This window comes from Streptacidiphilus jiangxiensis (genome assembly GCF_900109465.1).
GTDB classification, from domain to species: Bacteria; Actinomycetota; Actinomycetes; order Streptomycetales; family Streptomycetaceae; genus Streptacidiphilus; species Streptacidiphilus jiangxiensis.
In genome coordinates, this window is sequence record NZ_FOAZ01000001.1 from 227,444 (window position 1) to 283,851 (window position 56,408).

Below are 56,408 nucleotides of genomic sequence, written 5' to 3' on the forward strand. Positions count from 1 at the left end.
CGGACGAGCTGCTGCCCACGGAGATCCCCGGCAACGTCCACGAGGGCCTGAAGCAGAACCGCGCGAAGGAGATCCACGTCTTCGGCCGTCGCGGTCCCGCGCAGGCCAAGTTCAGCCCGATGGAGCTGCGCGAGCTGGACCACTCGCCGAACATCGAGGTGATCGTGGACCCGGAGGACATCGACTACGACGAGGGCTCGATCGCGACCCGGCGCGGCAACAAGCAGGCGGACATGGTCGCCTCCACGCTGGAGAACTGGGCCATCCGCGATGTCGGCGACCGTCCGCACAAGCTCTACCTGCACTTCTTCGAGTCCCCGGTGGAGGTGCTGGGCGAGGACGGCCGCGTGGTCGGGCTGCGCACCGAACGCACCGAGCTCGACGGCACCGGCAACGTCCGCGGCACCGGCCGGTTCCGCGACTGGGACATCGACTCCGTCTACCGCGCGGTCGGCTACTACTCCGAGGAGCTGCAGAAGCTGCCGTTCGACGTCGAGTCGGGCACGGTGCCGCACGACGCGGGCCGGGTCGAGCCGGGCCTCTACGTGACCGGCTGGATCAAGCGCGGCCCGGTCGGGCTGATCGGACACACCAAGGGCGACGCGAACGAGACGGTGGCCTCGTTGCTCGCCGACCACGCCGCAGGTGAGTTCACCGGCGCGGCCGAACCGGAGCCGGAGGCGGTGGACGCGTTCCTGCGGGAGCGCGGTGTCCGCTACACCACCTGGGAGGGCTGGCAGCGGCTGGACGCGCGGGAACGGGAACTCGGCGGAGAGCAGGGACGCGAGCGGGTGAAGATCGTCCCGCGCGAGGAGATGCTGGACGCCTCCGGCGCGTAGCCGCACCGGCCGCCCGCTTCCGCGCCCCCGTACACGCGCCCCCGATGCGCCGTCGTTCCGCATGGTGACAGCACTCGTTCGGCTGATAGCTGCGCGTGGCGGGATGGACCCCCCTACGCTGGGTGCAGGAGGGGGCGGGTGCTGCGTCAGGGGGAGCGGACGTGGGGCGGATCAGGATTCTCGTGGCCGACGGTCACCGGATCTTCGCGGAGGCGCTGGCGACGGCGCTCGCCGCGGAGCCCGATGTGGAGGTGTCGGCGGCGGGCAGTGGTGCCGGTGCGGAACGGGCGCTGGAACGTGCCGTCGCGGAGGCGCGGGGGTTCCAGGTGATGCTCGTCGACGCCGATCTGGGCGCCGGCGCGCCCGGCAGCGTCGGCGTGGTGCAGTCGGCGCGCGTGCAGGTGCCGGGGCAGCGGCGCGGGCCCGGTTCGGCGGCGCCCGTCCCGCCCGCGGTCCGGCCCGCCGGGCAGGGGGGCGACGGCATAGCGCTCATCTCCCGCGTGCGTGCCGTCCATCCCGACCTGAGGGTGATCGTGCTGGCCTCGGCCGACGACCCCCATCGCGCGGTGCGGGCGCTCCAGGCAGGGGCCGGTGGGTGGGTCGCCAAGGAGAGCTCGCTCGGGCGCCTGATGGCGGTCATCCGCGGGGTGATGCGCGACGAGACCCATGTGCCGCCGAGCCTGCTCACGGGCGTGATCCAGGAGCTCACCGCGGCCCGCCGGGACCGGACCGAGAGCGAGCGTCTGGTGGACACGCTCACCCCGCGTGAGAAGCAGGTGCTGCGCTGCATGGTCGCCGGATTGGGGCGCCAGGCCGTCGCGGACCGGCTCTACCTCTCTCCGCACACGGTCCGCACCCACATGCAGAACGTCCTCGGCAAGCTCGGCGTCCACTCGACGCTGGCCGCGGTCGCGCTCGCACGCCGAGCAGGCGTCGGCCCCGTGGAGGCGTGACGGCCTTGGCCGGAGCCACCTCGGATGCCGGAGCCACCTCGGAGCCATACCGCCTCGGCCGGCCAACCTCGGATGCCGGACCCCGTGCCGGCGGCGCCCCCGGCACGGGGTGCTGCCTCAGGTGCGGCGCCGGACCAGCAGCACGGCGTTGAGTGCGGCGTTGGTGCGCTGCGTCTGCCGGTTGACCAGCTCGGCGCCCGCAGCCAGGGAGATCGCCGAGAGGATGGCCACGAGGTGCTCCGCGCCGGCCAGGTTCGGCAGGGCGAAGGCCTCGCTGATCATCGACGCGACGAGCACGGCGCCGGTCAACCGGGCCCGGTACCGCCAGGCGATGCACACGGCCAGGGCGACGACCGCCACGGACGGGCCGGTGTCGCGGACGAACTCGGCGTTGTAGGAGAGGCCGAAGAAGCGGTCCGGTCCCATGGCGATGCCCTGTCGCGCGTACATGGTCGCGGCGAGGGTCGCCGCGTAGGCGACGACCAGTGTGCGGATCCGCCCGAGGGTGAGCTCGGCGATGCCGAAGACGACGAAGACCTGGAGCGCCGCGCCCCAGACCGGCAGGTCCGGCGCGGGGACGAAGAGCGACAGCGGGGTCCGGGAGAGCGCGACGTGCAGGGGGAGCGAGGCGCGGACGACGCCGAGCTGTTCGACGATCGCGGCGCCGGCGGGCGACTGCTGCCAGACCTGGAACGCCAGGATGGCGAAGGTCGCGCAGATGGTCATCGGCATGGCGGCCAGTCCGCGTCCGCGCAGGCCCGTGCGGACGGCGCGGACGAGTGGCCCCCACTCCCGCTCGGCGCCGGTGCGCAGCGCGGCCAGCACGGACGTGCCCGTGCCGCTGTCGGCGGTGCCGACTGCGTCCCTCTGCATGTGCCCAGCTCCTCCTGGATCTCTGGCCTTCTTCCACGGTAAGCCGAAAATACCGACAAACTGTGATCAATCAGACGGAAGAGCTGCTCATTCGGACGGAGGAGTCGCGCCGGTCCGGGTCGGACCTTCGGCGGGGCTGGGTGCCTGCGGGAGCTCCTCGGTGATCGGTGCTGCGACCGCGGTTGCGACTGCCACCGGGACGTGGCGGCGTTTGAAGAGCGCGGGCAGGGACGGCGCGGTGATGAAGCCCTCGGCGCGGGCCGAGGCGATGCCGATGCGCGGGAGGTCGCTGCTGCGCTCGAAGAGCAGGTAGCGCGGCTCCCAGATGGGTCGGTACTTGGCGTTGGCCCGGTAGAGCGACTCGATCTGCCACCAGCGGGAGAAGAAGATCAGCACTTCGCGCCACAGGCGCAGGACCGGCCCGGCGCCGAGCCTGCCGCCGCGCTCGAAGACGGCGCGGAACATGGCGAAGTTCAGCGAGATCCGTTTCACGCCGACCGTGTCCGCCTGCCGGATCAGTTCGATGACCATGAACTCCATCAGGCCGTTGTCCGAGTCGCGGTCGCGGCGCATCAGGTCCAGCGAGAGGCCCTCGCGGCCCCAGGGCACGAAGCTCAGCACGGCGCGCAGTTGACCCTCGCCGTCGTGGCACTCCAGCATCACGCACTGGCCGTCGGCGGGGTCGCCGAGGCGGCCGAGAGCCATGGAGAAGCCGCGTTCGGTCTGTCCGTCGCGCCAGTGGTCGGCCAGCTGCAGCAGGGCGTCCATCTCCGCCTCCGGGATCTCCGCGTGGCGGCGGATCCGGACGGTGTAGCCGGCGCGGCCGACGCGCTTGTGCGCCTGCCGGACACCGCGCATCGCACGGCCCTCGAGTGTGAACTCGTCGACCTCGACGATCGCCTCGTCGCCGAGTTCCAACGCGTTCAGTCCGTGGCGCGCGTACACGGTGCCGCCCTCCTCGCTGGCACCCATCACCGCAGGGGTCCAGGCGTGCACCTGGGCCTGCTCCTGCCACCGCTCGATCGCGCCGGGCCAGGCCTCGATGTCGCCGATCGGATCGCCGGAGGCCAGCGAGACGCCGCCGACCACCCGGTAGGCGACGGCAGCCTTGCCGCTGGGGGAGAAGACGACGCTCTTGTCCCGGCGCAGGGCGAAGTAGCCGAGGGAGTCACGCTCGCCATGGCGGTCGAGCAGTTCACGCAGTTGCTTCTCGTCCTCGTCGCACAGGTACTCCTTGCCCTTGGGCGAGCGGAACAGCGCGTAGAGGACGAGCAGGAAGAGCAGCACGCTCAGCACGTTGATGGCGATGTCGACCCAGTGGGGGATCTCTACGCCCACGTGTTCGGAACCGGCCGGGGCGAGTGTGTACACACGCATGAGCGCGTAGTTCATCCGGTCCCAGAGCGTGGAGCCCGAGGCGGTGTTGGTGAGGGTGACCAGACCGGTGCCGATCAGCATGCCGACCGCGCCGCCGACGATCAGGGTGGCCAGGGCGAGCAGGGGGTTGGACCGGTCGCCCTTGGCGTGGAACTCGCGCCGGCCCACCAGCAGCGAGGTCACGAAGAAGATGCTGAACGCGGCCGAGACCCAGTTGAAGGTGTGCTCGCGCACCTCCGGGGCGACCGCCATGAGCAGGACCACCAGCAGCAGGTAGGCGCCGGAGAGGACGATGTTGAAGATCCATGCGGCCCGCTTGCGGCGTCGCATCATGATTGCCAGGAACCAGGCCAGTGCGGCCGAGGTGAATCCTGCGGTCAGCAGATAGGGCGTGAACAGCTCGCCGGTGTTGTGGCGGGTGACCTGACGGCGAAAAGGTGCGGAGAAGGCCCCGAGCAGGTTGAGCGCGGCGGCGAGGCGGAGGTACCAGATGGCCGCCCAGGCGGCTCGACGTTGCCATTTCTCACGACTGCTGGCCGGACTATCGGTCGACACGTGCGTATCCATCCCGTTCTGCGGCAATCTTCATGATTACACACCAGAACGGGATGGATCGGACATCAGCTGGTGCGGTCGGGCGATCCCGATGCGCCCGGTTCCGCTCAGCGGCGGTGGTGCCGGAACAGGTCCAGGAACACCCCGGCGATCACCGCGTGACCGGTCGGGTTGGCGTGGATGTCCTCGTAGGGCGTGCACATCCAGGTCCAGGTGCAGATTCGTGCCACGTTCAGCGGAACCTGGCCGACGCCCGGCAGGGTGGCCTGGTCGGTGAAGTCCTGGGTCGAGAACGCCGTGGAGACGTCCGCGAGCCTGAACCTGCCCGCCTTCAGGCCGAGCTCGATGGCCCCGTTCAGCGCCACGCCCAGCTGCGCCGACTCCTTCGCCGCCTGCTGCCCGGCCGGGCCGGTGAGCCAGACCGCCAGGAACGGGTCGTAGTAGTTCATCGCCGCGTAGCGGGGGTGGCTGCCGCCCGCCCGGTGCAGCGCGGTGGTGATCCGTGGGACCTGCGCCGCGACCGTGGCGATGCCCTTGAGGGCGCACGTCACGTCGACGGAACCGGACTTCAGGCAGCCGTCGACGTCGTTGGCGCCGATGTCGAGGGTCACGTAACTGACGTGGCCGCGGTGGGCCCGCAGGAACTTGACTGCGGCGTCCAGCTGCGACGTGGCGCCGGGATAGCTGCAGATGCCGCCGTTGATCATGGTCTGCGTCGTCTCGCCCGAGCAGCCGAGCTTGATGTGGACCAGGTCGGGGTCGTGCTTCTTCAGCTGTGCGTAGAGCTGGTCGGTGTAGGAGACGTCGGTGTTGTGGCCGACGTTCGGCTGGTAGCCGGCGGCGAGCGAGTCGCCGAGCGAGACGTAGTACTCCGGGCTGTCGTGGTGCGCCGGCTGGGCTGCCTGCGCGGTTCCGCCGGGCTGATCGGCGGCGAACGCCGGGCCGGCCAGGCCGGCGGCGAGCAGGGTGGAACAGGCGGCTGCGGCCAGGACGCGCGCGAGCCGCGGCAGTGCGGTCATCGGATGGTCTCCCCCTCCTGGAACCCGCACCGTCGCGGACTCCCGGGAAGGGAGTAGACAACCGGCTGGTAACCGCTGACAAGAGGTGTGCAGCAGGGGAACGGAGCGTGACGGCGCGGCGCCCCGCCGGGGTCGGTCCACCGGGGCCGGTCCGGCGAGGTCGCTCCGACGGGGTGCGGTGGTCAGTCCGCCAGGTTGTCGAAGGGGGCGACGAGCTGTCGCAGCAGTGCGGCCAGGTCACCGCGCTGGGCGGGCGAGAGCTCCGCGAGGATGGCACGCTCGTGGTCGAGCAGCCCCGAGAGGGCCGCGTCCGCGCGTTCCTGCCCGGCCCGGGTCAGCCGGACGAGCACGCCACGGCGGTCGTCTGGGTCGGGCAGTCGCTGGACCAGGCCCTTGCCGGCCAGGCGGTCGATCCGGTTCGTCATGGTGCCGGAGGTGACCAGGGTCTGCGTCAGCAGCTGTCCGGGGGAGAGCTGGTAGGGCGCGCCGGCCCGCCGCAGGGCGGTCAGCACGTCGAACTCCCAGGGTTCCAGCGCATGCTCGGCGAAGGCGGAGCGGCGGGCGATGTCGAGGTGGCGGGAGAGTCGGCCGACCCGGCTCAGTACCTCGAGCGGCTCCACGTCGAGGTCGGGGCGCTCCCGGCGCCACGCTGCGACCAGCCGATCGACCTCGTCCTCCATGCTGATCAGTGTAGTCGGATATCTATCGACATGAAGTCTCTTGACATCAAGAATTTACGACGGCACGCTGAAAGTGTCTCGACATCAAGATACTTGGAGGCCGTGATGGGCGCCGTCTCGTGGGACCCGCAGCAGTACCTCCGCCACGCCGACCTGCGCAGCAGGCCCTTCCACGAGCTCGTGGACCGCGTCCCCGGGACCACGCGCAGCGTGGTCGACCTCGGCTGCGGGCCGGGCAACACCACGGCGACGCTGCTCGACCGGTGGCCCGGCAGTCGCGTCGTGGGGCTGGACAGCTCGCCGGAGATGATCGAGCAGGCCCGACGGGAGACGGCGGGTGTCGAGTACCGCCTCGGCGACATCGCCGCATACGACCCCACGCCGGACGCCCCCGACCTCATCCTCTCCAACGCGGCACTCCAGTGGGTCCCGGGCCACCTGGCGCTCTTCCCGCGCTGGATGGAGGCCCTGCCCGCCGGCGGTGTCCTGGCCTTCCAGGTGCCGGCGAACTTCGCCGAGCCCTCGCACACCCTGCTCACCGAGCTGCGCAACTCCGTGCGCTGGCGCGAGCGGGTCGGCGGCCCGCATCGGGCCGATGTGCCCGCGCCGGCGGAGTACCTGGCGGCGCTCGCCGGGCTCGGCTGCACCGTGGACGTCTGGGAGACCACCTATCACCAGGTGCTCCAGGGTGAGCAGCCGGTACTGGACTGGATGCGCGGCACCGGCCTGCGCCCGGCCCTCGACGCGCTCCCGGACCCGGACGAGCGCGCCGCGTTCCTCGCCGAGTACGCCGAGCTGTTGGACAGCGCCTATCCCCGCCGCGACTTCGGAACGGTCCTGCCCTACCGCCGCGTCTTCGCCGTCGCGATCAAGCACTGAAGCCCTGAAGGAGAACCACATGATCGTCGCGCTCGACCACGTCCAGCTCGCCGCCCCTGTCGGGAGCGAGCCCACGCTGCGCGCGTACTACGTCGACGTCCTCGGCCTGACCGAGATCCCCAAGCCGCCGGTGCTCGCGGCCCGCGGCGGCTGCTGGTTCGCCACGGCGGACGGCGCGGTGCAGGTGCACGTCGGCATCGAGGACCCGTTCACCCCGGCGAAGAAGGCCCACCCGGCGCTGCGGATCCGCGGCATCCACGCCTACGCCGAGCAGCTCGCGGCCGAGGGTGCGGAGGTCGTCTGGGACGACAACCTGCCGGGCCACGACCGCTTCTACTCCTTCGACCCGGTCGGGAACCGCATCGAGTTCCTGGAACCGCGGGGCGTCTGACTCACTGCTTGCGGCGGCCGACCAGCTGCGGCCGCCGCTCCATGCCCTCCAGGCCGTGCCAGGCCAGGTTCACCAGGTGGGCGACGACCTCGGCCTTCCTGGGCTTGCGGACGTCCAGCCACCATTGCCCGGTCAGCGCGACCATGCCGACCAGCATCTGCGCGTACATCGGCGCGAGCTTGGGGTCGTAGCCGCGCGACTTGAACTCCAGGCCGAGGATGTCCTCGACCTGGTTGGCGATGTCGCCGATCAGCGAGGCGAAGGTGCCGGTCGACTGGGTCACCGGCGAGTCCCGGGTCAGGATGCGGAAGCCGTCCGTGGAGGTCTCGATGTAGTCGAGCAGCGCGAACGCCGCCTCCTCGCACAGTTCGCGCGGGTGGCCGCCGGTGAGCGACCCGGTGACCATGTCGAGCAGCAGCTGCATCTCGCGGTCGACGACGACCGCGTACAGCCCCTCCTTGCCGCCGAAGTGCTCGTAGACGACGGGCTTGGAGACGCCGGCCTTGGCCGCGATCTCCTCGACCGAGGTCGCGTCGTAGCCGCGCTCGGCGAACAGGCTCCGGCCGATGTCCAACAGCTGCTCGCGGCGTTCCTTGCCGCTCATCCGCACGCGCGTGCCCCGACGTGCCGACGCCCCCCGCTTGGACGAGGGCGCGTCGCCCCCCGCGTCCTTGTCGCCACTCGTCTCGTTCACAGGTCCATCATGCCGCGCCGCTCCTCCACCCCTCGCCTCCGGGCGCTCTTGGCCCGACTCTTTGGCTCCTCAGGCCTGCGCCCACGTGGCGGAGCCGCACATCCTCTCCGCCTCGCTCGGCCTCCGTCGCCATAGCGTCGGCGCGCCCTTCAGCTCGCGGCGGCGGTTACCTCTGCCTTGCCCCCGGGCTCGGTCCCGGGCCGGCGACGCTTCATCTCCAGCCGGTCGGCGGACGGCCAGCGGACGTCCGTGGCCCACCCCAGCTGCTCGAACCAGCGGATCAGCCGGGCCGAGGAGTCGAGCTGGCCGCGCAGTACGCCGTGGCGGGCGGAGGTCGGGTCGGCGTGGTGCAGGTTGTGCCAGGACTCGCCGCAGGACAGGATCGCCAGCCACCAGACGTTGCCGCTGCGGTCGCGCGAGCGGAACGGACGGGAGCCGACCGCGTGGCAGATCGAGTTGATCGACCAGGTGACGTGGTGCAGCAGGGCGATGCGGACCAGCGAGCCCCAGAAGAAGGCGGTCACCGCGCCCTGCCAGGACCACGACCACAGGCCGCCCACCAGCGGCGGCAGCAGCACCGACACCAGGGTGAAGAGGAAGAACTGGCGAGAGATCCAGTGGATCGCCCGGTCCTTGACCAGATCCGGTGCGTACTGCTGCTGCGGCGTCTGCTCCTCGTCGAAGAGCCAGCCCATGTGCGCCCACCACAGGCCGCGCAGCAGCGCGGGCACGGTCTCGCCGTAGCGCCAGGGGGAGTGCGGGTCGCCCTCGCGGTCGGAGAACTTGTGGTGCTTGCGATGGTCGGCGACCCACCGCACGATCGGCCCCTCGACGGCGAGGCTGCCGGCCACGGCGAGGGCGAGCCGGAGCGGGCGCTTCGGCCTGAACGAGCTGTGCGTGAACAGCCGGTGGTAGCCGACGGTGATGCCGTGGCAGGTGAGGAAGTACATCACCGTCGCGATCACGACGTCGTGCCAGCCGATGCCGCGGCCCCAGGCCAGCGGAACGGCCGCGACCAGCGCGGCAAAGGGCACCACGATGAACACCCCGATGGCGATCCGTTGCAGCAGGCTCGCCGTTTCGCCGCCGCGGGTGCCGTCGGGCACCGGATCGGGGGTGGCCGACTGGCCGGGGATCCGGCGGAGGTCGGTCTCTGTGCTGGGCATGGTGGTCATGGACGTCCCTCGGCTCGCCTACCTACGGAACCGTAACTTACGGCATCGTAGGTTCAGTGCCCGTGGCGACGGAAGTCCACCCCCTGCTGACGTGGCGAGCGGGTGAATCTGTGTCGTCGCACAGACGGGCGCTGTTACGGCATAGTTGGGGGCGCACGTTCACCGGGGCCTTCCGGGGGGCGGCGGTCCATCCCGGATCGTCTAATGGCAGGACAGGGGATTTTGGTTCCCCGAATGAGGGTTCGATTCCTTCTCCGGGAGCTCTCGAACAGGCGCTGCCATGAGGCGCGGCTATCCTCACTGTGTTCGGGCGCGCCTGTGCGGCTCCCCTCACGGGGTGCGTGGCGGGTCCGGCGGACCCTCCCCGCTCTTTGGTCAGAGCCAGCCCCCCTGCAGAGGAGCCTGCGTCCCATGACTCCCACCGCCGTGATCGTTCTCGCCGCCGGCGAGGGCACCCGGATGAAGTCGGCCGTCCTGCCCAAGGTGCTGCACCCGCTGTGCGGACGCACCCTCGTCGGGCACGCCGTCGCGGCCGGGCGGGAGCTTGCTCCGGAGCAGCTTGTCGTCGTCGTCGGCCACATGCGGGACAAGGTCACCGCCCACCTGGCCGAGGTCGACCCCGGTGTGCGCGCCGTCGTCCAGGAGGAGCAGAAGGGCACCGGCAACGCGGTCCGTGTCGCGCTGGAGGCGCTGGGCGCCGAGGGCATCGCGCTGGACGGCACCGTCGTGGTCACCACCGGTGACACCCCGCTGCTCACCGGTGCCACCCTGCAGGCGCTCGTCGCGGCCCACGCGCAGGACGGCAACGCCGTCACCGTGCTGACCGCCGAGGTCCCGGACGCGACCGGCTACGGCCGGATCATCCGCGGCGCGGACAACGCGGTGCAGGCCATCGTCGAGCACAAGGACGCGAGCGACGAGCAGCGTGCGGTGCGCGAGATCAACTCGGGCGTCTTCGCCTTCGACGGCAAGTTGCTGGCCCAGGGCCTCGCCGAGGTGCGCACCGACAACAGCCAGGGCGAGGAGTACCTGACCGACGTCCTCGGCATCCTGCGCGAGGCGGGCCACCGGGTCGGCGCCGTCGTCGCCGCCGACTACCGCGACATCCTCGGCATCAACGACCGGGTGCAGCTCGCCGAGGCCCGCCGGATCATGAACGACCGTCTGCTGGATGCCGCCATGCGCGCCGGCGTCACCGTCGTCGACCCGGCCACCACCTGGCTGGACGTACAGGTGGGCTACGAGCGCGACGCGGTGATCCACCCGAACACCCAGCTGCACGGCGCGACCAGCGTCGGCGAGGGGGCCGAGGTCGGTCCGAACTGCACGCTGCGCGACACCGAGATCGGCGCCGGCGCGGTTGTGATCAATGCCACAGCGGAGCGGGCGGTGATCGGCGCCGGCGCGAACGTCGGCCCCTACGCCTACCTGCGCCCCGGCACGGTGCTCGGTGCCAAGGCCAAGGCCGGCACGTACGTCGAGATGAAGAACGCCGTGGTCGGCGACGGTGCCAAGGTGCCGCACCTCAGCTACGTCGGCGACGCGACCATCGGCGAGGGCACGAACATCGGCGCGGCCTCCGTCTTCGTCAACTACGACGGCGTCAACAAGCACCGCACCACCATCGGGGCGCACTGCCGCACCGGCTCTGACAACATGTTCGTCGCCCCTGTGACGGTCGGGGACGGGGCCTACACGGCGGCCGGCTCGGTGATCTACCAGGACGTGCCCGCGGGTGCGTTGGGCGTCACACGTCCGCAGCAGCGCAACATCGAGGGCTGGGTCGAGCGCAAGCGCCCCGGAACCGCGTCGGCGCAGGCCGCAGCGGCTGCGAAGGCAGCGGCGGAAGAGGCCTGAGGGGCTGCTTCGACCACTCCCTCAGGTGACCCGGGCGCGACGTGGACCTCCACGGACGCGTAACCTGGTGGACATCCACACACCTAAGGGCCGCGCCAGGCCAGTGTCCGCCTGCGGATGTGCAAGCTACCTGGGTGTACAAAGCAACAAGGAGACGGTTGCAGTGACCGGGATCAAGTCCTCGGGCTCACGGAAGTTGATGCTCTTCTCCGGCCGTGCACACCCGGCGCTCGCGAGCGAGGTGGCCGAGCAACTGGGTGTCGAGTTGGTCCCCACCAAGGCACTGGACTTCGCCAACGGTGAGATCTACATCCGCTACCAGGAGTCGGTCCGTGGCGCGCACGCCTTCGTGCTGCAGAGTCACACCGCTCCGATCAACCAGTGGATCATGGAGCAGCTGATCATGATCGACGCGCTCAAGCGCGCGTCGGTCAAGACCATCACCGTGATCATGCCGTTCTACGGCTACGCACGTCAGGACAAGAAGCACCTCGGCCGAGAGCCCATCTCCGCCCGCCTGATAGCGGACCTGCTGAAGACGGCGGGCGCCGACCGGCTGATCTCCGTGGACCTGCACACCGCGCAGATCCAGGGCTTCTTCGACGGTCCGGTCGACCACCTCTTCGCGCTGCCGCTCCTGGCCGACTACGTGGGCTCCAAGGTCGACCGCAACAAGCTCACCGTCGTCTCCCCGGACGCCGGCCGCGTGCGCGTGGCCGACCAGTGGTCCGACCGCCTGGGCGCGCCGCTGGCGATCATCCACAAGCGCCGTGACCCGAACGTGGCCAACAAGGTCATGTCCGCCGAGGTCGTCGGTGACGTCAAGGGCCGCGTCTGCGTCCTGGTCGACGACATGATCGACACCGGCGGCACGATCGTCGCCGCCGCGGACGCGCTGTTCGAGCAGGGTGCGGAGGACGTCATCGTCGCCGCCACGCACGGTGTCCTGTCCGGCCCGGCCGCGGACCGCCTGAAGAACTCGCGGGCCAGCGAGTTCGTCTTCACCGACACGCTGCCGACCCCGGGCGAGCTGTCCAAGGAGATCGACAAGGTCACCACGCTCTCCATCGCCCCGCTGATCGCCCGCGCGATCCGCGAGGTCTTCGACGACGGCTCGGTCACCAGCCTCTTCGACGAGCGCGCCTGATCGCTCGTCTGATTGATCGTTTTGGCTCCCTCGGCGGGCTTGGGTACTCTGGGTACCTGCCCGGCGAGGGAGCCTTTTCGTGCCCAGGTACGAACCGGTTCCGTTATCGACGCGCTTCTTGTTCCAAGACGTGTGAGATGGCCGCCGAGCGCTCACCCGTTCATTACGAGACAAGGAGCGCTTCCATGTCCGAGATCCGCCTTGCCGCTGAGCCCCGCAACGAGTTCGGCAAGGGTGCCGCCCGTCGCGCCCGTCGTGCCGGCCTGGTCCCCGCCGTCGTCTACGGCCACGGCCACGCCCCGGTCCACCTGAACCTGCCGGGCCACGACCTGATGCTGGCGCTGAAGACCCCGAACGCGCTGATCTCCCTGCCGATCGACGGCAAGCAGGAGTTCGTGCTGCCGAAGGCCGTCCAGCGTGAGGCCATCAAGCGCACCATCGAGCACGTCGACCTGATCCTGGTCAAGCGTGGCGAGAAGGTCACCGTCGAGGTCCCGGTCCACACCGAGGGCGAGCTGGCCCCCGGCGGCAACCTGCTCGAGCACGTCCTGAACGCCCTGCCGATCGAGGCCGAGGCCACCCACCTGCCCGAGGCCGTCACGGTCTCCATCGAGGGCCTGGAGGCCGGCGCCTCCATCCACGCCAAGGACATCACCCTCCCCTCCGGCGCCTCCCTGGCCGTCGACGAGGACGCGGTCGTCCTGCAGGTCATCGGCGCCCAGGCCGAGGCCCCGGCGGAGGAGACCGAGGAGGCCGCCGAGGCCGAGGCCACCGAGGCCTGATCCGTCCCGGATCCCTCAGCACGTCGTGCGACTGCCCCGACCGTCCGCTGTGACGGCCGGGGCAGTCCCGCTTCACCCGGTGCTTCACGACAGGAGTCGCAGGAAATGAGCGAGCAGGGCCCCTGGCTGGTGGTCGGCCTTGGCAACCCGGGCGGGCAGTACGAGGGCAACCGCCACAACATCGGTTTCATGGTGGCCGACCTGCTGGCCGAGCGGGTGGGCGGCAAGTTCAAGGCGCACAAGAGCCGGGCCCAGGTCCTGGAGGGCCGACTGGCGGGCGAGCGCGTCGTCCTGGCCAAGCCGATGTCCTTCATGAACCTCTCCGGCGGCCCCGTCGTCGCGCTGCGCGACTTCTACAAGTCCGGCGCCGACCGACTGATCGTCATCCACGACGAGCTCGACATCGACTACGCCACCCTGCGCCTCAAGCGCGGCGGCGGCGACAACGGCCACAACGGGCTCAAGTCGATCACCAAGTCCCTCGGTCCGGAGTACCTCCGCGTGCGCGCCGGCATCGGTCGCCCGCCGGGCCGGATGGAGGTCGCCGACTTCGTGCTGCGCGACTTCTCCTCCACCGAGCGCAAGGAGCTCCCCTGGTTCGTGGACCGCTGCGCTGACGCCGTGGAGGCGCTGATGCAGGAGGGCCTGGAGCGGGCGCAGTCGACGTACAACGGCTGACGCCCGCCCAGGCCCTGGGCGGGCGGGGTTACCCGAGCCCGACCCAGGTCTGCGGTCCGACGGCGTAGAGGTGGCTCCCGTCCGAGACGAGGTAGGTCACCATCCAGGTGCCACTGCGCGGATCATGTGCGCCGATCCGGTAGTGACCGTAGCGGTCGGTCCTGGCGGTGCTCATCTCGTACCAGGTCTTGCTGCCGGTCGGACGGAAGAGCAGTTGGACCGGGGCCGAGCCGAACGGCCGCCAGGCCCCGGAACGGTACTGCTGCAGCGTTCCGGAGAAACCGAGGTACTGGTTCCGGTACGGATGGCGGCTGCCGGGCGTTCCGCCGGTGATGCGGGTCGAGGTCATCGACATGTGCATCGACGGGCTCAGTGCGGGCGCGAGGTCCGGTGTCCCGGGGAAGTAGAGGCGCCAGTACCCGTTGGCCGTGCCGTTGTAGGTCGCGTAGAAGTGGACCGTGTTGCTGGGGACGCCCGGGCGTCCGAGCCGGGTCCAGCCGACGAAGTGCCAGTTCTTGTTGTCCGACGAGTACTGGACGGCGACGCTCAGTTTGTTGTCGGGGATGCCCGGTCCACCCTGCGCGGACAGCGTGGCGCTGATGTCCGCCTCCCCGTACGGGTCCTCGTCGTAGGACAGCCAACTGAAGTTGGTGGCGATCGGGATGTGGACGTACACCGCGGGTGAGGTGCTGCCGCTCAGGTAGACGCCGCTCCGCCCGAAGCGGTCGGTGTCCCCGCCGGTCGTGAACTGGTAGCTGCCGAAGTACGGCACCGTGGCGTGGAACACGCCGTCCTGACCTGTGAACACGGTGTACTGGCCGTCGACCTGGTAGGTCACCGCCAGATCGGGAACCGGCAACCACGTGTTCCCGACCTGCCGTTCGACCACACCGCTGAGCGCGACCGGACCGGACTTCACGTAGTACTGCTGCGGCTCCAGCAGTCGGATCCGCGTCTTCTCCTGAGCGATGCTCACGGTGTTGCTCGTGGCCGAGCTCTGGATCCGGTACGGCGTACTGCCGCCGCTGCGGACGTAACCGCCCGTCAGGGCGAGCGTCGGTCCGCTGTCGACCGTTACCGTGGTGGTGAAATCGCCGTTGGCGTCCGGGACGGCGTCGCCACCCTCGATCAGGGCGTAGCTGCACCCGACCGAGAACGAGAGCTTGTCGGGCGCGAGTGTGCCGCCCGTGTCGGGATCGGTGATCGTCACGTGTCCGGTGACGGCCACGGAGCGGTGGTCGTAGTCGACCGTGGCCGGGCTCGCCGCCAGGGACGTCACCGTGACGACTGCCGCGTCCGTGTACGTGCCGACGTCGGGGATCAGCGCGGTGCGACCCGCGGCGTCGGTCACCTCGGCCGTGATGTCGTAGGTGCCCAGTCGGGGCATGGTCACCGGGCCCGGCGTGTCCCACGTCGCGGACCCGGCGTAGTAGCGGGTGAGCCCCGGCACGACCAGGTCGTCGGGGGCGTCCGCGGGGGAACCCTGGAGCCGGAGGTGGAGGGTCACCGAGGTGACGGCACCGATGTCCTCGCCGCCCTGGGCGTTGACGTCCCAGGCGATGACGGAGAGCTTCCGGTCGGTGCCGCCCATGGCGTCACCCGCGAAGGGCAGTCCGGGCGTGGCCACGGTGAGGACCGGTGGACCGGAGGGCGTGGGCGTGGGTGACGGGCTGTCCGTCGCGCCCGGGATCGCGCTCCCGCTCGGGCTCGCGCTCCCGCTCGGGCTCGGGCTCCCGCTCGGGCTCGGCGAGGGGTCGGCGGTGGCCTGGGCGGGAACGGAGAGGAGGGCCGCCAGCAGCGCGGTGGCCGCGGCGGTGGGAATGGCGGAACGTGGCCTCACGCTGAGATCCCCCTGGAAGAAACGTGGCTCATGTGCGCCGGCTGTGCCGAACATGAGCAGTGCGCGCGTGAGCCTAGTGCGATGGCGCAAAACCGACTGCGGCCGGTGTCCGGATTGCTCCGGAAACCGACCGCAGTTGCTGCACGAATCGTTATCTGGCCAGTTGTCAGCCCGTGTTGCGCAGACCGGCCGCCACGCCGTTGACGGTGAGGAGCAGGGCGCGCGAGCGCAGCGGGTCCTCGGAGATGTGGTTGGCGGCGTCCTCACGCTGGCGGCGCAGCAGCGCGACCTGGAGGTAGGAGATCGGGTCGAGGTAGGCGTCGCGGATCGCGAAGGTCTGCTGCAGTACCGGCTGGTGCTGCAGGAGTTCGGTTTCCCCGGTGACCCGGAGCACCTCCTTGACCGTCAGTTCGTGCTCGGCCTCGATGAGGTCGAAGACGTGCCGCAGTTCCTTCGGGACCAGCTGCTCGACGTAGTGGCGGGCGATCCGCAGGTCCGTCTTGGCCAGCGTCATGGTGACGTTGGAGAGGAAGTTGCGGAAGAAGTGCCACTGGCCGTGCATCTCGTCGAGGATCTCGCCGAGGCCCGCCTCGCGGGCGGAGGCGAGGCCGGAGCCGACGCCGTACCAGCCGGGGACGATCTGGCGGGTCTGCGTCCAGCCGAAGACCCACGGGATCGCACGCAGGCCGTCCAGGCCCGCGCCCGAGTCCGGGCGGCGGGACGGGCGGGAGCCCAGGTGCAGGGAGGCCAGCTGGTCGACCGGGGTGGCGGCGAAGAAGTACGCCGGCAGGTCCGGGTCCTCGACCAGGCGGCGGTAGGCCGCGTGCGCGCCGTCGGAGACGGTGTCCATGGTCGCGTCCCAGCGGGCCAGCGCCTCCTCCGACTGGCGCGGGGAGGTGTGCATGGCGGAGGCCTCCAGCGTCGCGGAGACCGTCAGCTCCAGGTTCTCCCGGGCCAGCGACGGGATCAGGTACTTGTCCGAGATCACCTCGCCCTGCTCCGTCACCTTGATCTCGCCCTCCAGCGTGCCCCACGGCTGCGCCAGGATCGCCTCGTGCGAGGGGCCGCCGCCGCGGCCGACGGTGCCGCCGCGGCCGTGGAAGAGCCGCAGCCGGACGCCGTAGCGGTGCGCGACGTCGCGCAGGCGGCGCTGGGCGCGGTGGATCTCCCACTGCGAGGTGGTGATGCCGCCGAACTTGGAGGAGTCGGAGTAGCCAAGCATGACCTCCTGGACGTCGCCGCGCAGCGCGACCAGGCGGCGGTAGGAGGGGTCGCGCAGCATCTCGTCGAGGATGGTGTCGGCGGCCCGCAGCTCGTCGGTGGTCTCCAGCAGCGGCACGATGCCGATCCGGGCGACGCCGGCGTGCAGGTCGATGAGGCCGGCCTCGCGGGCCAGGACCGCGGCCGCGAACACGTCGTCCGCGCCCTGGCACATGGAGATGATGTAGCTCTCCACGATCTCCGGGCCGAACCGCTCGAACGCGTCGCGCACCGTCGCGAAGACCCCGAGCGTCTTCGCGCCGGCGGCGTCCAGCGGGGCCGGGATCGGGGCCAGCGGACGGCGGGAGCGGAGCTCCTTCGCCAGCAGCCGCTGCCGGTACTCGCGCGGCATGTCGGTGTAGCGCCAGGCCTCCTCGCCGAGCCGGTCGAAGAGCTGGCCGAGCGCGTGGTGGTGGGCGTCGGCGTGCTCGCGCACGTCCATCGTGGCCAGCTGGAGGCCGAACGCGGCGATGGTGCGGATCGCCCGGTTCATCCGGCCGTCCGCGATCAGGCCGCCCTTGTGGGCGCGCAGGGAGGTCTGGATGACCTCCAGGTCCGCCAGCAGATCGCCAGTGCCGAGGTAGTCGCGGCCGGGCACGTGCGGGGTGTTGTGGGCCAGGCGCTCCTTGGTGCCGAGCAGCTTCTGCCGGATGCAGGTGGCCTTGAGGCGGTAGGGCTCCTCGGCGTTCATCCGCTTGTAGCGCGGGCTGATCTCCGGGAGGTTCTCCAGGTCGGCCGCGAGGCTCTGCAGCAGCTCCTCGCTGGCGCCGGAGAGCCGGACCGAGGAGGACAGGGCGCCGCGCAGCTCGTCGATCACGTCGAGGGCGTCGTTGATGCCGTACTCGTGCTGCAGGACCAGCACGTCGAGGGTCACCTCGGGGGTGACGTTCGGGTTGCCGTCGCGGTCGCCGCCGATCCAGGTGCCGAACGTCAGCGGGCGGACCCCCTCGGGCAGCTTGACGCCGACCCGGGCCAGCTCCTCGTACAGCTCCTCCAGCACGTCCGGGACCGCGCGCTTGTAGAGCTCGTCCAGGTAGTAGACGGCGTTGCGTGCCTCGTCGGACGGCTCGGGGCGGGCGATGCGCAGCTCGTCGGTCTGCCACAGCAGGTCGATGACCTCGGCCAGACGCCGGTCGGCCTGGCGGCGGCCGGTCGGACGGGAGGGCGTGTCGGTGGTGTCCAGCAGTTCGGCGATCCGGCGCAGCTTCTGCAGCACGCTGCGGCGCGCGGCCTCGGTGGGGTGCGCGGTGAAGACCGGGCGGACGTTGAGGTGCTGCAGCGTCACGGCCAGGTGCTGCGGATCCGCGTCGACGAGCTTGTCGACGGTGCGGGAGAGGAGACTCCCGTTGCTGTCGCGGTTGGCGTTCAGCTCGCGGCCGCGGTGCACCTGCTCCGCGACGTTCGCCAGGTGGAAGTAGGTGGAGAAGGCCCGTACCAGCTTGGCGGCGGTGGCCAGATCGGTCTCCTCCAACAGCCGGGCCGCGGCCGCGCCGTCACTGCGCGTCAGCGCGCGGACCTCCTCGACGAGGTCGAGCAGCTCCTGGCCCTCCTGGCGGACCAGGGTCTCGCCGAGCAGGTCTCCGAGCCGGCGGATGTCGGCGCGCAGCGCGCTGTTGTCCGGGGCGGGGGCGGGGATGTCCGAGGCGGGGACGGTGGCCTCGCGGTCGTCGCTCACGCTGGTGCTCCCTTGCGGGGTGGGGGGAACGGACAAGGGCGTGTGCGGACCACGCTGTCCGCTCGAGTAGCAGTTGCCTGCGTCGTGCTCGAGATGCGGTTGATCTCTCGCGGTCCAGCATAGGTTGCGGCGAGTGACCGTCCACGGGGATGGCCGCCATGCGGACAGGCGGGTGGGTGCCCGCACAGCCCTTGGGCTTCCTTTTACCCTTGTGGCATGAGGGTGGGAGCGTGGACGCGCCGACGGAGCATGTGGCTCGACATCGGCCTGGCGGTGGTCGCGGCGGGGGAGTGCGCCTCGTCGGCGGCTGTCTTCGCGTTCCGTCAGGGCCTCGGCACGGCGGCCGTCGCCGCCGTCGCAGTCTTCGGCCTGGTGGCGGGCGCGACGCTGCTGGTCCGGCGCCGCTGGCCGCTGATCCCGGTGGCCGCGGCGCTCGCGACGATCCCGCTGGCCGCGGGCTACACGCTGCTCATGATCGGGCTCTACACCCTGGGCGCGTACCGACCCGAGGGTGCCGCCGGACGCTTCGCCGAGCGGCGGGCGATGAGCGCGCTGTGCGGGCTGGCGATCGCGGAGACCGTGATCGTCTCCACGCTCACCCTGGGCACCCAGCAGCAGAACGCGCTGCGACAAGGCGTGCCGGAGTACGTCCTGATCATTCTGTCGGTGCTGGTCGCGGTGGCGATCAGCGTGCCGCCGGCGATTCTCGGCCTCTACATCGGCGCCAAGCGCCGGCTCTGGGTCGCCCTCCACGAGCGCGCGCAGGGCTTGGAGACGGAGCTGAGCCTGCTGGCCGACCAGGCGCACGAGCGTGCACGCCGGGCGCGCATGGAGGAACGCACCCGGATCGCCCGCGAGATGCACGACGTGGTCGCCCACCGGGTCAGCCTGCTGGTGGTGCACGCGAGCGCGCTGGAGCGGGTCGTCCACAAGGATCCCGACCGTGCCGCGCAGAGCGCGCGTCTCATGGGCGACATCGGCCGGCAGGCTCTGGACGAGCTGCGGCAGATCCTCGGGGTGCTGCGCGCGGTCGAGCCGGACGAGGCGCCGACCTCCGCGTCCCAGACTGGCGCGGAGCCGCGGACGGCGGGGCCGACGGGTGCCACCCGTGCGGGCGCGCCGACCGGGAACGGCGGCGGGTTCGGGCGAGAGCCCCGGGAGCCCGACGAGCTCGGACTCGCCGACCTGCCCAAGCTCGTCGACGAGTCGCGGGCGGCGGGCCTCGGCGTCCGCTACACCCTCGGAGGCCTGCGCCGGCCACTGCCGGCCCAGGCCGAGCGGACCGCGTACCGGGTGGTCCAGGAGGCGCTGACGAACGTGCTCAAGCACGCCCCCGGGACGAATGTCGAGGTCGTCATCGCCTACGTCGCGGGCGGTGTGGCGCTCGCCGTCTCCAACACCTGTCCCGCGGCCGACCTCACTCCGGCGGCCGATCGCGGGCTGCCCAGCGGCGGCAACGGCCTCGTCGGCATGCGGGAACGCGTCCACGCCCTCGGCGGCACCTTCGCCGCCGGGCCGACGGCGGAGGGCGGCTACCGCGTCGAGGCCCGGCTGCTGACCGCGTCGTGAACGTGTGCTGGAACGCTCGCTGACCTGGTGAGTTCCGGGCCGTCGAGGGGGAGGGGCGAGCGCGTATGTCCTCGGTGGGTATCGGGGTCGCGATCGGTGCGGGCCTGGGCGTCGGACTCGGTGCCGGTGGGGCGGTCACGCTGCTGCGGCGCGGCGAGCGGGCCGACCTGAGGCGGGCCGAACGGTTCGCCCGGGAACAGGACCTGTGGCTGCCGCCGGAGATCGCCCGCGCGGTGGGTGCGCGCGCACGGGTGCGCACCGGGCTCGGCACGGTGCTGTCCCCGCTGGTCGGTGCGCCGCTCCTGGGCTGGTTCTTCGGCCGCCGTGTTCGCCGCCTGGGCACGGAGCGGTTGCAGCTGCGCGTGCTGAACGCGCGTCGGCCTGCGCTGGGCGGCCCGGAGCTCGCCTTCGACGAGGCGTTCCGGGTCGCCACGGTGCTGCCGCAGGTCCTTCTCGCGCCGGTCTTCGTCACCCTCGCGGGGATGGTCTGCCTGCGGACGCTGCACCAGGGCGGGAGTAGGGTGAGCCTGCTGTTCATGCTCTGGACGGCCGGTGCGGCGTGCGGTTCGCTCGTGCTCAACGCCCTGGTCGTGCCGCCCTCGGTGCGGCGGTACTACCGTAGGAGGCTGCCGTTGTCCCGAGTGTCGGAGACCGCACCGTGCTGATCGCCCTCGACCCCTCCTCCCACGTCCCGCCCTTCGAGCAGATCCGCGCGCAGGTCGCCGCCGCGGCCGCCAGCGGCGAGGCTCCCGTCGGCACGAAGCTGCCGACCGTCCGCAAGCTGGCCGAGGACCTCGGCCTGGCGGTCAACACCGTGGCCAAGGCCTACCGCGAGCTGGAGACCGCGGGCGTGGTCGAGACCCGCGGACGCGCCGGCACCGTTGTCGCCGCGTCCGGCGACCGCTCGCTCGCGGAGATCGCGAGGGCCGCCGCGGCGTTCGCGCAGCGGGCGAAGGCCCTGGGCCTCCAGGAGGCCCAGGCCCGCACCCTGGTGGAGACGGCCCTCCACGAGGCGTACGGCGCTTAGGCGCCGGACGGGGCCGAGGGCCTGCCTGACAACCCTCAGGGCCTGTCGGCCGCCTGCGCCTGCGGGCTCACATCGCGTCCGTCAGGAACCGCAGGCGCTCGGCCCGCAGGCCGTTGATCAGCGTGGTGAGCGCCTGGTCCATCGAGTGGCCGAGGAACCACTCGCCCGCGTGGTCGAGGCTGTAGACACGACCCACCGCGTCGATCGCGAGCAGCGCCGCGCCGTCACGCTCCTCACCGAGCGGGGCGACCGGGAGCTCCAGGGAGCGGCCCAGGTCGGCCAGCGTGCGCGGTTGGTGAAGCCCTCTCAGCGGGTCGATGGCGAACGGGGTCCGGGCGACCTCGATACCGGGGCCGTCCAGGTCGACCGCTATCTCGCCGAACTCCGCCCACGCCTCCAGCGCGGCCGGGAACACCGTGTGCCGGTGGCCCTCCGGCGAGACGTAGCCGGAGAGCCGCGCGGCCCACGCCTCCGCCATTGGCAGGCGCTTACGGTCCGGGAACCAGCCCGCCTTGGCGAGGGCGGACGCGACGTCCGCCGGGAACCGTGCCTCCATGGTGGTGCGACCTCCCCTCGTCACTTCGTCCTCGGGTGCAGCGAGATGGTCTTGACGCCGAAGTGCGCGAGCAGCGGCTCGCAGCTGCGGCACGGCGGCTGGTGGGTGCCGTGGGCCGGATCGCCCTCCTCGCGGATCCGGACCGTCGTCATCTTCGCGCCGCGCAGTGCCTTGCGTGCGTCGCCCTCCCCGAACGACTTCCGCGCGGCCCGGCCGGAGCGCCCCGACTCCGTCTGGTCGAGGAACTGCGACAGCAGCACCGCCTCCGGGCAGCGCCCGGTGTACCGCTCCCGGTGCTCCACCGGGAGCCCCGCCAGGAACTCGCCGACGAGCGGGTGCAGCAGCGGCGGCTCGGACTTCTCGCTGACGTGTGTATAGGTATCACCCCGCACCGACAGCGCCGCGGCCACGATCGGCATCAGGCTGTCCCGGCGGTGGCGCAGCAGTGGAGCGGGCGCATGTCTGCGCTGGTGATGTGTGGTCTCCATGAACAGTGGTTCCTTTCCCCCGTCAACCCCCGTCAACGTGCTGTGGATCAGACTGCCAAATACCCCCAGAGACACTGAAGTCGGGGGTGTGTTCGATAGCGGACCGATGGGGCGTCGTGACGGGGGAGATCCCTGGTGGCCGGGAAGCCCCTAGGCTGGGCTCCGGCAGTCAGTTCCAGCAGGGGGCAAACTCCATGACGACAGGTCGGCCCAACGGGGCCTACGCCGGGCAGGTCGTGCAATTTCCCGATCCGCTGCGGGCGCAGCAATACCCCTCCGGGGTAAGGATCGACGCAGAGGGCAGGCCCGACTTCTCTCCGTACGCCCGGGCCGCCGCGGAGATCGCGGACCCACCCGAGGGCTTCGGCGTCGACGAGCTGCGGCTCACCGACTACGTCTCCGCCAACGCCGCGCTGCGCGCCGAGGGCCACGAGCTGTGGGCGGACGTCGAGAGCCCCGTCGGTACACCGGCCGGTTGGACGTGGCACCACTCGGTGACCCCGGCCACCCCCGGCAGCCGTCGGCTCGAACTGATCCCGGTCGAGGTCAAGGCGCTGCTACGGCACCACGCCGGCCTGGCCGGCTCCCGCGCGGACCACGCCAAGCGCGGCACCCGCCCGCTGCAGGAGCGCCGGCCCGTCCACTTCGCGCTCCCGGGCGCCGGCGACGGCGCGGCGGACGCGAGTCAGGCCGGGGAGGGCGCGACGAGCGGCGAGGCGGCGGAGCATCCGAGCCCGCTGGAGATCGAGCAGCGCCTCCAGACGGTCGAGGAGGCGCTCGGCTACACCCTCCCGGGCCCCTACCGGATCTTCCTCAAGGCGGCGGGCGGCCGGGCCCCCAAGGGCCTCGGGCTCGACACCGAGCTCGGCATCCTCGTGGACCAGCCGTTCTTCGGGCTGCCCGCGCAGCGTTCCCTCGGCGACCTTGCCTACATCAACAAGTGCCTACGCGACCACGTGACCAAGGACTACCTCGGCATCGGCTTCGCCCAGGGCGGCCTGCTGGTGATCAAGGTCCGCGGCGAGCGGATCGGCACGGTCTGGTTCCTGCCCTACGACGACGCGCGCGACGACGCCGACCCGTCCCTGACGCCCCAGCAGCGCTGCGAGCGCCTGCTGCTGCCGTGCGGCGACGACTTCGACGCGTTCCTGCTGCGGCTGGCGGGCAGCCCGCCGGAGCTCCAGACGGTGGCGGAACTGATGGTGGACGGCGGGTTCGCGCGTGCCGTCCCGGTGAAGGGTTGAGGGGGTCGTCGCCGTGGTGACGTACGCGGAGGCGCAGCAGCGCGCCGAGGAGTGGATCAACGACGGCGTGCCCGCGTGGCTGCGCCGTGAGGTGCGGGTGCGCGAGTTCGACCTGGGCTTCGTCGCCTGGGCGGTGGACCGCACCGACGGCCCGTCCTCGGACGGGGGCGCGGCGCGGATGGTGATCGCCCGCGACACCGGCGCGGTCACGCTCTGGCCGGCCCTGCCGATCAACGACGTGGTCCGGCGGTACGAGGAGGTCTACGGTCGCCCCGCCGGGGCGACGCCGCAGGCGCCGACGTCGGCGGCGGCCGAGCGCGACCTGGTCGAGGCGACCTCCTTCCTGCTCAGCCCCCCGCAGTGGCTGGAGGAGGCCGCGGCGAAGGCCCGTGCGGAGGAGGCGGCGAGCCTCCAGGTCGCCCCACCGGTCCGTCCCGGCCCGCCGGGCGATGTTCCGACGATGCTGGCGCCGCCTCCGGCGGCACCGGTTCCGGCACCGGTTCCGGCGCAGGTTCCGGCGCAGGCGGGTGCGGGCAACGGTGCCGTCGCGGGCGAGAGCGCGGCGGCGGGCAGTGGAGCGGACGTGTCCGTGGGCGCGTCCGTGGGCGGCAACGCGGTGGCTGCGCCGCCTGCGCCTGCGCCTGCGCCTGCGCCTGCGGCCCCGCCGGCGCCGCCCGACGCGCCGCAGTCGGATCCGTCGCCGTGGGCCGGCGGCCCCGGTCCGCAGGAGTTCGGGGCCTCCCGGATCCCCGGCGCCCCGAACGATCCCTTCGCCGAGCAGGCGCCGCCAGCCGCGGCCGCAGGCGCCGCGGCCGCGTCGGGGTACGGCTACCCGCAGGGCCCGGTCGCTCCGCCGGCAGGCGCGGGCGGCTACGGCTACCCGCAGTCCGGCCAGGGGCCCGGGGCGCCGGTGGCGGGCACGCCCGACGGTGCCGGCTCCGGTTCCGGCGGCTACGGGTTCCCGCAGCAGGGCGCGGCCGCGGGCTCCTACGGTTTCCCTCCGGCGGCAGGCGCGGCGGCCCCCATCGGGATGCCGAACGGACCCGTGGGTGGTCCGGGTGTGCCGCCGCCTCCGCCAGGGATGCCGGTGGGTGGTCCGGGTGTTCCGCCTCCGCCGCCGGGGATGCCGCTCGGTGGTCCGGGTGTGCCGCCGCCTCCGCCTGGTGCGGTGGGCGGGTCGCAGGCCGAGGGGTTGGACTACGCGCCGACGATGTTCGCCAGTCCTGGTGCGCTGCCGAAGGCGCCTGCCGCGCCCCAGGGCGGTCCGGGTCTGCCGCCGCCTCCGCCGCCGGGTCCGCTCGGCGGTCCGGCGGTGCCGCCCCCGCCGCCAGGTGCCTCGCTCGGTGGTCCGGGTGTGCCTCCGCCTCCGCCGGGGATGCCGCTCGGTGGTCCGGGTGTGCCTCCGCCTCCGCCGGGTGCGCCGCTCGGTGGTCCGGGTGTGCCTCCGCCTCCGCCGGGTGCGCCGCTCGGTGGTCCGGGTGTTCCGCCTCCGCCGCCGGGGATGCCGGTGGGTGGCCCCGGTCTGCCGCCGCCTCCGCCTGGTGCGGTGGGCGGTCCGCAGGCGGAGGGGTTGGACTACGCGCCGACGATGTTCGCCAGTCCTGGTGCGCTGCCGAAGGCGCCTGCCGCGCCCCAGGGTGGGCCGGGTCTGCCGCCGCCTCCGCCGCCGGGTCCGCTCGGTGGCTCCGCGCTGCCGCCTCCACCGCCCGGGATGCCCGTCGGTGGGCCCGGCATGCCCCCGCCCCCGCCCGGGGCCTCGCTGGGCGGGCCGTCCGGGCCCGTCCCGGCGCAGGGGCCGGCCCCTGTCAGCGCGCCCGCGCCCGGCACGGGTGTGCCCACCGTCGGGCCGGGCTACATGGCGGTGCTGCGCTACCGCGGCCCGGACGGCTCCGAGCAGCAGGTCATCCAGCGTTCGGCGCTGGGCCTGCCGCACCCGGAGTGGCAGATCCTGCAGGAGGTGCGCCGTCTGAACGTGCCGCCGGAGCAGGTGCTGGAGCTGCACACCGAGCTGGAGTGCTGCGACCTGCCCGCCGGGTACTGCGCGCGCATGGTCAAGGAGGCCTGGCCGAACGTGCGGATCACGCACACCGCTCCCTACGGCCGGGAGGCGGGCGCGCGTCGGCGCGGCGTCGACCACCTGTTGGAGCACCTGCGCGAGCTGCACACCCACGCCGCCGGTCCGGCGCCGATCCCGTCGTCGCGGGCGCCGCTCGCGTCGGCGCAGCCGGCACCGGTGCCGCAGCCGCAGGCACTGGCCCAGGAGCTGCAGGCGGCGTTCGGCGACCAGAACCTGTTCCGCTTCGATCCGCAGGCGGTCTCGCGTGCGGGCGTGCCGCAGGAGGTCCAGTCGACGTTGACGTGGGCGGGGCTGCCGCGGGAGTTCGGCCCGTTCTTCTGGGCGCAGGCCCAGCCGGGGCAGCCGATCCCGACGCTGGCGGAGCTCGCGGCGGAGCGTGGCCTGACCGCGGGACCGGACGCGGGCACGTACCTCGTCGTCGGCAACGACTACGGACGGCAGCTCTGCGTCCAGTACGGCACGAACGCGATCGTCGCGGTCGACCTCGGCACGGCGGGCCAGCCGGCCGGGCCGGAGGGGACGCAGCCGCGGTTCGTGAACACCGGGCTGCCGCAGTTCGTCCGCTGCCTCGCGGTGCTGGGGAGGCTGTGGCGGTTCCGCTTCGGGCTGACCCAGGAGCAGGCCGGCCGGTGGACGACCGACTTCCAGAACGAGGTCAACGCGATCGACCCGGCGGCCCTGGCCTCGCCGGAGAACTGGTGGGCCGTGGTGCTGGAGCAGTTCTGGGACGGCCTGCTGTAGCGGGTCGGATCTGAGCGGAGAAGAGGGGACCGGCCGTCGGCCGGTCCCCTCTTCATGTGTCGGTACCGTCCTAAGAAGCACTAATCTGCTCAAAATAGGACGAGCACGTCGAGTACCGATCATGTCCGGCAAGGCGGAGGAGCGGCAGCAGAAGATGAGCGATCCGACCACTCCCGGCACAGCGGACTTCTCCCTGACCCGCAAGGGATACGACGTCGACCAGGTCGAGCAGGCCATGACCCGGCTCACCGCCGAACGCGACGAGGCCTGGCAGCGCCTGGCCGCCCTCGGCGACGAGATGCGCGGGCTCGAACGCGTGCTGATGGACCTCCAGGAGACGCGGGCGGCGGCGGAGGCCGCCGTCCCGGACTTCCACGTGCTGAGCGCGCGCGCCGCCGGGCTGCTGGTCACGGCCCAGGAGGAGGCCGAGGCCGTGCGTACCGAGGCCGCGGCGGTCTCCAACCGCATCGACAGCGAGGCCCGTACCGAGGCCCGCCGCCTGCGCACCACGGCAGGCCAGTACGCCGACCAGCTACGCGCCGCAGCGGAGGAGTCGCACCGCCGTGAACTCGACCGCGCCCGCAACCAGGCCGAGGCGCAGCGCGGCGTGGCCGACCGCGAGAGCCGCACGCTCCGCGAGGAGGCGACTGTGTACGCGGAGGACCTGCGCGGTCGGGCGGAACAGGCTTCACGCGAGGCGCAGGCATGGCTGACCGGTCAGCAGCGGACCGCGGAGCAGGAGTTCACAGCGCACGACGCCAAAGTGGTGGCCTGGGAGGCGGAGGTGATCGCGATCGGCGAGCGGAAGCTCTCCGAGAGCGAGCGGCATCGCAAGGCCATGCAGGCCAAGGCCGAGGGGATCGAAGCCGACGCCGCGACCCAGGCGGAGCGCCGTGTCGAGGCGGCGCAGCGCGAGGCCGCGCGGATCGCGGAGCAGTCCGCCCGCGAGCAGCGGACGTTCGCGGAGCGGCGCGAGCACATCCAGTCCCAGTTGGATCACATCCGCGAGACGCTCGCCGCGCTGACCGGCTCCGTCGCCGCGGCGCCGGAGCCGACGGCGGAGGGCCGGGCAGAGGGTCAGGCAGCGGACCCGGGAGAGGACGAGGTCGAGGACGAGGTCGAGGACGAGGTCGAGGTCGACAGCGAGGCGAAGACGTCGGAGCTCCCGACTCTTCCCCAGGCTGTGGACAACAATCCGGACGCCCGCTAGTTGCCCCATCCAGGGGGTGTGCGGAACTGAGCGACGAGCCCGCGGCATGCGGGCGGTGCAGTGCAACTGAGCGCTCGGCCGCGGCGCGGCGTACGCTGGAGACCCCCGGGTTGCCTCGCAGTCCGGGTGTTTCGCGTTGTCTCTGGCTGAGAGAAGTAGATGAGCCTGACCGGCCTGCTCGACATCGTCGCCTCCGACCCGGCGCTCGCCGAGGCCGGGGAATCCGCACTCGCCGGGGATCGGCGGCACCTGGATCTGGTGGGACCGCCGGCCGCCCGGCCGTTCGCCATCGCCGCGCTCGCGCGCGCGCTCGCGGGGAAGGCGAGAGGGGAGCGGGGGCGTCCCGTCCTCGCGGTCACGGCCACCGGCCGTGAGGCCGAGGACCTGGCCGCCGCGCTCGGCTCCCTGCTGCCGCCCGACAGCGTCGCCGAGTTCCCCGCCTGGGAGACGCTCCCGCACGAGCGGCTCTCGCCGCGCTCCGACACGGTGGGCCGCCGCATCGCCGTGCTGCGGCGCATCGCGCACCCGTCCGCCGACGACGCGGCGGCCGGACCGCTGCAGGTGATCGTCGCGCCGGTGCGCAGCGTGCTGCAGCCGCAGGTCAAGGGTCTGGCCGAGCTGGAGCCGGTCAGCCTGAAGCAGCGGCAGGAGGTGGACCTCGACGACATCGTCGCGCGGCTCGCCGCCGCCGCGTACCAGCGTGTGGAGCTGGTCGAGAAGCGCGGCGAGTTCGCCGTGCGCGGCGGCATCCTCGACGTCTTCCCGCCCACCGAGGAGCACCCGCTGCGGGTGGAGTTCTGGGGCGACGAGGTCGAGGAGATCCGCTACTTCAAGGTCGCCGACCAGCGCTCGCTGGAGATCGCCCAGCACGGACTGTGGGCTCCCCCCTGCCGTGAGCTGCTGCTGACCGACGAGGTGCGCGCCCGCGCGGCCGACCTGGCACAGGAGCACCCGGAGCTCGCCGAGATCCTGGACAAGATCGCCCAGGGCATCGCCGTCGAGGGCATGGAGTCCCTCGCGCCGGTCCTGGTCGACGACATGGAACTGCTGATGGACGTGCTGCCGCTGGGCAGCGTCGCCGTCGTCTGCGACCCGGAGAGGGTCCGCACCCGGGCCGCCGATCTGGTCGCGACCAGCGCCGAGTTCCTGCAGGCGTCCTGGGTCGCCGCCGCGTCCGGCGGCAAGGCGCCGCTGGACGTGGGCGCGGCCTCGCTCTGGTCGCTCGCGGACGTGCGCGAGCACGCCGCGGAGATCAGCCTGCCCTGGTGGTCCGTCAGCCCGTTCGCCGCCGACGAGGAGGAGGCGACCGGGCCGGACGTGCTGCACCTGGGCATGCACCCGGTCGAGGCCTACCGCGGCGACACCGCCCGCGCCATCGCCGACTGCAAGGGCCGCCTGGCCGAGGGCTGGCGCGTGGTGCTGGTGACGGAGGGCCAGGGCCCGGCCTCGCGCATCGCCGAGATGCTGGGCAGCGAGGGCATCGGTGCCCGGCTCACCCCGGACCTGATCGCCGCTCCCGACGCCGACGTGATCCACGTCGCCTGTGGCGCGATCGAGAACGGGTTGGTCCACGAGGCCCTCAAGCTCTGCGTGATCACCGAGACCGACCTGTCCGGCCAGAAGTCCTCGACCAAGGACATGCGTCGGATGCCCTCGCGGCGCCGCAACGCCATCGACCCGCTCGCGCTCAAGGCCGGCGACTTCGTCGTCCACGAGGCGCACGGCGTGGGCCGCTACATCGAGATGGTGCAGCGCACCGTCCAGGGCGCGACCCGCGAGTACCTGGTGCTGGAGTACGCGCCCGCCAAGCGCGGCCAGCCCGGCGACCGGCTCTTCGTACCGACCGACCAGCTGGAGCAGGTCACCAAGTACGTCGGCGGCGAGGCCCCCACGCTGCACCGGCTCGGCGGCGCGGACTGGACCAAGACCAAGGCGCGCGCCAAGAAGGCGGTCAAGGAGATCGCCGCCGACCTGATCAAGCTCTACTCGGCGCGCATGGCCTCGCCCGGCCACGCCTTCGGCGCGGACACCCCGTGGCAGCGTGAGCTGGAGGACGCGTTCCCCTACGCGGAGACGCCCGACCAGCTCTCCACCATTGCCGAGGTCAAGGAGGACATGGAGAAGACGGTCCCGATGGACCGCCTGATCTGTGGCGACGTCGGCTACGGCAAGACCGAGATCGCGGTGCGGGCGGCGTTCAAGGCGGTGCAGGACGGCAAGCAGGTGGCCGTGCTGGTGCCGACGACGCTGCTGGTGCAGCAGCACTTCTCGACCTTCGCCGAGCGCTACGCGAACTTCCCCGTCGTGGTGAAGCCGCTGTCCCGGTTCCAGAGCGACTCCGAGGCGAAGGCGGTCCTGGAGGGCCTGCGTGAGGGCGGCGTCGACGTCGTCATCGGCACGCACCGGCTCTTCTCCAGCGAGACGAGGTTCAAGGACCTCGGGCTCGTCATCGTCGACGAGGAGCAGCGGTTCGGTGTCGAGCACAAGGAGCAGCTGAAGAAGCTGCGCGCCAACGTGGACGTGCTGACCATGTCGGCGACGCCGATCCCGCGCACCCTGGAGATGGCGGTCACCGGCATCCGCGAGATGTCCACGATCACCACCCCGCCGGAGGAACGGCACCCCGTGCTCACCTTCGTCGGCCCCTACGAGGAGAAGCAGATCGCGGCCGCGATCCGGCGCGAGCTGCTGCGCGAGGGTCAGGTCTTCTACATCCACAACCGTGTCGAGTCGATCGACAAGGCGGCGGCGAGGCTGAAGGAGCTCGTCCCCGAGGCGCGGGTCGCCACCGCACACGGGCAGATGGGCGAGCAGCAGTTGGAGAAGGTGGTCGTCGACTTCTGGGAGAAGGAGTTCGACGTGCTGGTCTCCACGACGATCGTGGAGTCGGGCATCGACATCTCCAACGCCAACACGCTCATCGTCGAGCGCGGCGACACCTTCGGCCTCTCCCAGCTGCACCAGCTGCGCGGGCGTGTCGGGCGTGGGCGTGAGCGCGGCTACGCGTACATGCTCTACCCGCCGGAGAAGCCGTTGACGGAGACCGCGCACGAGCGGCTCGCGACGATCGCCCAGCACACCGAGATGGGCGCCGGTATGTACGTCGCGATGAAGGACCTGGAGATCCGCGGCGCGGGCAACCTGCTCGGCGGCGAGCAGTCCGGCCACATCGCGGGCGTCGGCTTCGACCTCTACATGCGCATGGTCGGCGAGGCGGTCGCGGAGTTCCGCGAGATGCTGGAGAGCGGCGGTGCCGCTCCCGAGGAGGAGCCGCTCGAGGTCAAGATCGAGCTGCCGGTCGACGCGCACGTCCCGCACGACTACGCGCCCGGCGAGCGGCTGCGGCTCCAGGCCTACCGGTCGATCGCGGCGGTGAACTCCGAGGAGGACATCGCCCAGGTCCGGGCGGAGCTGACGGACCGGTACGGCAAGCTGCCGGAGCCGGTGGAGAACCTGCTGCTGGTCGCCGGCCTCCGGCTGTACGCGCGGCGTTGCGGGATCTCCGACATCACCCTGCAGGGGCAGTTCATCCGCTTCGGCCCGATGGAGCTGCGGGAGTCGCAGGAGCTGCGGCTGACCCGGTTGTACCCGCGCAGCCAGGTGAAGTCGGCGACGAAGCTGGTGCTCGTGCCGAGGCCGGCGACCGCGCGGATCGGTGGCAAGCCTGTGGTCGGGCGTGAACTGCTGAGCTGGTGCGTGGAGTTCCTGTCGGCGATGTTCAGCTGACCTCAGGGGCGCGAGGTTCTGCCTCGCGCCCCTGGAGGGTTCACACGTTCCACTGGCCGGTCTGGTCGGCCATGCCGCTGTCCAGGCCGAACTGGATCTGGGTGATCTTCACGCCGGACGGGACCTGAAAGGTGATGAAGCCCAGGCCCGTCGCCCCGGGGGCGAGGTTCACGACGGCCGGGAAGCTGGTGCCGGCCTTCGTGTCGCTGGCGACGTCCGCGTCGTAGGACTGGCCCTGGCTGTCGACCAGCTTGGCGCCGTTGGACGGCGAGTCGCTGTACGCCTTGCTGCCGGTGATCTTGATCCGGAACTGCACGGCGACGAAGCGCTTGCCCGAGTCCGGCGTGGTGAAATCGTCCGCGCCGGCCGGGTTGTCGACGATCTTCACGACGGTGAGGTCCGCCGAGGTGTCCATTCCCTTGAGCGAGATGGTGTCGCCGACCTTCGCCGTCTTCGAGGAGCTCTGACCGCCGGCGGCGGCCTTGGCCGATGAGGTCGTGGGCTTGGCGTCGGTCGAGACGGAGCTGCCGGTGGTCGGGTTGCACGCCGCGGTGCCGGCGATGAGAAGTGCGCCCACGGCGACGGCGAGAGCGGTGCGACGCGAGCGGTTGATGGTGCGCGACATGGCGAAACCCCCTGTGAGTCGATCCGTCCGGCGAGCCGCCGGGCTGATGGGTACACAGAACCACGATGCTGTGAACTGAGTCAACACAAAGCATCGAAAATCTGATGTTCACACTGTGAACCGATGTGTCCTTCCCCGCCGGTATGCTCCTGTGCACGCAGTCGGCACCGGAAGGGGAGCAACCGATGACCGAGCAGTCGAACCAGATCACCGCCGCCGAGATCGCCCGCCTCGCGGGCGTCGGCCGCGCCGCCGTGAGCAACTGGCGTCGCCGCCACGCCGACTTCCCGAAGCCGGTGGGCGGCACCGAGACCAGCCCCGCGTTCGCCCTCGCGGATGTCGAGCGATGGCTGCGCGGCCAGGGGAAACTCAGTGAAGTCCCGCTACGTGAACGGGTCTGGCAACAGGTGGCCGCGCAACCCGAGGGCGTCGTGCCGACGCTAGTCCGGATCGGAGGCGTGCTGCTTCTCGTCCGCGACCACCCCGACCTCGGCGCGGGTCTGACCGACCAGCCGGACGCCGAACTCGCCGAACTGCTGCCCGGACTGCTCGACCACGCCCTCGACTACCGCCTCGGCCAGGACCGACCGGTTCACACCCCGAGCGGTAGTGAACTGCTTCCGCTCCTGCCCTTGCTGCGGGCCGTCGTCGAGCTCGCGGCCGACCTCGGCGCCCGGCAGACGTACGAGTTCCTTCTCGGCCGCTACCTCGACGCCAACCCGCGTCTGTTCACACTCACCCCGCCCGGCCTCGCCGAGCTGATGACGGATCTGGCCGGCATCAGCGCCGGAATCGGTACACAGCCCGGGCGCGAGCTGACCGTCCTCGATCCGGCCGTCGGCACCGGCGGACTGCTCCGGGCCGCCACCTTCCCGCCGTCCCGCCCCGCCGCGCTCCACGCCGTCGACATCGACCCGGGCCAGGTGGCCCTGGCGGCGCTCCGGCTCGCGCTGGAGTCGGACGCGGAGGTCCGGGCCGCCGCGGCCGACGGGCTGCGCGCCGATCCCTTCCCCGGGCTGCGCGCCGACGCGGTGCTGTGCCACCCGCCCTTCAATGAGCGGGACTGGGGTTACGACGAGCTCTCCTACGACGCCCGCTGGGAGTACGGACTGCCGCCACGGGTCGAGTCCGAACTCGCCTGGGTCCAGTACGCCCTGGCCAGGCTGCGCGAGGGCGGAACCGCCGTCCTGCTGCTGCCGCCCGCTGTCGCCTCCCGGCGCTCCGGCCGCCGGATCCGCGCCGAGCTGCTGCGGCGCGGCGCGCTGCGCGCGGTTGTCGCGCTTCCGGCCGGCGCCGCTCCGCCGCAGAGCGTGCCGCTGCACCTGTGGGTACTTCGTCGTCCCGGCGCCGACGCGCTCGGTGCGGGCGCGGCCGGGCCGGAGCTGCTGCTGGTCGACGCCTCCGCGCTCCCCGCCGTCGGCGCCGGCGACCGGGTGGACTGGCCGCTGCTGCGGACCGCCGTGCTGCACGCCTGGGACCGCTTCGAGCACGGTCGTCCGGCGCAGGCACCCGCCCGCGAGGGCGTGGTGCGGGCCGTCCCGGTGCTCGAACTGCTCGACGACGACGTGGATCTGACTCCTGCCCGGCACCTCCCCTCCGGGGCGGCCGGTGCGAGCGGCTTGGCCGAGTTGGGCGACATCCACCGGCGTCTGTCCGAAACGCTGCGCCGCACCACCGAGTTGACGCCCGTCGCGCCGCCGGCGGAGCCGCTCGGCCCGGCCGGCGGCCCGCGCTGGACCAGTACCACGGTGGGCGAACTCGCCCGCACGGGAGCACTCGTGCTCCGGTCCGGCGGTGTCGGGGCCGTCGGCGAGCAGGTGCGGGTCCTCACCGACCAGGACGTGCTGGCCGGGACCGGCCCGACCGGTGCGGCCGGACTGCTCAGCGGCGACCTCGACGAGGAACCGGTGCTGCTGCGCGAGGGCGACGTGGTGGTGCCGGTGCTCGGCGGCGGCAGCGTCGCCCGGGTCGTCGGCACGGACACCGCCGGTGCGGCTCTCGGTCGCAACCTCCAGGTGCTTCGGCCGGAGCCCGCCGCGTTGGACCCGTGGTTCCTGGCCGGCTTCCTGCGCGGCAGTGCCAACGCCCGCCAGGCCAGCAGCTACGCCTCCACGGCGGCCCGCCTGGACGTGCGTCGGCTGCAGTTGCCGCGTCTCCCGCTGTCCGAACAGCACCGCTATGGCGCCTCGTTCCGCGACCTCGCGGCGTTCGAGGAGGCGCTGCTGCGGGCGGGACGCCTCGGCGACCGCCTCGTCCGCGGCCTCCACGACGCCTTGACGGACGGGGCGTTGCCGCCGGCGACCGGTGTCGACTGAGCTGTACGAATCGAACGCGTCCGTCCGCGCCTGTCGCTACGCTCTGACGGTCGAACAGTCGAACACAGCACGTTCACCAGGAGCGCACATGTACGGCCCGCCGCCGCCCGTCATGAGCCCCGCACCGCCCGCGAGGAGCGTGGGCGTCCTGCGGGTCGGCCTGTGGGTGCTGGTGGCGGTGGCGCTCGTCGGCGGGGTGGGGATCTTCGCCTTCATCCCGCTGACGGTCCTCGCTGCGCGCAGCCGCGGCACCCGTGACCTGGTGCTGGTCGTCGCCTCGTTCGTCTTCTCCGTGGTCTCGATCCTCGTCACCGCGCTGCAGCACGACCCGAACCACCCGACGCTCGGCTACGAGCTGGTGGCCCTGGCGATGCTGCTGCACGGGATCGTCGCGACGATCTGGTTCGTCGTCAGCGACCTGCGGCACCTGCGGCACCTGCGGGCCCTGCGGCAGGTGCCGCCGTTCCCCTCACCCTTCGCACCGCCCGTCCCGCCGCCGTACGCACCGTCCTTCGCGCCCCCGCCCGTGCAGCAGGACCGGCTCGGGCAGGTGCGCGCGGAGTTGGACGAGCTCAGTGACTACCTGCGGCGGGAGCAGGGCCGTTGAACGGTCGGGTCATCGCCGAGCGGTACACCATCGGTTCGCTGATCAGCCAGGGCGGCATGGGCCAGGTCTGGAAGGCGTACGACGAGCGGCTGGGCCGCCCCGTCGCGGTCAAGCTGCTGCGTCCCGACCGTCTCCACGGCGACGGCGCGGAGGAGCTGCGCCGCCGTTTCCTGCGCGAGGCGCGGGTGACCGCCCGGGTGGACCACGCGGGGCTGGTGACCGTGCACGACCTCGGCAGCGACGGCGAGGACCTCTACCTCGTCATGCAGTACCTCGACGGCGCCGACCTCGCCGACCACCTCGCCGAGAACGACCCCTACCCCTGGCCGTGGGCCGTCGCCGTCGGCGCACAGCTCTGCGCCATCCTTGCCGCCGTGCACGCGGTGCCGGTCGTGCACCGCGATCTCAAGCCGCGCAACGTCGTCGTCCGCCCCGACGGCACCCTCACCGTTCTCGACCTGGGCATCGCCTCCGTGCTGGGCTCGGACACCACCCGGCTCACCCGCACCGGCGCGGCCGTCGGCAGCCCCGCCTACATGGCGCCCGAACAGGCCCTGGGCGGCGTGGTCGGGCCGCGCACCGACCTCTACGCCCTCGGCGTCGTGCTGCACGAACTCCTGAGCGGCAGCGTTCCGTTCACGGCGCCCACGGATGTGGGCGTGCTGCACCGGCATCTCTACGATCCGCCGCAGCCTCTGCGTGAACTGCGCCCCGAGGTGCCGCCGCGGCTGGAGGCCCTGGTGCTGCGGCTGCTGCAGAAGGACCAGGCCGACCGGCCGTCCGGTGCGGCGGAGGTGCACCGCGAGCTGGTCGGGCTGCTGCCGCAGCCCGGGGCGGTGGCCGGGCGGCCCGCCGCGCAGTTCGACCCGATCCGCCCGTTCCTGCGGCCCTGCTCGCCGTGGCCGGAGGGCGACGAGGGACCCGGCGGTCCCGGCGCAGCCGCTGCGCAGGCGGTCCCGTCCCTGCCCCCGTCCGGCCTGGACGTGGCCGAGGCGGTCGACCGGGTCAAACGGTTGCTCGACGAGGGCCGGGCCACGCAGGCGGTCGACGTCCTCGGCGGCCTGCTGCCCGTCGTCGCCGCACAGCAGGGCGAGGGCTCGCCGGTCTCGCGGGTGCTGCGCAAGCAGTACGCGCAGACGCTGCTCGGCGTCGGCGAGTACGCCCGCGCCCTGCCTGAGCTCCACCGGCTGGCCGCGGACCGGGCCCACGAGGCGGGTCCGGCGGATCCGCAGGCCCTGCAGTACCGGTACGAGGCCGCGCAGTGCCTCGAACAGCTCGGTGAGTACGCGGAGGCACTCGGGGAGTACCGCGCGGTCCTCGCCTACGCCGAGAACCCCTACGCCGGGATGGATCCGCGCCAGGGCCTGGAGATCCGGCGCCGTGAGGCCCAGATGCGCCTCGCCCTGGGCGACCGCGCGGGTGCCCGTGCCGCGCTCGCGGCGCTGCTGACCGACGCGGAACGCGCACACGGCCTCGGCCACCCGTTCACAGCGGAGATCCGCGGGACGCTGTCCCGCCTGTGAACCGTTCCTGCCGTTCCTGCCTTTCCTGCGGTTCGTGCCGTTCCTGGCGTTCCCGCAGTTCCCCGCGCCCCGGGAGGGCGCGTCGGACCGGATAGGCTCGATGTATGTTGCTCGGACTCCTCATGGCCCTGCTGGCCGCGCTCTGTTTCGGTTCGGCCATGGTTCTCCAGGCCCTGGGGGCGCAGGCGCACTCCCCGTCCGAGGCGGGCGGCGGGCTGCTGGGCACCGTGCGGGCAATGGTCAACGTGCCGTTCGTCTGCGGGCTGGTGCTCGACCTGTTCGGCTTCGTGGCCCAGCTGATCGCGCTGCGGTCGCTGCCGCTCTACGTCGTGCAGGCGGCACTCGCCGGTGCGCTCGCCGTGACGGCGGTGCTCGGCGCGGCCGTGCTGAAGCTGCGCCTCGGGCGAGCCGAGTGGCTCGGGGTCGCCGGAGTCTGTGTCGGCCTCGCGCTGCTCGGGGCAACGGCGGGCAAGGAGGGCGAGAAGCACCCCGGTATGCCGATGCACTGGATCATGCTGGCTTCGGTGGTGGTGATCGCGGTCCTCGGTGCGGTGGCCTGGCGGCTGAAGGAACCCGTCCGGGCGGCGACCATGGGTGCGCTCTGCGGTCTCGGCTTCGGCGTGGTCGGCCTCTCGGTTCGGCTGCTGCCGGCCGTGCACGGCATGGACCTGGTTCCGCTGCTGAAGGATCCGGCCACCTACGCGCTGCTCGGTGGCGGCGCGGTCGCGTTCGTCTTCATGACGGAGGGTGTCCGCGGCGGCAAGGTGACCACCGCGACGGCCGCGATGGTGCTGGGGGAGACCGCGCTGCCGGCTCTGCTCGGCGTGATCCTGCTCGGTGACCGGACCCGTCCGGGGCTGCTCTGGTTGGCGCTGCTGGGGTTCGCGATCGCGGTGGCCGGCGCGCTGGCCCTGGCCAGGTTCGGCGAGGTCGCCCCGGTCGAGGGCCACGGTCCGGCGACGGCGACCGAGGCGGCCGTCGACGCGGCGGAGCAGCCGGAGCACCAGCGGCGCTGAGCGAGATCGCCGCGACTGCGGCAACCCGGTGGTCTTCCCACGACCCTCTGGTGCGGGCGGCCCCCGCGTGGGACGGTGATCTGCGGCACACGCATCGGACGGACCGTCAGTCGCAGGAGGCCCAGTGAACCGCACCCGTACCGCCCTGTTCGCGTTGCTCGCCGCGCTGACCGTGCCGGGGCTGGCCGCCTGTTCCGGCGGCAGCGGCGGGGGCACGGTGCACACCGGCTCGGCGGCGGTGCTGGGCGGGCAGCGGATCACCATCGCCACGGTCGAGGACCAGGTCACGGCGTTCCGTGCGGCCGCGCCGGCGCAGGGCGGCGGCACCGGCACCGCCAAGACCTACGGGCAGGACTCGCCGGGCGAGCCCGCGAACGTCCTCGGCTTCCTCATCCAGGCGCAGCTCGTGCAGTCCGCGCTGGACCAGAAGCGCATCAACGTCTCCGCGACCGACGTGTCCGGGGTCGAGGGTCCGTTCCTCGCCCAGGCAGGCAGCCAGGACCGCCTCGCGGCCCAGTTCGTGAACCAGGTCGGTCTGCCGCCGCAGGACCTGGAGCCCTTCTTCCGCTGGCGCGCGGGTGTGCTGGCCCTGCTGCGTCAGGCCGGTGTCAGCACGACCGACCCGAACGCCAACGCCAAGCTGAACGACCTGCTGCGGCCGGTGGCGGCGGGCCTCGGGATCTCGGTCAACCCGCGCTACGGCAGCTGGGACACGGCCAACCTGACCCTGGGCGGTGCGTCCCAGCCGTGGATCAAGCAGGTGTCGCAGGACAACGCGGGGTAGGTTGCGTGTGTGTCCCAGGAACAGACTGCATCCTCCTCCTCCGCCCCCGGTCGGCTGGTGCTGCTGAGCACCACGCACCGTGTTGCCCCGGGTCTGCTGTCCGGCCCGGCCTGGCAGACCCTGCACACGGCCGACCGGATCCTGGCCGGTGACCCGGCGCACCCGTTGCTCGCTCCGCTGGAGCGCAGCGGGGTCGGGGTGGAGGTGCTGGACGTGCCCTCCTACGCCCGGGCCCGGACCCTCGCCGAGGCGGCGGCGGACACGGTGGTGGTCTGGCTGGTCGGCCCCGACGGCGACCCCGGGCTCACCGACGCGCTGGCGCGCTTCGCGGTCGAGGGCGCGGAGACGCCGGGTGTGGTGGTGCCGGAGCTGGAACTGCTGCCCGGCTCCTACGATCTGCCCGGTGCACGTCTGCTGGACCTGGTCGCCGTGATGGACCGGCTCCGCTCGCCCGGCGGCTGCCCGTGGGACGCGGAGCAGACCCACGAGTCGCTGGTGAAGTACCTCGTCGAGGAGAGCTTCGAGCTCGTCGAGGCGATCGAGGAGAACGACCGCGCGATGCTCCGCGAGGAGCTCGGCGACGTGCTGCTGCAGGTCTTCTTCCACTCGCGCATCGCGCAGGAGCACCCCACCGACCCCTTCTCGATCGACGAGGTGGCCGGGGACATCGTCGACAAGCTGATCTACCGTCACCCCCACGTCTTCGCGGACCGGGACGCCGACACGGCCGAGCAGGTCGAGGCGAACTGGGAGGAGCTGAAGGCGGCGGAGAAGCAGCGCGAGTCCGCGACGGACGGCGTGCCGATGGGCCAGCCCGCGCTGGCGCTGGCGGCGAAGCTGCACGCGCGCGCCGGCAAGGCGGGCGTGCGCGTCGAGCCGGCGGCCGCCGGGGAGTCGGATTTCGGGGCCCGGCTGCTGCGCCTCGCCGTCGAGGCGCAGGACGCCGGGGTGGACCCGGAGGCCGCGCTGCGCGAGGCCGCCCGCGCCTACCGCGACGCGATCCGGGCGGCGGAGGGCGTCGGAACGACGGACGGGGTCGTGGCAGTGGACGGAGGCGCGACGGCGGAGACCGACGACGCGGGCCGCACCGAGCGGGACGGCTGATGCGGCTCCAGCGCGAGCACCCCTGGCCGCGGACGGAGGCCGAGGCGCTGGCTGTACAGGAGGAGCTGCGTCCGCTGGTGCGGCTCGTGCCGCTGCCGCGCCCGCCGAGGCTGATCGCGGGGCTCGACGTGGCGTATGCGGGCGCCCACGGTGCGGCGGACGACCGGGTCGCGGCGGCCGTCGTCGTGCTCGACGCGGCAACCCTGGAGCCGGTGGAGCGGGCGACTGCCGTGGGCACCGCCGGATTCCCTTACGTGCCGGGCCTTTTCGCGTTCCGCGAGCTCCCGGTGCTGGTCCGGGCGCTGGAGCGGCTCAGCTCCGTTCCCGACGTGCTGCTCTGCGACGGCCAGGGTCTCGCGCATCCGCGCCGGTTCGGGCTGGCCTGCCACCTCGGCGTGCTGACCGGAGTGCCGACGCTCGGCGTCGCGAAGACCCCGCTGCTGGGGGAGTGGACCGAGCCCGGACCCGAGCGGGGTGCCACGGCGGACGTCCACGACCGCGGCGAGACGGTCGCCCGTGTGCTGCGGACGCAGACCGGGGTGAAGCCGGTGACGGTCTCGGCGGGCCATCTGATCGACCTGGACGACGCCACGGCTGTCGTCCTGGACGCCGCGCGGCGCTACCGGCTGCCGGAGACGACCCGGCTGGCCGACCGGCTCTGCCGGGACGTGGCGCAGGGTGAGGGCGTCGGCACGCCGACGGGCGTCAGCACACCCACCGGCGTCAGCTTCCCGCCAGGATCGTGACGACGGCGGCGATCAGGGTGAGCACGGCGAGCAGCATCAGCAGCGGGAACCCCAGCAAACCGGTGTAGGCGAGCGCCAGCCACGGCTGGCGCCGGTACAGCCCCCTGCTGCCCATGCGTTTGCGGGGCGCGTCGCCGATCACGGTCAGCGCGCCGAGGCCCAGGCCGAGCAGGCCCAGGCAGCCGGCCAGGTCGAACATGACGTGGGAGGGTCGCTGGACGGCGTAGCCGCCGCCCGGCTCGAGGGTGACGTCGAGGGGGTGACCCATGGCGGCGGGTGTGCCGACCAGCATCTGGTCGTGCAGGACGGTGGCGCCGTCCTTCGAGGTGAAGGTGCCGTCGCAGGAGCGGTAGGTGCTGCCGCGGCCGCCGTGCGAGGTCCAGCAGTGGGTGGCGGTGTAGGTGCCCGGCCGGCCCGCGAGTCCGGCGTCGTAGGCGGCCTGGTCACCCGGCCAGAGGACGATCGCCGCGGCGGTCAGCGCGAGGGCCGCCAGCGCCAGCAGGAGGGAGCCGACCGCGCCCCGGCGGGAGGGCGGTGCGGCGTCGGTCGGCTGACGGTGCCTCGGCCTCCCGGCCGTGTCCAGCTCACCCGATCGGCTGTTCCTCACACCGCGCCCCCCTTGTCCGTACGTCGGGGTCATGGTGGCATCGCCCCATGACCTCGACCCCCACCGCCCCCACCCGTTGGGGCCTCACCTTCCCCCTCGACGGCATCCCGCTGGCCGCGCAACGCGCGCTGGTGGAGTCGCTGCCGGACCTCGGGTTCACGGACCTGTGGTCGATGGAGACCGCGGGCGCGGACGCGTTCACGCCGTTGGCGCTGGCCTCGGTCTGGGCGCCGCAGCTGCGTCTGGGCACGGCGATCGTCCCGGTGTACACGCGTGGCCCGGCGCTGCTGGCGATGCAGGCCGCCGCGCTGGCGGAGGCGGCGCCCGGCCGGTTCCAGCTCGGGATCGGGTCCTCGTCGCCGGTCATCGTCAAGGACTGGAACGCGGTCCCGTTCGAGGAGCCGTTCCGGCGCAGCCGGGACGTGCTGCGCTTCCTGCGGGCGGCGTTCACCGGCGAGCAGGTGACGGAGGAGTTCAGCACCTTCTCGGTGCGCCGGTTCCGGTTGGACCGGGTGCCGGCGCACACGCCGCCGGTGCTGCTGGCGGCGCTGCGGCCGGGGATGCTGAAGCTGGCCGCCCGGGAGGCGGACGGAACGATCCTCAACTGGCTGTCGCCCGAGGACGTGCCGACCGCGCGGGCCGTCTTCGACGCCGAAGCGGGGCCGGACCACGGCAAGGAGGTCGTCGCGCGGATCTTCGTCTGCCCGACCGAGGACGTGGACTACGCCCGGGCGCTCGGCCGTCGGCTGATCGCGGCCTACCTCACCGTGCCCGCCTACGCGGAGTTCCACCGCTGGCTCGGACGCGGGGAGGCGTTGGAGCCGCTGTGGAAGAACTGGGCGGCGGGCGACCGGAAGACCGCCGCCGCCTCGATCCCCGACGAGGTCGTGGACGCCTTGCTCGTCCACGGTGCGCCGGAGCACTGCCGGGAGCGGATCGCCGCCTACGCGGAGAACGGCGTCACCGTCCCGGTCCCGGCGCTGCTGCCGACGCCGGACCAGGGCGCACGCGCCCTGGCCGCGGCGGTCAAGGCGGTCAGTCCGTCGTGAGCACGGGCGCGTCGGCCTTGCGGTCGGCGGCCTCGGTGGCCTCGGCGCGGTCCTCGTCGGCGCGGTTCTCCTCAGCGATGTGCTCCTTGGGGCGGAGCACCAGCAGGTAGACCACGCCGAGCGCGGCGACGATGCCCACCGAGATCGGCACCAGCCAGCGGTCGAGGAAGCCGGTGCCGTTCGGCGGGGTCTTGACGGAGAGCACGACGATCGAGGTCACGCCGTAGACGAGGGCGGCAATGTTCACAGCCCAGCCCCAGCGGCCGAGTGTGAACCTCCCGGCCGGCTTCCAGCCGCGTGAACGGCCGATGATCGAGGCCAGCACCACCGACTGGAAGCCGACGTAGATGCCGACGACGGAGAAGGTGATGATCCGCGTGACCGTCGCCGAGGGCAGGAAGGCGAAGGCGGCGGGGATCACGGCGGTGACCGCGGTGGCCGCGGGCGGCATGTGGAAGGTCGGGTGCAGCTTGGCGAGCCACCGCGCGCCGACGATGACACCGTCACGGGCGTAGGAGTAGACGAGCCGGGTCGCCGCGGCCTGGATCGCGAGGGTGCAGGAGACGTAGCCGACGACGATCAGCGCCAGGGCGACCTTGCTGCCGACCGTGCCGAGCGAGGCGGCGAGCACGTCCTCCAGCGGGGTCGGCGACTTGCCGCTGATGACCGCGCCGAAGTCCGGCACGGCCAGGATCAGACCGAGGGTGAGCACGACGGTGGCGACCGCACCGACGCCCAGCGTCATGCCCATCGCCCGCGGCACCTTGCGGGACGGGTCCTTGACCTCCTCGGCGATGTCGCCGCAGGCCTCGAAACCGTAGAAGATCCACACCGCGAACAGGCAGGACGCGAGGAACGCCCCGAGGTAGCCGCCGCTGCCGCCCGCGCCGAAGGTGTGCACGACCACGCTCACCGGCTGCTTGTGGTGGAAGAGCAGCAGGTAGCCGCCGAGCACGAGCGTGCCGGCCACCTCGGCGAAGACGCCCAGGTTGGCGACGAAGGCCAGGCGCTTCACACCGAGCAGGTTGACCACCGCGGACAGCACGATGACGACCACGCAGGTGATCACCGTGTTCCAGTGGGTGGGTCGGTAACCGAAGAGCGGACCGGCGTAGTTGGCGATCGGGTAGGCCACCGAGGCGATCGTCACCAGCAGCGCCCAGGTGTACATCCAGCCGGACAGCCAGGCGTACTTCGGACCCACCAGGCGCTTGGCCCACTGGTAGATGCCGCCCGCGATCGGGTACTGCGAGGCGACCTCGGCGAAGGTGAGCAGGACCAGCCCCTGCCCGAGCAGGACGACGGGGATGGTCCAGAAGAAGGCCGGGCCGCCGGTGGCCAGGCCGTAGTCGAAGACGGAGTAGACGCCGACCAGCGGGGAGAGGTAGGTGAACCCGACCGCGAAGTTGGACCAGAGGCCGAGCGCGCGGGTGAGCCGCGGTTTGTAGCCGAGCGCCGCCAACTGGGCCGCGTCCGCGGCCTCCTGTGCGTCGGTGAGCGACGTGTCACTCATGGCGGGAACCTTTCGGGGAGCTGCGGGGGTGCCGTGGGTGTGGGAAAACATATGAATCCAGAGTTCATATGGCAATGGGTCTCCGGCTGTGAACCCTGCTTCGCGTTCGATTCGTGATCGGGTGTGATGGGATGGCGCTGTGACGTCCTCCTCCCCGCCGTTGTCGAGCGCCGCGCGCCGTGCGGTGTTCTCGTCGCTGGCGGCGGAACCGCGGGTGGACGCGGTGGTCCGCCGCATCGGTGACGCGATCGTGCTCGGCCTGCTCGGCGACGGCGAGCAACTGCCCGGGGAGAGCGAGCTGTCCGCCCGCCTCGGCGTGGCCACGGTGACGCTGCGCGAGGCGCTGGTGGTGCTGCGCCAGCAGGGCCTGGTGACGACCCGTCGGGGACGAGGCGGCGGCACCTTCGTCCGGGCGCCGGAGGACACCCTCGACGACCGGCTCGGGGCCAGGCTGCTCACCCACCCCACCGAGGAACTGCGCGACCTGGCCGACCACTGGGCCGCGCTCGCCGGCGCCACCGCGCGGCTGGCCGCCGAGCGCGCCGACGCCCACGACCTCGACGCCCCGAGGCGCTCGCTGCGCGAGTTCGCCGAGGCCGAGGACCCGGCGGCGCGCGGGCGCCTCGACGGCCGGTTCCACGTGGAGATCGCGGCGGCCGCGCAGTCCGCCCGGCTGACCCGCGAGGAGATCCGTTTCCAGACGGAGATCGGCCCGCTACTCTGTCTCGCGTTCAACCAACCCGAGGCTCACCGCGAGGCGGACGCCCAGCACCGCGCGCTCGTGGACGCCGTGGCGTCCGGCGACGGGACGCGCGCCCGCGACCTCGCCGAGCAGCACGTCCACTTCGGGCTGCGCCGCCTCATCGAACGGCGACTGGACGGGTCATGGCAGCAGCAGTCGGAGGCGGCACCACCGTCGTAGGTGCGACCGGGCACCAGGCCCTGGAGGTCGCGGAGGCGATCGGCGGCCTGCTGGAGACGGTCTTCGCCGCTGTGGAGCGGGCCCGCGCGGCGGTCACCGCGTTGCTGGGGTCCGGCCCGGCCCCGGCCACGACCGACCTGACGCGGCTCCGGCGCGGGTTCCAGAAGGAGCTGGGCGGGCTCGTCGTCGGCCTCGGCTTCGTCGCCGCGCCGGGACTGCTCACGGACGTGCCGGCCTGGCTGGAATGGTGGCAACTGCGCCCGGACGGCGGCGTCCAGCCGCTCCTGCTCGACCTCGACCCGGCGACCTCCGCGTACAGCGACTACACCCACTGGGACTGGTACGCGCTGCCGCGGAGCTCGGGGCGCCGGGAGATCTCCGGCCCGTACGTCGACTACCTGTGCACCGACGAGTACAGCCTCACGCTCGCCGCGCCGGTTCACAGCCCCGACGGGACCTTCGCGGGGGTGAGCGCCGCCGACGTGTACCTGCGGCACTTCGAGGCCGTCGCCGTTCCCGCGCTGCGAGCTCTCGGACGCCCGGCCTTCCTCGTCAACCCGCGCGGCCGGGTCGTCGCCTCCACGACGGCCGCCCGCCTCGCCGGGGACCTCGTCCGCAACCTGGACGGCCTGGACGTCCACGCGTGCGGCGAGATCCCGCTGCGGCTGGTCACCCTGCCGGGCTGAGCCGCGGCGGCGTCGGGCTCAGCGGTCCGCGACCTCCGCCAGTACCCGGGCCGTCTCCTCGGGCCGGGAGAACATCGGCCAGTGACCGGTGGGCAGTTCGGTCAGCTCCCACTCCGGTCCGGAGAGCGCGGCGAACCAGGGGTGTCCGGCGGCGATGAGCGCGCGGACCTGGTCGAGCGGGAACGAGCAGGACACCAGGGTCTTCGGCAGCGCGTCGCCCGCCCCGCTCAGGCGCAGCGGCTGGTGGAGCACCCCGGCCGGGTGGTCGGTGGCGCGCTCGCGCATCAGCGCACGCTCGGCCGGGCCCAGCCCCGCCAGGCTCGCTCCCGACTCCGCGAGCTCCTCGAACGACGGCAGCGGCAGCCGGCCGTCCCCGACCTCCCGCTTCGCCAGGCCGGGGTTCAGCTCGGCCAGCGTCGCGCCGCCGGGCAGCGGGCCGCTGTCCAGGTACACCACCCGGCGGATCCGCTCCGGCGCCCGGTCGGCCGCACCGGTCACCGCGCCCGTCCCGCCGCTGTGCGCGACGAGCACCACCTCGCGCAGGTCCGCCTCGGCCAACAGGCCGGTGACGTCGGTGATGTGGGTCTCCAGGTCTACCTGCGGGCCGCCCTCGGCCGCGCGTTCCGCGAGCCCGGTGAGTGTCACCGGGTGCACCGCGTGGCCGGCCGCGCGCAGCGGCTCGGTGACCCCGTCCCAGGCCCAGGCGCCCAGCCAGAACCCCGGGACCAGTACGAACGTGCTCATGGCCGTCACCTTCCTCGGCTGGACGGCGCACGCCGCCGTCTCACTGCCGACCGTACGATCGAATCCGGACAGATTCCGCCCGGAAAAGAATGCCCGGACAGGAGTGAGGATCGCCGTGACCCACCCGGTGAGTCGTGTGCTGGCGCTGCTGGAGCTGCTCCAGGCCCGGCCGGGGCTGACGGCCGCCCAGCTCGCCGAGCGGCTGGAGGTCGACGAACGGACGGTGCGGCGCTACGTCGACCGCCTCGCCGATCTGGGTATCCCGGTGCAGGCCGCCCGTGGCCGCTACGGCGGCTACCGCCTGCTGCCGGGCTACCGGTTGCCGCCGCTGATGCTCTCCGGTGACGAGGCGGTCGCGGTCGTCCTCGGCCTGCTCGCCGCACACGGCGAGGGGCTGCTCCCGGTCGAGCAGGCGGCCGCCTCGGCCGCGCTCGCCAAGATCCAGCGGGTGCTCCCGCCCGAGCTGCGGGAACGCGTCGCCGCGGTGGCGCGCGGTGTGGAGGTGGCCGGCTCGGGTGCCCGGGTGTCGGACACGGCGGTGCTCGTCGCCCTGGCCGAGGCGGCTGGGCGGCAGCGGCGGGTCCGCCTCGCCTACCGCTCCGCGAAGGGCGCCGAGAGCGAGCGCGAGCTCGACCCCTACGGGTTGGTCCTGCATCCGCCGCGTTGGTACGTCACCGGGCTCGACCACCGCAGCGGGGAGCTCAGGGTCTTCCGGCTCGACCGGATCGTGGCCGTGGAGCCGGGGGAGGAGCCGTTCACGCCACCGCCCGGCTTCGACGCGGTCGCGCACGTGCGCCGGACCCTCGCGACGGCTCCCTACGCCCACGAGGTGGAGGTGCTGCTCCACACCACGCTGGAGCAGGCCCGCAGCCGGATCCCGTCGTCCACGGTCACCCTGAGCGGGACGGAGGACGGCTCGGTCAGGCTCCGGACCCGGGTGGAGCGCCTGGACGGAACGGCCGCGTTGCTCGCGGGCCTGGGATGGCCGTTCACCGTCGTCCGCCCCGACGGGCTGCGCGAGGAAGTCCGCGCGCTGGCCCGTCGGCTGGAACAGTGGACCGGCTGAGATGTCGCCCCTGAGGGCGCTACGCGCCCAGCTGCGGGAGCGAGGCGACGGCCTTGCGCATGCCGGTCAGCCACGCGTCGCGGTCCGCGCTGCGGTGCTGCTCGTAGGTGGCGACCTCCTCGTGCGGGAGGATCAGGAAGCGCTCGTCGGCCAGGCCGTGGACGACCGACTCGGCCACGTCCTCCGGCTCGATCAGCTTGCCGAAGGCGGTGAGCACGGTGCGGACGTCGGCCCGCTCGGTCATCGCGCTGCGGACGCCCTGCGGGCACAGCGCGCTGACGCGGATGCCCCGGGAGCCGTAGGTGACGGCGAGCCACTCGGCGAAGGCGACCGCGGCGTGCTTGGTGGCGGTGTACGCCGCGTCGCCGGGCATCTGCAGCAGGCCGGCCGCGCTCGCGGTGTTCAGCAGGTAGCCACTGCCGCGCTTGAGCATGCCCGGCAGGACGGCGCGGGCGGCGTAGACGTGGGCCATCACGTTGATGTCCCAGTTGGCCTGCCAGAGCGCGTCCGGCGCCTCGATCCCGGCGCCGCTGCCGATGCCGGCGTTGCTGCAGAACAGGTCGACCGGGCCGAGGTGCTTCTCGGCGGTGTCGACCAGCGCGCGCACGTCGCTCTCCCTCGAGACGTCGCTGGCCACGCCGACGGTGTGGCAGCCCGCGCGGTCCAGCTCCTGGGCCAGGTCCTCGACCCTGCCCCCGTCGAGATCGGCGAGCAGCAGGCCGCGCGCGCCCTCCGCGGCGAACCGCCGCGCCAGCGCGGCGCCGATACCGCCGGCCGCGCCCGTGATGACGACGACAGCGCCCTTCAGCTCCATGCCCCGAACCCCTTTTCCCGCGCCTCGTCGCGCGTCACGTCCCGGCCCTCGCACGGGCCCGATCGCTGCGGGCGATCGTAAGCTCACTACCCGTGGGTACGACAGTGTGTCTCTGCCCACCTTGCCGACGGGTTAACGTCGGGACGTGCACCCGCCTCTCCCGCCCCAGCTCTTCTCTCACGAGTTCGCAGCGAATCCTTACCCGGCCTACGCGTGGCTGCGTGAACACGCACCCGTCCACTGGACGACGTTGCCGAGCGGCGTGGACGCCTGGCTGGTGACCCGGTACACGGACGCGCGCCAGGCCCTGGCCGACACACGACTGAGCAAGAACCCGGCCAAGCACAGCCTGCAGGCGCACCGCAGCGGACGGGTCGGCATTCCCGGCGAGCGCAGCGCGGACCTGATGACGCACCTGCTCAACATCGACCCGCCGGACCACACCCGACTGCGCCGCCTGGTCTCCAAGGCGTTCACACCGCGCCGGGTCGCCGCGTTCGAGCCGCGTGTGCGCGAGATCACGGACCGGCTGATCGACGCCTTCGCGGAGCGGGGCTCGGCGGACCTGATCCACGAGTTCGCCTTCCCGCTGCCCATCTACGCGATCTGCGACCTGCTCGGCGTTCCGCCGGAGGACCAGGACGACTTCCGCGACTGGGCCGGGATGATGATCCATCACGGGCAGTCGCCACGCGGCGGCGTCGGGCGGGCCGTGAAGAAGATGCGCGGATACCTGGCCGAGCTGATCCACCGCAAGCGGGCGGACCTGGGCGAGGACCTGATCTCGGGCCTGATCCGGGCCAGTGACCACGGTGAGCACCTGACCGAGAACGAGGCCGCGGCGATGGCCTTCATCCTGCTCTTCGCCGGCTTCGAGACCACCGTCAACCTCATCGGCAACGGCATGTTCGCGCTGCTCACCCACCCCGAGCAACGGGCGGCCCTGCAGGGGTCGCTGGAGCGCGGCGAGAGTGCGCCGCTGGAGTCCGCGGTCGAGGAACTGCTGCGCTACGACGGCCCGGTCGAGATCGCGACCTGGCGCTTCGCCACCGAGCCGCTGACGCTCGGTGGTCAGGACATCGCCGCGGGGGACCCGGTGCTCGTGGTCCTCGCCGCCGCCGACCGCGACCCCGAGCGGTTCCCGCATCCGGACACCCTGGACCTGGCCCGCCGCGACAACCCGCACATCGCCTTCGGCCTCGGCATCCACTACTGCATCGGGGCCCCGTTGGCGCGCCTGGAGGCCCAGTACGCCCTCTCCGCCCTGCTGCGCCGGCTGCCTGATCTGTCGTTGGCCGCGGATCCGGCCGAACTGCGGTGGCGCGGCGGCCTCATCATGCGCGGTCTGCGCCAACTTCCCGTCGAATTCACGCCTTGATCACGACAGGGTAACGGAGCTCACATTCGGCCTTCTGTTGACGAAGGAACCGCTGGTCAACGTGGTTCACAGGGTGTCGCCGCGCCGCGCTGGGGAGGATGGTGACGGCGTGTCGGGATTGTGAACCATATGAAAACCTGCCTAGCCTCCCTGAGGTTCACGACAGTGAACACCGCCGCGCGGGACGCCGAGTCCTGTCCACCGCGAGGCGGAATCGTCTACTTGACGACCGGACAGGAGCGGGGGACCCAGGTAGTTCGCCGGACGTGCTGCACCAGCGCGGACGGCTCGGGGTGAAGACGTGCGAACGTCCGGGCCAGCCTCTACGGCCCGAACCCGACAGCTCACCTCGCAGGCGTCGGAGGGGACTTCAGCATGCTCTTCGCTGGCACCGGCCGTCATCGCAAGATACGCGTCAACAAGGCCAAGGCCATCGTGGCCACCACCGGCGTCGCCGGCGCCGCCGTGGCACTGCCGCTGTTCGGAGCCACCGGCGCCAACGCCGCGTCCGTCTCCACCTGGGACAAGGTCGCCCAGTGCGAGAGCGGCGGCGACTGGTCCATCAACACCGGCAACGGCTACTACGGCGGACTCCAGTTCTCCGCGTCGACCTGGCGCGCCTACGGTGGCGGCGCGTACGCCTCCACCGCGAACCACGCCTCCAAGGGCGACCAGATCACCGTCGCCGAGCGTGTCCTGGCCAGCCAGGGCCCCGGTGCCTGGCCGGTCTGCGGGCCGCGCGCCGGTCTGCAGCGCGGCGGTCCGTCCCCGGTCACCGGCACCTCCGGGCCGGGCGCGAAGCACCACAAGCCGAAGCAGCACAAGCCGGCGCCGAAGCCCACCGCTCCGGGGCACCAGGGTGGTTCGGGCACCTACACGGTCAAGTCCGGCGACACCCTCGCCAAGATCGCCGCCGCGCAGCACATCCTCGGCGGCTGGAAGCAGCTCTACGCGGAGAACCGCGCCACCATCGGCGGCAACCCGGACCTGATCTACGTCGGCGAGAAGCTCGTCGTGAAGTAGGCCCCGTCCGTCGGACGTCGGGGCGGGTGACCGAAACGGTCGCTACCGGTGGGTAGCGGCCGTTCGGTGTTTCAGCTGGCAAGACAGGCCAAAGGGCCTGAGTGGTCCGGACCGGCACAGCGGCTAGGCTCTGTGCGTAACAACCCGCATCCCCCAGAGGAGACAGTTGTGCCGTCCATCGACGTCGTCGTAGCGCGGGAGATTCTCGACTCACGTGGTAACCCCACCGTCGAGGTCGAGGTCGGCCTCGACGACGGCAGCACCGGCCGCGCGGCCGTCCCGTCGGGTGCCTCGACCGGCGCCTTCGAGGCCCTGGAGCTCCGTGACGGTGACAAGTCCCGTTACGGCGGCAAGGGTGTGGAGAAGGCCGTCCTGGCCGTCATCGAGCAGATCGGCCCGGAGCTGGTCGGCTACGACGCCACCGAGCAGCGCCTGATCGACCAGGCCATGCTCGACCTGGACGCCACCGCCGACAAGTCCTCGCTGGGCGCCAACGCGATCCTGGGTGTCTCGCTCGCCGTCGCGCACGCCGCCTCCGAGGCCAGCGACCTGCCGCTGTTCCGCTACCTGGGCGGCCCGAACGCCCACGTGCTGCCGGTCCCGATGATGAACATCCTCAACGGCGGTTCGCACGCGGACTCCAACGTGGACATCCAGGAGTTCATGATCGCCCCGATCGGCGCGGAGTCCTTCTCCGAGGCGCTGCGCTGGGGTGTCGAGGTCTACCACCAGCTCAAGGGCGTGCTGAAGACCCGTGGCCTGTCCACCGGCCTCGGTGACGAGGGCGGCTTCGCGCCGAACCTCGACTCCAACCGCGAGGCCCTCGACCTGATCGTCGAGGCCATCAAGGGTGCCGGTTACACCCCCGGCCGCGACATCGCGCTCGCCCTGGACGTCGCCGCCTCCGAGTTCTACAAGGACGGCGCCTACCAGTTCGAGGGCAAGGCCCGCACCGCCGCCGAGATGACGGCGTACTACGCCGAGCTCGTGGCCGCCTACCCGCTGGTCTCCATCGAGGACCCGCTGTTCGAGGACGACTGGGACGGCTGGAAGACCATCACCGCCGAGCTCGGCGACAAGGTCCAGCTGGTCGGTGACGACCTGTTCGTCACCAACCCGGAGCGCCTGTCCCGCGGCATCAAGGAGGGCGCCGCCAACGCCCTGCTGGTGAAGGTCAACCAGATCGGCTCGCTGACCGAGACCCTGGACGCCGTCGAGCTGGCCCAGCGCAACGGCTACCGCTGCATGATGTCGCACCGCTCCGGTGAGACCGAGGACGTCACCATCGCCGACCTGGCCGTCGCCACCAACTGCGGCCAGATCAAGACCGGTGCCCCGGCCCGCTCCGAGCGCGTCGCCAAGTACAACCAGCTGCTGCGCATCGAGGAGATCCTCGATGACGCCGCCGAGTACGCCGGCCGCGGCGCCTTCCCGCGCTTCAACGGCTGAGCCCGCTCTTCCGTCGCCTCGTCGCCCTCACCCTCTAGGGTGGGGGCGGCGGGGCGTCTTCGTGTTCCGCGAGCCTCGGGAGGAACAGACAGGTGGCGGCCAACCAGCAGCAGGTCCGGAAGCGGCCTCGGCTCACCGGCCGCGCTGCCGTGCTCGCCCTCGTGGTGTGCGCGCTGGTGGCCGCGCTGGCCTACCCGATGCGGCAGTACATCGCCCAGCGGTCGCAGATCGACCAGCAGCGCGCCGCCCAGCAGGCCGCCCAGCGCCAGGTGGACGAGCTGCGCCGGGAGAAGGCCCGCTGGCAGGATCCGGCCTTCATCGCCGCACAGGCGCGTGAACGCCTCCACTACGCCTTTCCGGGGGACACCCCGTTCACGGCTGTGAACCCCTCGCCCTCGCCGACGGCCTCGCCCACGGCGCAGCAGCAGGCGTCGCAGCCCTGGTACCAGAGCCTGCTCGGCTCGCTGGACGCGGCGGACCATCCCGCGCGCTGAGGAAATCTTGAAGAATAGAGACATGTCGCACGACCACCCCACCGCTCCCGTGTCCGAGGCCGACCGCGCCGCCGTCGAGGCCCAGCTGGGCCGCGTTCCCCGCGGGCTGCGCGCCGTCGCCCACCGCTGCCCCTGTGGCCTTCCGGACGTGGTCGAGACCGCCCCGCGGCTCGAGGACGGCACGCCGTTCCCGACGCTCTACTACCTGACCTGCCCGCGTGCCGCGTCGCTGATCGGCACCCTGGAGGCCGACGGCATGATGAAGGAGCAGACGGCTCGGCTCGCCGAGGATCCGGAGCTCGCCGCCGGATACCAGAAGGCACACGAGGACTACATCGCCCGTCGCGACGCGATCGAGGTGCTGGAGGGCTTCCCGAGCGCCGGCGGTATGCCGGACCGGGTCAAGTGCCTGCACGTGCTGGTCGGCCACTCGCTGGCCGCCGGTCCGGGTGTGAACCCGCTCGGCGACGAGGCGCTGGCGGCGCTGCCGGATTGGTGGCGCAAGGGTCCGTGCGTCTGCGCGGACGGGACCACCGAGGCGGAGGACGAGAACGCGTGAGCCTGACCCGAGTCGCCGGTGTCGACTGCGGCACCAACTCCATCCGCCTGCTCGTCGCCGATCTGGACCCGGCCACCGGCGAGCTGCACGAGCTGGACCGGCGGATGACCATCGTCCGGCTCGGCCAGGGTGTGGACCGCACCGGCCGGCTGGCGCCGGAGGCACTGGAGCGGACCTTCGCGGCCTGCCGCGAGTACGCGGCGGTCATCCGCGACCTGGGCGCCACCCGGCTGCGCTTCGTGGCCACCAGCGCCTCGCGCGACGCGGAGAACCGCGACGAGTTCGTCGCCGGTGTCCGCGAGATCCTCGGCGTCGACCCGGAGGTCATCAGCGGGGACGAGGAGGCGCAGCTCTCCTTCACCGGCGCGACCAAGGAGCTGAACGGCGAGGGCGGCCCCTACCTGGTCTTCGACCTGGGCGGCGGTTCGACCGAGTTCGTGCTGGGCACGGACCGGGTCGAGGCGGCCCGTTCGGTGGACGTCGGCTGCGTGCGGATGACCGAGCGGCACGGCGAGGACTTCGAGGCCATGCGCTCCGACATCGCCAAGGCCCTCGACCAGGCCGCGGAGACGGTGCCGCTCGACAGCGGCGCGACGCTGGTGGGCCTGGCCGGGACGGTCACGACGGTGGCCGGGATCGCGCTCGCGCTGCCCGCGTACGACAGCGAGGCGATCCACCGCTCCCGCATCCCCGTCGCGGACGTCCGGGCCGTCACCGAACGGCTGCTGGCCTCCACCCACGAGGAGCGCGCGGCGATCCCCGTGATGCACCCCGGGCGGGTCGACGTCATCGTGGCCGGGGCCCTGGTCCTGCTCGCGATCATGGAGCGCACCGGAGCCTCCGAGCTGGTCGTCAGCGAGCACGACATCCTCGACGGAATCGCCTGGAGCACGCTGCTCTGACGCCTGGTCGGGGCAGGTTCGGGGCACGTTCGGGGTCCTGTCGGGACCTCCGGCGTGCCCCGCCGAAGAATGTTCGTGAATTTCTTCACATGGAGTTCCCGCCGAGTGGGTGGGCTCGTGGGGCACTTCGTCCGAATTGTGGGACCGAAGGCGCGTTGACGGCCTCGGCCGTGTGATCCCAGGTGGCGCGCCCGAATCGTACGCACAATCGCAATGAGGCCTTCGAGCTGCGGAAATTCACAGCCACCCGCCGACGCCCGTGAGCGGGTGTGTCACCCGGGTTCGTGGGGGCGCGAAGTGTAGCAGGTGCTGTCCAGACCCTTGTGAGCAGGCCCACAAAAGCCAGGCGGCAGGGGGGTGGATACTTTCGGATATGAGCACCACGGAGCGTCCTCGCATCCTGATTGTCGGCGGTGGCTACGTCGGCCTGTATGCCGCGATGCGCATCCTCAAGAAGATGCGCTACGGGGAGGCGACCGTCACGGTCGTCGACCCGCGGTCGTACATGACGTACCTGCCCTTCCTCCCCGAGGCGGCCGGCGGCAACGTCGCGCCCCGCAACCTCGTCGCCCCGCTGCGCCGAGTCCTGAAGAACGCCGAGGTCCTGACGGGTCACGTCACCTCGGTCGACCAGGACCGCAAGGTGGCCACCGTGCACCCTGCCGCGGGCGACCCCTACGAGATCCCCTTCGACTACCTCGTCGTGGCGATGGGCTCGGTGTCCCGCACCTTCCCGATCCCGGGTCTGGCGGAGCACGGCATCGGCATGAAGTCGGTCGAGGAGGCCATCAGCCTCCGCAACCACGTCGTGGCCCAGCTCGACCGTGCCGAGTCCACCACCGACGAGGCCGTGCGCAAGCAGGCGCTGACCTTCGTCGTCATCGGTGGCGGCTTCGCCGGCATCGAGACGATCGCCGAGATCGAGGACATGGCCCGCGACTCGGCGAAGATCTACCACAACGTGAAGCGCGAGGACATGCGCTTCATCGTGGTCGAGGCGGCCAACCGCATCCTCCCCGAGATGGGCCCGGACCTCGGTCTGTGGACCAAGGAGAAGCTCGAGGAGCGCGGTATCGAGATCTACATCGAGACCTCGATGGAGTCCTGCGTCGACAAGCACGTCGTGCTGAAGAACGGCATCGAGGTCGACGCCTCCACCATCGTGTGGACCGCCGGCGTCAAGCCGAACCCGGCGCTGGCCAACTTCGGCCTGCCGCTCGGCCCGCGCGGCCACGTCGACACCGCCCCGACCCTCCAGGTCCAGGGCTTCGACAACGTCTGGTCGGCCGGCGACAACGCCCAGGTGCCGGACCTCGCCGTCGGCGAGGGCGCCTGGTGCCCGCCGAACGCCCAGCACGCGGTGCGTCAGGCGCTCGTCCTCGGTGACAACGTCATCGCCGGCATGCGTGGCTTCCCGCAGAAGGAGTACAAGCACAAGAACCTCGGTGCGGTCGCCGGTCTCGGCCTGCACAAGGGTGTGGCGATCCTCTTCGGCAAGTACAAGCTGAAGGGCCGCCCCGCCTGGTGGTTCCACCGCCTGTACCACGGCAGCCGCGTGCCGACCATGAACCGCAAGGTCCGCGTCTTCGCGGACTGGACCCTGGCGATGTTCCTCAAGCGTGAGACCGTCTCCCTGGTGGAGATGGAGTCCCCGCGCGAGGTCTTCGTCGAGGCCGCCGCCCCGGCCCCGGCTCCGGCCGCTCCGGCGCAGGTCAAGGAGAAGGTCTCCGCCTGACGGCCCCCGGGCCGGTACCGCTCCGGCCCACCTGAAGCCCGGCAGCGTCGCCGGACCACGACCGTGGTGCTCATGACCGGCACCGCTGCCGAAAGTGCCCTCGCCCGTTCCCACGGGCGGGGGCTCTGGCATGTCAGGGGGAGGCCGTTCCGACGGCCGCGAACAACTGCAGTGGAAGTTCCGGGTCGCCCTGGCCGATGGTGAGGCCGATCCAGCGGGGGGAGCCCGGTGGGGTCCAGACCCGCAGGCTGGTGGCGTACTGGCTCAGGTAGTCGATCGGCTCGGGCGGATGGCTGCCTTCCTCGACGCTCACGCGCAGATGGGACCAGAGGTCGACGTCGCAGGCTTCGCCCCAGCGCACCGTGAGCGCTGCGGCCAGGGCGTCGAGTTCGACCTCCAGCTCCGTCAGTGCGGCCGTGGCCGCCACGTGAAACGGGTCGTCCCAGAAGTCCTCGGTCTCGCGCAGCGTCTCGATGAGATGCGTCGGACCACTCAGGCCGTCCCGGGACGCCGTCCCGGGAAAGGGCCGGGCGAGCAGGGCGTCGATCGCGGCGAGTCTCATGGCCGCAGCCTAGGAGGCCACAGCGACAGCGGGGGCCGTGGGAAGGAATCCCATGGCCCCCGCTGTCAGCGCGACCGACCGTCAGTCCGTCTTGATCGCGCCCAGGATGTCGAGCCTGGCGGCCCGACGGGCGGGCCAGAGGGCGGCGAGGAGGCCGACCGTGGCGCCCAGCGCGATGAAGAGGGCGAGCCGGCCCCAGGGGAGGACCGTGGACAGGCCCGCCAGGTCGGACTTGAGCAGGCCGTTGGCCGCCCAGGCGAGGAAGGAGCCGATCGCGACGCCCATCCCCGCGCCGAAGACCGCGATGACCACGGACTCCAGCCGCACCATCCGCTTGACGCCGCGCTTGTCCAGGCCGACCGCCCGCAGCATGCCCAGCTCGCGCTTGCGCTCGAAGACCGACATGGCGAGGGTGTTGACCACGCCCAGGATGGCGATCAGGACCGCCATACCCAGCAGCGCGTAGAGGATCGTCAGCATCATCGAGATGATCGAGCTGAACTGGTCCACCATCTGCTGCTGCGACTGCACCTTGACCAGCGGGTTCAGGCCGGTCGCGTCGCGCAGCGCCTGCTCGTTGGCGCTGGTGGCACCGCCGTCGGACCTGATCAGCACGACCTGGTTGAACGGCGCCGTGGTGTGGCCGGCCAGCGCCTGCTCGCTCAGCATGGCCGGGCCGAGCAGGTCGCTCTTCGGGTAGACGCCGCCGACCGTCAGGGAGCCCTGGGTGCCGTTCGGGTAGCTGACCGGGACGCTGCTGCCGACCTGCAGGTGCCGGCTCTTGGCCTGGTCCGCGTCGATCAGGAGCTGCCCCTGCTTCAGTGCGTCCGTGGTGCCCGAGGTCAGGTCCGGGGCGATCAACTGGTCGAAGCT

50 protein-coding genes, 1 tRNA gene and 1 riboswitch (2 of these 52 running past the window's edge) are annotated in these 56,408 nt (G+C 72.1%); of the genes, 34 read left to right on the top strand and 17 right to left on the bottom strand.

Annotated elements, in window-relative coordinates:
* A protein-coding gene (locus tag BMY61_RS01010) for an FAD-dependent oxidoreductase (RefSeq protein ID WP_042442098.1) crosses the window boundary here: on the top strand, positions 1-839 show its 3' portion. It extends 505 nt beyond the left edge of the window; only the last 839 of its 1,344 coding nucleotides appear in the window; its start codon lies off the left edge, out of view; the stop codon is at positions 837-839.
* 161 nt (positions 840-1,000) lie between these two features.
* Entirely contained in the window at positions 1,001-1,792 is a 792-nt protein-coding gene (locus BMY61_RS01015) for a LuxR C-terminal-related transcriptional regulator (protein WP_042442099.1), read from the top strand.
* Between the two features lie 117 nt (positions 1,793-1,909).
* On the opposite strand, the gene BMY61_RS45800 is transcribed toward BMY61_RS01015, so the two are convergent.
* From BMY61_RS45800 to BMY61_RS01035, 4 genes are all read right to left on the bottom strand, one after another.
* Positions 1,910-2,665: a hypothetical protein gene (locus BMY61_RS45800; RefSeq protein WP_052438276.1), complete on the bottom strand. Its 756-nt coding sequence runs from the start codon at positions 2,663-2,665 to the stop codon at positions 1,910-1,912.
* A gap of 87 nt (positions 2,666-2,752) precedes the next feature.
* Positions 2,753-4,609, bottom strand: a complete 1,857-nt coding sequence (locus BMY61_RS01025; protein ID WP_082014689.1) for a phosphatidylglycerol lysyltransferase domain-containing protein — start codon at positions 4,607-4,609, stop codon at positions 2,753-2,755.
* Positions 4,610-4,704: 95 nt separating this feature from the next.
* On the bottom strand, positions 4,705-5,616 hold the full coding sequence (locus BMY61_RS01030; protein WP_042442100.1) for an SGNH/GDSL hydrolase family protein: 912 nt from the start codon (positions 5,614-5,616) through the stop codon (positions 4,705-4,707).
* 182 nt (positions 5,617-5,798) lie between these two features.
* Positions 5,799-6,296 (bottom strand): MarR family winged helix-turn-helix transcriptional regulator, encoded by a 498-nt coding sequence (locus BMY61_RS01035; RefSeq protein ID WP_042442101.1) that lies wholly within the window; start codon positions 6,294-6,296, stop codon positions 5,799-5,801.
* Positions 6,297-6,401: 105 nt separating this feature from the next.
* Between BMY61_RS01035 and BMY61_RS01040 the strand changes: the two genes are divergently transcribed.
* Together BMY61_RS01040 and BMY61_RS01045 are read left to right on the top strand one after the other, a co-directional pair.
* The gene (locus tag BMY61_RS01040; protein WP_042442103.1) at positions 6,402-7,175 is read left to right on the top strand and encodes a methyltransferase domain-containing protein; all 774 of its coding nucleotides are present in this window, start codon (positions 6,402-6,404) and stop codon (positions 7,173-7,175) included.
* Positions 7,176-7,194: 19 nt separating this feature from the next.
* Positions 7,195-7,566 carry a VOC family protein gene (locus BMY61_RS01045; protein ID WP_042442104.1) on the top strand — a complete coding sequence of 124 codons (372 nt, stop codon included), beginning with the start codon at positions 7,195-7,197 and terminating at the stop codon, positions 7,564-7,566.
* 1 nt (position 7,567) lies between these two features.
* On the opposite strand, the gene BMY61_RS01050 is transcribed toward BMY61_RS01045, so the two are convergent.
* Together BMY61_RS01050 and BMY61_RS01055 are read right to left on the bottom strand one after the other, a co-directional pair.
* The gene (locus BMY61_RS01050; RefSeq protein WP_143094136.1) at positions 7,568-8,170 is read right to left on the bottom strand and encodes a TetR/AcrR family transcriptional regulator; all 603 of its coding nucleotides are present in this window, start codon (positions 8,168-8,170) and stop codon (positions 7,568-7,570) included.
* 239 nt (positions 8,171-8,409) lie between these two features.
* Positions 8,410-9,426 (bottom strand): acyl-CoA desaturase, encoded by a 1,017-nt coding sequence (locus tag BMY61_RS01055; RefSeq protein WP_143094117.1) that lies wholly within the window; start codon positions 9,424-9,426, stop codon positions 8,410-8,412.
* Between the two features lie 199 nt (positions 9,427-9,625).
* Here BMY61_RS01055 and BMY61_RS01060 point away from each other — a divergent pair.
* From BMY61_RS01060 to pth, 5 genes are all read left to right on the top strand, one after another.
* A tRNA-Gln gene (locus tag BMY61_RS01060) sits at positions 9,626-9,696 on the top strand.
* Between the two features lie 150 nt (positions 9,697-9,846).
* Positions 9,847-11,292, top strand: coding sequence for a bifunctional UDP-N-acetylglucosamine diphosphorylase/glucosamine-1-phosphate N-acetyltransferase GlmU (gene glmU / locus BMY61_RS01065; protein WP_042442107.1), 1,446 nt, complete (start codon positions 9,847-9,849; stop codon positions 11,290-11,292).
* A 163-nt stretch (positions 11,293-11,455) separates the two neighbouring features.
* On the top strand, positions 11,456-12,439 hold the full coding sequence (locus tag BMY61_RS01070; protein WP_042442108.1) for a ribose-phosphate diphosphokinase: 984 nt from the start codon (positions 11,456-11,458) through the stop codon (positions 12,437-12,439).
* A gap of 185 nt (positions 12,440-12,624) precedes the next feature.
* Complete coding sequence (locus BMY61_RS01075) at positions 12,625-13,221, top strand: 50S ribosomal protein L25/general stress protein Ctc (RefSeq protein WP_042442109.1); 597 nt, start codon at positions 12,625-12,627, stop codon at positions 13,219-13,221.
* 105 nt (positions 13,222-13,326) lie between these two features.
* Complete coding sequence (pth, locus tag BMY61_RS01080) at positions 13,327-13,899, top strand: aminoacyl-tRNA hydrolase (protein ID WP_042442110.1); 573 nt, start codon at positions 13,327-13,329, stop codon at positions 13,897-13,899.
* A 28-nt stretch (positions 13,900-13,927) separates the two neighbouring features.
* Here the strand turns inward: pth and BMY61_RS01085 are convergent, their stop codons facing one another.
* Together BMY61_RS01085 and ppc are read right to left on the bottom strand one after the other, a co-directional pair.
* Positions 13,928-15,739 (bottom strand): hypothetical protein, encoded by a 1,812-nt coding sequence (locus BMY61_RS01085; protein WP_042442111.1) that lies wholly within the window; start codon positions 15,737-15,739, stop codon positions 13,928-13,930.
* Between the two features lie 166 nt (positions 15,740-15,905).
* The gene (gene ppc / locus BMY61_RS01090; RefSeq protein ID WP_042442437.1) at positions 15,906-18,635 is read right to left on the bottom strand and encodes a phosphoenolpyruvate carboxylase; all 2,730 of its coding nucleotides are present in this window, start codon (positions 18,633-18,635) and stop codon (positions 15,906-15,908) included.
* A gap of 255 nt (positions 18,636-18,890) precedes the next feature.
* On the opposite strand from ppc, the gene BMY61_RS01095 reads away from it, so the two are divergent.
* The 3 genes from BMY61_RS01095 (at position 18,891) to BMY61_RS01105 (ending at position 21,270) form a co-directional block, all read left to right on the top strand.
* Positions 18,891-20,243 carry a sensor histidine kinase gene (locus tag BMY61_RS01095; RefSeq protein WP_042442112.1) on the top strand — a complete coding sequence of 451 codons (1,353 nt, stop codon included), beginning with the start codon at positions 18,891-18,893 and terminating at the stop codon, positions 20,241-20,243.
* 65 nt (positions 20,244-20,308) lie between these two features.
* The gene (locus tag BMY61_RS01100; protein ID WP_042442113.1) at positions 20,309-20,908 is read left to right on the top strand and encodes a hypothetical protein; all 600 of its coding nucleotides are present in this window, start codon (positions 20,309-20,311) and stop codon (positions 20,906-20,908) included.
* Complete coding sequence (locus BMY61_RS01105) at positions 20,902-21,270, top strand: GntR family transcriptional regulator (RefSeq protein ID WP_042442114.1); 369 nt, start codon at positions 20,902-20,904, stop codon at positions 21,268-21,270. The genes BMY61_RS01100 and BMY61_RS01105 overlap by 7 nt, the downstream gene beginning before the upstream one ends.
* A 67-nt stretch (positions 21,271-21,337) precedes the next feature.
* Here the strand turns inward: BMY61_RS01105 and BMY61_RS01110 are convergent, their stop codons facing one another.
* Together BMY61_RS01110 and BMY61_RS01115 are read right to left on the bottom strand one after the other, a co-directional pair.
* A complete protein-coding gene (locus BMY61_RS01110) occupies positions 21,338-21,826 on the bottom strand; it encodes an SUKH-3 domain-containing protein (RefSeq protein ID WP_042442115.1) in 489 nt (162 codons plus the stop codon).
* Positions 21,827-21,846: 20 nt separating this feature from the next.
* The gene (locus BMY61_RS01115; protein WP_042442116.1) at positions 21,847-22,314 is read right to left on the bottom strand and encodes a YwqJ-related putative deaminase; all 468 of its coding nucleotides are present in this window, start codon (positions 22,312-22,314) and stop codon (positions 21,847-21,849) included.
* A gap of 194 nt (positions 22,315-22,508) precedes the next feature.
* Between BMY61_RS01115 and BMY61_RS01120 the strand changes: the two genes are divergently transcribed.
* From BMY61_RS01120 to mfd, 4 genes are all read left to right on the top strand, one after another.
* Positions 22,509-23,558 (top strand): HNH endonuclease, encoded by a 1,050-nt coding sequence (locus tag BMY61_RS01120; protein WP_042442117.1) that lies wholly within the window; start codon positions 22,509-22,511, stop codon positions 23,556-23,558.
* A 13-nt stretch (positions 23,559-23,571) separates the two neighbouring features.
* The gene (locus tag BMY61_RS01125; RefSeq protein WP_042442118.1) at positions 23,572-26,376 is read left to right on the top strand and encodes an SUKH-4 family immunity protein; all 2,805 of its coding nucleotides are present in this window, start codon (positions 23,572-23,574) and stop codon (positions 26,374-26,376) included.
* Positions 26,377-26,497: 121 nt separating this feature from the next.
* Complete coding sequence (locus BMY61_RS01130) at positions 26,498-27,586, top strand: coiled-coil domain-containing protein (protein ID WP_042442120.1); 1,089 nt, start codon at positions 26,498-26,500, stop codon at positions 27,584-27,586.
* 159 nt (positions 27,587-27,745) lie between these two features.
* Positions 27,746-31,312: a transcription-repair coupling factor gene (mfd, locus tag BMY61_RS01135; RefSeq protein ID WP_042442121.1), complete on the top strand. Its 3,567-nt coding sequence runs from the start codon at positions 27,746-27,748 to the stop codon at positions 31,310-31,312.
* Between the two features lie 40 nt (positions 31,313-31,352).
* Here mfd and BMY61_RS01140 read toward each other — a convergent pair whose 3' ends face one another.
* Positions 31,353-31,937 carry a DUF4352 domain-containing protein gene (locus BMY61_RS01140; RefSeq protein WP_042442122.1) on the bottom strand — a complete coding sequence of 195 codons (585 nt, stop codon included), beginning with the start codon at positions 31,935-31,937 and terminating at the stop codon, positions 31,353-31,355.
* Between the two features lie 185 nt (positions 31,938-32,122).
* Here BMY61_RS01140 and BMY61_RS01145 point away from each other — a divergent pair, with 185 nt between their 5' ends.
* The 7 genes from BMY61_RS01145 (at position 32,123) to BMY61_RS01175 (ending at position 40,032) form a co-directional block, all read left to right on the top strand.
* On the top strand, positions 32,123-34,252 hold the full coding sequence (locus BMY61_RS01145) for an N-6 DNA methylase (RefSeq protein WP_152629221.1): 2,130 nt from the start codon (positions 32,123-32,125) through the stop codon (positions 34,250-34,252).
* Positions 34,253-34,340: 88 nt separating this feature from the next.
* Positions 34,341-34,859: a hypothetical protein gene (locus BMY61_RS01150; RefSeq protein ID WP_042442123.1), complete on the top strand. Its 519-nt coding sequence runs from the start codon at positions 34,341-34,343 to the stop codon at positions 34,857-34,859.
* Positions 34,856-36,382: a serine/threonine-protein kinase gene (locus BMY61_RS01155; protein WP_042442124.1), complete on the top strand. Its 1,527-nt coding sequence runs from the start codon at positions 34,856-34,858 to the stop codon at positions 36,380-36,382. Before BMY61_RS01150 ends, BMY61_RS01155 begins: the two co-directional genes overlap by 4 nt.
* A gap of 104 nt (positions 36,383-36,486) precedes the next feature.
* Complete coding sequence (locus tag BMY61_RS01160) at positions 36,487-37,398, top strand: DMT family protein (RefSeq protein ID WP_042442125.1); 912 nt, start codon at positions 36,487-36,489, stop codon at positions 37,396-37,398.
* 124 nt (positions 37,399-37,522) lie between these two features.
* A complete protein-coding gene (locus tag BMY61_RS01165) occupies positions 37,523-38,182 on the top strand; it encodes a SurA N-terminal domain-containing protein (protein WP_042442126.1) in 660 nt (219 codons plus the stop codon).
* A gap of 9 nt (positions 38,183-38,191) precedes the next feature.
* Positions 38,192-39,286 carry a nucleoside triphosphate pyrophosphohydrolase gene (locus BMY61_RS01170; RefSeq protein WP_063773162.1) on the top strand — a complete coding sequence of 365 codons (1,095 nt, stop codon included), beginning with the start codon at positions 38,192-38,194 and terminating at the stop codon, positions 39,284-39,286.
* Positions 39,286-40,032, top strand: a complete 747-nt coding sequence (locus tag BMY61_RS01175; protein ID WP_063773163.1) for an endonuclease V — start codon at positions 39,286-39,288, stop codon at positions 40,030-40,032. The genes BMY61_RS01170 and BMY61_RS01175 overlap by 1 nt, the downstream gene beginning before the upstream one ends.
* On the opposite strand, the gene BMY61_RS45805 is transcribed toward BMY61_RS01175, so the two are convergent.
* Complete coding sequence (locus BMY61_RS45805) at positions 40,010-40,639, bottom strand: hypothetical protein (protein WP_042442127.1); 630 nt, start codon at positions 40,637-40,639, stop codon at positions 40,010-40,012. The genes BMY61_RS01175 and BMY61_RS45805 overlap by 23 nt on opposite strands.
* A gap of 47 nt (positions 40,640-40,686) precedes the next feature.
* Here BMY61_RS45805 and BMY61_RS01185 point away from each other — a divergent pair, with 47 nt between their 5' ends.
* Positions 40,687-41,688 (top strand): LLM class F420-dependent oxidoreductase, encoded by a 1,002-nt coding sequence (locus BMY61_RS01185; protein ID WP_042442130.1) that lies wholly within the window; start codon positions 40,687-40,689, stop codon positions 41,686-41,688.
* Here the strand turns inward: BMY61_RS01185 and BMY61_RS01190 are convergent.
* Positions 41,675-43,201, bottom strand: a complete 1,527-nt coding sequence (locus BMY61_RS01190; RefSeq protein ID WP_052438279.1) for an amino acid permease — start codon at positions 43,199-43,201, stop codon at positions 41,675-41,677. The two genes, BMY61_RS01185 and BMY61_RS01190, sit on opposite strands and share 14 nt — an antisense overlap.
* A 139-nt stretch (positions 43,202-43,340) precedes the next feature.
* Here BMY61_RS01190 and BMY61_RS01195 point away from each other — a divergent pair, with 139 nt between their 5' ends.
* The gene (locus BMY61_RS01195; RefSeq protein ID WP_042442131.1) at positions 43,341-44,123 is read left to right on the top strand and encodes a FadR/GntR family transcriptional regulator; all 783 of its coding nucleotides are present in this window, start codon (positions 43,341-43,343) and stop codon (positions 44,121-44,123) included.
* Complete coding sequence (locus tag BMY61_RS01200; protein ID WP_042442133.1) at positions 44,087-44,809, top strand: cache domain-containing protein; 723 nt, start codon at positions 44,087-44,089, stop codon at positions 44,807-44,809. The genes BMY61_RS01195 and BMY61_RS01200 overlap by 37 nt, the downstream gene beginning before the upstream one ends.
* A gap of 18 nt (positions 44,810-44,827) precedes the next feature.
* Here BMY61_RS01200 and BMY61_RS01205 read toward each other — a convergent pair whose 3' ends face one another.
* Positions 44,828-45,553, bottom strand: coding sequence for an alpha/beta fold hydrolase (locus tag BMY61_RS01205; protein ID WP_042442134.1), 726 nt, complete (start codon positions 45,551-45,553; stop codon positions 44,828-44,830).
* A gap of 115 nt (positions 45,554-45,668) precedes the next feature.
* Between BMY61_RS01205 and BMY61_RS01210 the strand changes: the two genes are divergently transcribed.
* On the top strand, positions 45,669-46,619 hold the full coding sequence (locus BMY61_RS01210) for a helix-turn-helix transcriptional regulator (protein WP_042442446.1): 951 nt from the start codon (positions 45,669-45,671) through the stop codon (positions 46,617-46,619).
* A gap of 19 nt (positions 46,620-46,638) precedes the next feature.
* On the opposite strand, the gene BMY61_RS01215 is transcribed toward BMY61_RS01210, so the two are convergent.
* Positions 46,639-47,433 (bottom strand): SDR family oxidoreductase, encoded by a 795-nt coding sequence (locus tag BMY61_RS01215; RefSeq protein WP_042442135.1) that lies wholly within the window; start codon positions 47,431-47,433, stop codon positions 46,639-46,641.
* A 145-nt stretch (positions 47,434-47,578) separates the two neighbouring features.
* Between BMY61_RS01215 and BMY61_RS01220 the strand changes: the two genes are divergently transcribed.
* The 7 genes from BMY61_RS01220 to BMY61_RS01250 all read left to right on the top strand — a co-directional run bounded on the left by BMY61_RS01220 (position 47,579) and on the right by BMY61_RS01250 (position 54,973).
* Positions 47,579-48,811, top strand: a complete 1,233-nt coding sequence (locus BMY61_RS01220) for a cytochrome P450 family protein (protein ID WP_042442136.1) — start codon at positions 47,579-47,581, stop codon at positions 48,809-48,811.
* A 205-nt stretch (positions 48,812-49,016) separates the two neighbouring features.
* Positions 49,017-49,184: riboswitch (cyclic di-AMP (ydaO/yuaA leader) on the top strand.
* 2 nt (positions 49,185-49,186) lie between these two features.
* The gene (locus BMY61_RS48265) at positions 49,187-49,834 is read left to right on the top strand and encodes a LysM peptidoglycan-binding domain-containing protein (protein WP_042442137.1); all 648 of its coding nucleotides are present in this window, start codon (positions 49,187-49,189) and stop codon (positions 49,832-49,834) included.
* Positions 49,835-50,002: 168 nt separating this feature from the next.
* A complete protein-coding gene (gene eno / locus BMY61_RS01230; RefSeq protein ID WP_042442138.1) occupies positions 50,003-51,283 on the top strand; it encodes a phosphopyruvate hydratase in 1,281 nt (426 codons plus the stop codon).
* Positions 51,284-51,375: 92 nt separating this feature from the next.
* Positions 51,376-51,777 (top strand): FtsB family cell division protein, encoded by a 402-nt coding sequence (locus tag BMY61_RS01235; protein ID WP_042442139.1) that lies wholly within the window; start codon positions 51,376-51,378, stop codon positions 51,775-51,777.
* A gap of 22 nt (positions 51,778-51,799) precedes the next feature.
* Positions 51,800-52,336 (top strand): DUF501 domain-containing protein, encoded by a 537-nt coding sequence (locus tag BMY61_RS01240; RefSeq protein WP_042442141.1) that lies wholly within the window; start codon positions 51,800-51,802, stop codon positions 52,334-52,336.
* Positions 52,337-52,338: 2 nt separating this feature from the next.
* A complete protein-coding gene (locus tag BMY61_RS01245; protein ID WP_042442447.1) occupies positions 52,339-53,238 on the top strand; it encodes a Ppx/GppA phosphatase family protein in 900 nt (299 codons plus the stop codon).
* Positions 53,239-53,611: 373 nt separating this feature from the next.
* Positions 53,612-54,973, top strand: a complete 1,362-nt coding sequence (locus BMY61_RS01250) for an NAD(P)/FAD-dependent oxidoreductase (RefSeq protein WP_042442142.1) — start codon at positions 53,612-53,614, stop codon at positions 54,971-54,973.
* Between the two features lie 133 nt (positions 54,974-55,106).
* Here the strand turns inward: BMY61_RS01250 and BMY61_RS01255 are convergent, their stop codons facing one another.
* Positions 55,107-55,535 (bottom strand): hypothetical protein, encoded by a 429-nt coding sequence (locus tag BMY61_RS01255; protein WP_042442143.1) that lies wholly within the window; start codon positions 55,533-55,535, stop codon positions 55,107-55,109.
* An 81-nt stretch (positions 55,536-55,616) separates the two neighbouring features.
* On the bottom strand, positions 55,617-56,408 hold the final stretch of the coding sequence (locus tag BMY61_RS01260) for an ABC transporter permease (RefSeq protein WP_042442144.1). Its footprint extends 1,761 nt past the window's final position; only the last 792 of its 2,553 coding nucleotides appear in the window; the start codon falls outside the window, past its right edge; it ends in the stop codon at positions 55,617-55,619.

Bases quoted from the DNA above. Each gene is read 5' to 3' on its own strand.
- BMY61_RS45800 (WP_052438276.1), bottom strand. From the start codon at position 2,665: ATGCAGAGGGACGCAGTCGGCACCGCCGACAGCGGCACGGGCACGTCC.
- BMY61_RS01025 (WP_082014689.1), bottom strand. From the start codon at position 4,609: ATGGATACGCACGTGTCGACCGATAGTCCGGCCAGCAGTCGTGAGAAA.
- BMY61_RS01040 (WP_042442103.1), top strand. From the start codon at position 6,402: ATGGGCGCCGTCTCGTGGGACCCGCAGCAGTACCTCCGCCACGCCGAC.
- BMY61_RS01240 (WP_042442141.1), top strand. From the start codon at position 51,800: ATGTCGCACGACCACCCCACCGCTCCCGTGTCCGAGGCCGACCGCGCC.
- BMY61_RS01035 (WP_042442101.1), bottom strand. From the start codon at position 6,296: ATGGAGGACGAGGTCGATCGGCTGGTCGCAGCGTGGCGCCGGGAGCGC.
- BMY61_RS01175 (WP_063773163.1), top strand. From the start codon at position 39,286: ATGCGGCTCCAGCGCGAGCACCCCTGGCCGCGGACGGAGGCCGAGGCG.
- BMY61_RS01115 (WP_042442116.1), bottom strand. From the start codon at position 22,314: ATGGAGACCACACATCACCAGCGCAGACATGCGCCCGCTCCACTGCTG.
- BMY61_RS01130 (WP_042442120.1), top strand. From the start codon at position 26,498: ATGTCCGGCAAGGCGGAGGAGCGGCAGCAGAAGATGAGCGATCCGACC.
- BMY61_RS01205 (WP_042442134.1), bottom strand. From the start codon at position 45,553: ATGAGCACGTTCGTACTGGTCCCGGGGTTCTGGCTGGGCGCCTGGGCC.
- BMY61_RS01030 (WP_042442100.1), bottom strand. From the start codon at position 5,616: ATGACCGCACTGCCGCGGCTCGCGCGCGTCCTGGCCGCAGCCGCCTGT.
- BMY61_RS01140 (WP_042442122.1), bottom strand. From the start codon at position 31,937: ATGTCGCGCACCATCAACCGCTCGCGTCGCACCGCTCTCGCCGTCGCC.
- BMY61_RS01185 (WP_042442130.1), top strand. From the start codon at position 40,687: ATGACCTCGACCCCCACCGCCCCCACCCGTTGGGGCCTCACCTTCCCC.
- BMY61_RS01145 (WP_152629221.1), top strand. From the start codon at position 32,123: ATGACCGAGCAGTCGAACCAGATCACCGCCGCCGAGATCGCCCGCCTC.
- pth (WP_042442110.1), top strand. From the start codon at position 13,327: ATGAGCGAGCAGGGCCCCTGGCTGGTGGTCGGCCTTGGCAACCCGGGC.
- BMY61_RS01200 (WP_042442133.1), top strand. From the start codon at position 44,087: ATGGCAGCAGCAGTCGGAGGCGGCACCACCGTCGTAGGTGCGACCGGG.
- BMY61_RS01150 (WP_042442123.1), top strand. From the start codon at position 34,341: ATGTACGGCCCGCCGCCGCCCGTCATGAGCCCCGCACCGCCCGCGAGG.
- BMY61_RS01215 (WP_042442135.1), bottom strand. From the start codon at position 47,433: ATGGAGCTGAAGGGCGCTGTCGTCGTCATCACGGGCGCGGCCGGCGGT.
- BMY61_RS01250 (WP_042442142.1), top strand. From the start codon at position 53,612: ATGAGCACCACGGAGCGTCCTCGCATCCTGATTGTCGGCGGTGGCTAC.
- BMY61_RS01075 (WP_042442109.1), top strand. From the start codon at position 12,625: ATGTCCGAGATCCGCCTTGCCGCTGAGCCCCGCAACGAGTTCGGCAAG.
- mfd (WP_042442121.1), top strand. From the start codon at position 27,746: ATGAGCCTGACCGGCCTGCTCGACATCGTCGCCTCCGACCCGGCGCTC.
- BMY61_RS01120 (WP_042442117.1), top strand. From the start codon at position 22,509: ATGACGACAGGTCGGCCCAACGGGGCCTACGCCGGGCAGGTCGTGCAA.
- BMY61_RS01110 (WP_042442115.1), bottom strand. From the start codon at position 21,826: ATGGAGGCACGGTTCCCGGCGGACGTCGCGTCCGCCCTCGCCAAGGCG.
- BMY61_RS48265 (WP_042442137.1), top strand. From the start codon at position 49,187: ATGCTCTTCGCTGGCACCGGCCGTCATCGCAAGATACGCGTCAACAAG.
- BMY61_RS01050 (WP_143094136.1), bottom strand. From the start codon at position 8,170: ATGAGCGGCAAGGAACGCCGCGAGCAGCTGTTGGACATCGGCCGGAGC.
- BMY61_RS01095 (WP_042442112.1), top strand. From the start codon at position 18,891: ATGAGGGTGGGAGCGTGGACGCGCCGACGGAGCATGTGGCTCGACATC.
- BMY61_RS01045 (WP_042442104.1), top strand. From the start codon at position 7,195: ATGATCGTCGCGCTCGACCACGTCCAGCTCGCCGCCCCTGTCGGGAGC.
- BMY61_RS01255 (WP_042442143.1), bottom strand. From the start codon at position 55,535: ATGAGACTCGCCGCGATCGACGCCCTGCTCGCCCGGCCCTTTCCCGGG.
- glmU (WP_042442107.1), top strand. From the start codon at position 9,847: ATGACTCCCACCGCCGTGATCGTTCTCGCCGCCGGCGAGGGCACCCGG.
- BMY61_RS01190 (WP_052438279.1), bottom strand. From the start codon at position 43,201: ATGAGTGACACGTCGCTCACCGACGCACAGGAGGCCGCGGACGCGGCC.
- BMY61_RS01100 (WP_042442113.1), top strand. From the start codon at position 20,309: ATGTCCTCGGTGGGTATCGGGGTCGCGATCGGTGCGGGCCTGGGCGTC.
- BMY61_RS01160 (WP_042442125.1), top strand. From the start codon at position 36,487: ATGTTGCTCGGACTCCTCATGGCCCTGCTGGCCGCGCTCTGTTTCGGT.
- BMY61_RS01055 (WP_143094117.1), bottom strand. From the start codon at position 9,426: ATGCCCAGCACAGAGACCGACCTCCGCCGGATCCCCGGCCAGTCGGCC.